Here is a 57,671-nt window from a genome sequence, read left to right on the forward strand (position 1 = left end):
GTAACCATGATTGTCACATCCTTTCGGAACACGTGTTTAATTTAATACACGAAGATAAGTTTGTTATCCAGATATATATTTTTTAGCTTATAACAGAATAAAGGCATCGAAAAATAAAATGACAGTCTATTATTACAGGTTTATGACATTATTATTTCAGTTAAATGAAGGTTGCATTACAAAAAATACAATAGTCACATTATTTAGAAGGTTTATTCAGGGGAACGACTGGAGAGGAGCTCAAATGGGTGGGGGCCCTGCCAGCTACATCCCGGCACCCACGTCGTCTGCCCTGGCTGCTTCCTTCCGGACCTGACCTGGTGAACAGAGTAGCGTTGCGGGAGAACCAACAGAGCCCCCATTGAGAGCGTTGATAACCAACGCGCTGGCGCATTATCCCTGTGGAGCACCTCAATTGCAAGCTGCTGGCAACCGGATGCTGGATTATTGCGCAAACTGCCCCGACAATCTTCTTTATCTTCGTATAACATTACCCTTCGCTGATTTCCCGCAGGAGAAACAATGGACGAACATGACACTTTCCCACAGCGAGTGTGGCAAATCGTAGCCTCGATCCCGGAAGGCTGTGTCACGACCTATGGGGAAGTTGCCCGGCTGGCGGGTTCTCCGCGCGCGGCGCGTCAGGTAGGCGGCGTGCTAAGGAGGCTACCAGAAGGAAGCACGTTACCGTGGCACCGGGTCGTCAATCGCCATGGCGCCATTTCCCTCACCGGGCCAGACTTGCAGCGCCAGCGTCAGGCTTTACTTTCAGAAGGGGTGCAGGTGTCCGGGGCAGGACAAATTGATATGCAGAAGTATCGCTGGGAGTACTGACGCCCTCTCCCGTCAACATGGAGAGGGCGAAAGAGAATTACAGCTGTGTTGGCGGTGTAGGCAGAGTCGGCTGATTGGTCTGCGTTGCAACAGGTACTTCAGTTTGCTGCACCGGTACCAGGGTCAGGTCGATTTTGGTGCCGCCTTTGTTGACCGCTTCCTGCACGGTATCGGTGATAAAGACCAGCTTATCGTTGATCGTTACCGCCGCGCTCAGGAGGATACGCGCATTGGGTTGCACGTCAGACGGGTTGTACGGCAGCACAAAGCTGAACGGCGCCTGTTTACCCTCTGTACGAACCGCGCGCTGCGCAAGCACTTTAGACGGCGCATCCGCCAGGGAAGCATCAGACAGCGTGACCGTTAAAACCGCATCCGGCGGCAGCGCAACCTTCTGTTTGATCCAGATCGTACCGGAAACATTTGGCTGCTGAATAGCTTGCTGTGAAAGGGTGTTAATCCCGTTTGCGCTTGCTGTTGGCACCGGTACATCGGCACTCTTACCAGCACAGGCGGACAACGCTACCGCAATTGCTACACCACTGAGCATAGGCACGAGTTTCATTGAAGTCTCCTTATCATCAATGCACCAGCGGGATCGATCCCATCTGATGTCGTTTTATTCACATAACGAATACAAGTGTGGCACAAATCACGGATTTATGCCTAATTTCGTCCGGATATTAAGATTATTCTACCCATCGGACCACTTTCATTTCTGGGTTATACTCAGCGTATCTTTCGCCACGGCGTTTATTGAGGACCACTATGAGTCAGGCACTGAACAATCTGCTGACATTACTGAACCTGGAAAAAATAGAAGAAGGGCTATTTCGCGGACAGAGCGAAGATTTAGGCTTACGCCAGGTTTTTGGCGGCCAGGTCGTGGGGCAAGCGCTGTATGCCGCCAAGGAGACCGTCCCGGCAGACCGTCTGGTGCACTCGTTTCACAGCTACTTTTTACGCCCCGGTGACAGCGCTAAACCGATTGTTTACGACGTGGAAGTTCTGCGTGACGGTCAAAGCTTCAGCGCCCGTCGCGTGGCGGCCATCCAGCATGGCAATCCCATCTTCTACATGACCGCCTCGTTCCAGGCGCCAGAGCCGGGCTATGAGCATCAAAAAAAGATGCCGTCTGCCCCGTCGCCGGACGATCTGAAATCGGAAACCGAAATTGCCCGCGCTCTCGCGCATCTGCTGCCGCCGCAGGTAAAAGAGAAGTTTCTGTGCGATAAACCGCTGGAGATCCGCCCGGTCGAATTTCATAACCCAATGAAGGGGCATACCGCTGAGCCCGCCCGCCAGGTGTGGATCCGCGCCAACGGCAGCGTACCCGCAGATTTACGCGTGCATCAGTACCTGCTGGGGTATGCGTCGGATTTCAACTTCCTGCCGGTTGCGCTACAGCCGCACGGTGTGGGCTTCCTCGAAAAAGGGATGCAGGTAGCCACAATTGACCATTCCATGTGGTTCCACCGTCCATTCGATATGAATGAATGGCTGCTTTACAGCGTGGAAAGTACCTCTGCGTCCAGCGCGCGCGGCTTTGTACGCGGGGAGTTTTACACTCAGGATGGCGTGCTGGTGGCTTCTACCGTGCAGGAAGGTGTGATGCGTAATCGCGGGTGATGTAAAAAGCCCGGTGGCGCTGCGCTCACCGGGCCTGCGAATTGTGCTTTTTCAGGCCGGGTAAGGCGAAGCCGCCGCCCGGCAAAAGCACTCAAACTATGCGTTGTACGCATTCTCGCCGTGGCTGTTGACGTCCAGGCCTTCGCGCTCCTGCTCTTCCGGCACGCGCAGCCCAACGGTCATATCAGCCAGCTTGTAACCGATAAAGGCCACAACACCGGACCAGACAACGGTGATCGCGATGCTTTCCAGCTGTACCAGCACCTGATGCATCATGGTCACGCCTTCTGCGTAACCTACTCCGCCCAGAGATTGGGCAGCAAAGATACCGGTCATGATACAGCCGACGATGCCGCACACACCGTGTACGCCGAATACATCACACGGATCGTCAACGCGCAGAACACGTTTCAGTGCGGTAACGCCCCACAGCCCCGCCAGTCCTGCGACGATACCGATCAGCAGCGCACCGCCCACGCCCACGTAACCGCACGCTGGCGTAATACCTACCAGACCGGCAATCGCCCCGGAACAGGCACCCAGCAGCGATGGCTTGCCGCGAACGGCCCACTCGCCAAATACCCATGAGAGGATAGCGCCGGCGGTTGCCACAACGGTATTCACGAAGGCCAGCGCGGCGATTTCGTTAGCGGCGCTGGCTGAACCTGCGTTGAAGCCGAACCAGCCAAAATAGAGGATGGCGGTGCCGGTAAAGACCATCGGCAGATTGTGCGGCTTAAATGCTTCCTTCCCGAAGCCCACGCGCTTACCAATCAGGTATGCGCCTACCAGACCTGCTACCGCGGCGTTGATGTGCACAACGGTACCGCCCGCAAAGTCCAGCGCGCCATGGGAAGCCAACAGACCACCTCCCCAGACCATATGCGCAATCGGGATATAGGAGAGCGTCAGCCAGACCACCACGAAAATCAGTACCGCAGAGAAGCGGATACGCTCAGCCAGCGCGCCCACAATCAGCCCCACGGTGATGCAGGCGAATGAGCCCTGGAACGCGACATGAATATACTGATAAAAACTGCCCATCACCGCGGTCAGTTCGATATTTTTCAGCATCGCCCAGTTAACGTTGCCGAAGAAGGCGTTGCCCTCCCCGAAGGCCAGCGAGTAACCGTAAACCACCCACAGCACACACACCAGCGCGAACGTGACGGCAACCTGCGTCAGCATGGAGAGTACGTTCTTGCCGCGGATCAGGCCGCCGTAAAACAGCGCGATCCCCGGAATCGTCATGAACAGCACCAGCGCGGTGCAAATCATCATAAAGGCGTTATCGGCTTTGTCTGCCACAGCAGGTGCAGCCATTGCCAGGCCCGGCAGCAGTGCCAGCGAACCCAGACCTGTTTTCATTGTTGCTTTCTTCATTTTCTCGATCCCTATCACTGTGTGCCAGGAGTTACTTACAACGCCGCTTCGTCAGATTCGCCGGTACGGATGCGAATGACGCGCTGTAGTTCGGCAACGAAAATTTTGCCGTCGCCAATTTTTCCGGTGTAGGCTGCTTTGCTGACGACATCAATCACCTCATCAAGCTGATCGTCGGCAATCGCCACATCAATCTTCACTTTTGGCAGGAAGTTAACGCTGTATTCCGCCCCGCGATAAAGCTCGGCATGACCTTTCTGACGCCCAAAGCCTTTCACTTCGGTGACAGTCAGTCCCTGAATACCCATGGAAGACAGCGCTTCACGCACGTCTTCGAGTTTGAATGGTTTGATTACCACCGTAACCAGCTTCATATATCCCCTCCAGTCAGAATTCGGTAATGGCCGCAGCTAACACGAAAGGGATATTGCAAAGGGTGTGCCAGAAGTGAAAGGTGAGGAGGAAAGCGCCGCGGCGCGCATGCGCCGGGTAGGGATGAAAAAAAACGCACCATGGCAGTGCAGGGTGCGTTTCAGTTTTGCACCAACGGTTAAGTCTGTTAGCGCATTGCCTTGTTATGGTGCATCAGGCGCTGAGTGACTCTTCCTCGCGCTCGCTGGCGGCCAGTTCGTCGCCTGCCAGCTGCAACTGATACATCTGCCAGTAGCGTCCTTTTGCCTCAAGCAGCGCTCTGTGCGTCCCCCGTTCAACGGCCTGGCCACGGTGCAGCACCAGAATGGTATCGGCATCGACGATGGTTGAGAGGCGGTGGGCGATCACCACCAGCGTAGTGCGATCCCGCACGGCAGCCAGCGCCTGCTGGATCGCCTGCTCGGTACCGGAGTCAATGCTTGCGGTCGCTTCATCCAGAATTAACACCTGTGGCGTCTCAATCAGCACGCGCGCCAGCGCAAGAAGTTGCTTTTGCCCGACCGAGAGATTATTGCCCTGCTCACCCAGCCGGGTATGGATCCCCTCGCTTAACCCGCGCGCCAGATCCGCAAGCTGTACCGTTTCCAGCACCTCCCATACCTGCTCAGGCGTGAAAGGTCGTCCCAGCGTCACGTTGGCATAAAAGGTATCCGCCAGTACCACCGGATCCTGCTGCACCATCGCGACGCCCTTACGTAACGCGTTGTGGCTAAGCGCGGCAAGCGGCCGTCCGTCCAGACGGATCTCCCCTTGCGTCAACGGATAGTAGCCCATCAGCAAACTGGCGAGCGTGCTTTTGCCGCTACCGGTATGCCCAACCAGGGCGACAAAACCGCGCGACGGTACCTCGAGGTTGATATCCTGCAAGACAAGCTGGTCGTCGCGGTAGGCAAACGAGACATGATCAAACGCTATGGATCCACTTTCCAGCGGGCGTTCGTCATCGCCATAGGTCTGACGCGGCCTGTCCATCAGCTCGAATACACGTTCGCCCGCGACCACTGCCTGTTGCAGCATCGATTGCTGCGTGGTGAGTTCAATCAGCGGTTCGTTAAGGCGTCCAAGGTAGCTGATAAATGCGTACAGTACCCCCACCTCGATGGTTCCGCGCGTCGTCAGGCCAAACAGCATCAACAGCCCGCACAGCACCAGCGCAGAGAAGAGGCTCAGCAGCGGGCGTAACAGGAAGCCATCCAGCCGTAACGTCTGCATCCGCGCCATATAATGCGAGCGGCTGGCTTCTCCCATTCGCTCGCCAAAACGCGCCTGCTGGCGAAACTGCTGGATAACGCTCATGCCGTTGATCACTTCGTTGAAGCCATCATTGATATCTGCGAGGTAAGCGCGCACGCGACGAACAATCGGCGTGCTGTAGCGCTGGTAAATTACCATCACAATCAGCACCGCCGGGAAAATAGCGATCGCCACCAGCGCCATACGCCAGTCCAGGCTGAACATCGCCACCAGCATCGCGCCAATTAACGCGGCACTGCGCAGAACCGTTGCGACAACGGTTACATAGAGGTCGCGGATCACCTCGGTGTCATTGGTGACGCGCGAAATAACCTGCCCGACCGGCTGAGTATCAAACTCGCTCAGCGGCTGGCGCAGCGCGGCATCCATCACATCCGTGCGAAGCTGCTGGACCACGCCCACGGCGGCCCGGTTAAACAGCAGCGACTGCGCATAGTGCAGCCCCGCCGCCGTCAGCTGTAGGCCGACATACGCCACGCCCAGCCCCGCCACCAGCCCCAGCGGCAGATAGTTTTTCGCCACCATATTGTCGATGAAATAACTGATAAGCAGCGGACCGGTCACCTCCGCAATCGCGGCGATCCACAGCAACAGCACGGCGATGGAAAGCGGTTTGCGCCACGGCGAGCCATAGGCCAGCAGCCGTTTTAACGTCGGCCACATCTGTCCAAACTTACGCATCGGCGACCTCCTCATCCAGCGCGGCTTCAAGCTGTTGATAGCGGTACATATCCCGATACCATCCGGTCTGCCCGGCGAGCTGCTCATGCTGACCACGCTGAGCAATATGCCCGTGCTGAAGCACCAGAATTTCACTGGCTTCGGTAAGGGCCGACAGACGGTGCGCGCTGATGATGACCGTGCGCCCCTCTCCCCACTGGCGAAGGTTATGCAAAATTTGATGTTCAGTACGCCCGTCAACCGCGGACAGCGCATCATCCAGTATCAGGATCTCAGCGTCCAGCAGCAGCGCGCGGGCAATAGAGATACGCTGTTTTTGTCCGCCGGAGAGCATAACGCCCCGCTCACCCACTTCCGTGTCGTAGCCCTGCGGCAGGCGCAGAATATCCTCGTGGACGCTGGCCAGACGCGCCACGTGCTCGATCTGGTCCTGTGTCGCCGTCGGACACCCGAGCGCGATATTGTTGGCAATGGTGTCTGAAAACAAAAACGGCGTCTGGCTGACGACCGCCAGGCGGCTGCGCCAGTCATCCAGCAGCAGACGTGGCAGAGGGACGTCGTGGAAACGGATATCGCCTTCGCTCACGTCAAAATGGCGCTGAATCAGTGACAGAATGGTGCTTTTACCGGAACCCGTCGGGCCACAGATGCCCAGCATCTGACCAGGACGCAGCGTGAAACTGACGTTCTCAAGCACCGGATGTTCCGTTTGCGGGTAGATAAAGGCGCGGATATCAGCCTTGAGAATACCCGGACCTTCCGATACCGGCTCGCTGCCATCGTTCACGACCGGCACTTCCGCCAGCATGGCGCGGATACGGCTGTAAGCGGCGCTCCCGCGTTCAACGATATTAAACATCCAGGCCAGCGCCAGCATCGGCCAGATCATCAGCCCAAGGTACATCGCAAAGCTGGTTAACTGCCCGAGGGTCATCGTGCCTTGCACCACCATCCAGCTGCCGCCGCCCACTGCCAGCAGGTTCGCCATGCCAATCGCAATATAAATTGTCGGATCGAAACGGGCATCAATACGCGCCACGCGCATGTTTTTCGCGCCGGTATCGGCGGCGTCGGCGGCAAACAGCGCGGACTGGCGGTCTTCCAGACCAAACGCTTTAATCATGCGGATGCTGGTCATGCTCTCCTGGGTGCGATCGTTCAGCGACGAGAACGCCGCCTGCGCCAGCTTAAAGCGTTCATGGAGCTGCTCGCCGTAGCGGTTAATTGCCAGCGCCATCAGCGGCATCGGCAGCAGCGCCAGCAGCGTGAGCTCCCAGCTAATTTGCGTAGACATCACAATCAGTACCGCACAGCCCATCACCAGGGAATCCACCAGCGTTAGCACCCCTTCACCGGCGGCAAACACCACGCGGTCTACATCGTTAGTGGCGCGGGCGATGAGATCCCCGGTACGGTGACGCAGATAAAACTCAGGGTGCTGGCGGCTCAGCTGGCGGTAAAAGTCCTCGCGCAGCTCAACGGCAAGCTGATAGGACGCGCCGAACAGCAGCACGCGCCAGACATAACGCAGCAGGTAAACCACCACGGCCGTCAGCACCAGCGTACCGCCCCACATCATCACCCGTGCGGCGGTGTAATGTTGTTCCGTAACGCCATCCACGACGTAACCCACCACTTTGGGCGGGATTAGTTGCAGAATGGCAATGATAATAAGCAGGGCCACCGCGCCGAGGTAGCGTTGCCACTCCCGACGAAAGTACCAGCTTAATTGGGCAAATAATCGCACGCGGTCTTTTCCTGAAGGTATTTTAAGAAGTTATTCAATGGGTAACGCTGTGGTGTATTTAATCTGTTCCATGGCGAAACTGGAGGTGACATCGGACAAGCCTGGTACGCTATTGACCAGCCGCTTGTAGAAATCATCGTAGCGCTTCATGTCTGCCACCTGAACGCGCATCAGATAGTCGTATTCCCCCGCCATGCGCCAGAAGCCGAGCACTTCGGGCATGTCGGAAACCTGGGTGACGAAGCGGCAGTACCATTCGCTACTGTGATGCTGCGTTTTTATCAGGACGAAGGCGGTCAGTCCAAGCCCCAGTTTTTCGGGATCCAGCAACGCCACGCGTCCCAGCAGAATGCCATCATCTTCCAGCTTCTTGAGGCGCTTCCAGCACGGTGTGGTGGTCAGATTAACGGCATCTGCCAGCGCCTGCAAAGAGAGGGTGCAGTCGCTTTGCAGCAAAGAAAGCAGCTTACGATCAATTTTATCTAACATAGCCACCTCGAAGAGAAAATTATTCTCCTTACATTCTATTTTAAAGGTCAGATAGCAACAATTTTTTCTGTGCTTTTCGCTATGCTGGGCACAAAATGACAAACGGATAACTACGATGAATAGCACCTGGGTTAAACATGCCATCAGCGAAATAAATGCCGACTATCAGCGCTCGGCAGACACCCACTTGATCCGCCTGCCTCTGCCTGGATTTCCCGGCATTCAGCTTTACCTGAAGGATGAAAGCACCCATCCTACCGGCAGCCTGAAGCATCGCCTGGCGCGTTCACTCTTTTTATACGGTTTATGTAACGGCTGGATCAAAGAAGGCACCACGATTATTGAATCGTCGTCCGGATCAACTGCCGTCTCCGAAGCCTACTTTGCCCGCCTGCTGGGCCTCCCGTTTATCGCCGTGATGCCCTCCTGCACGGCGAAACGTAAAGTCGAACAGATCGAATTTTACGGCGGACGCTGCCACTTTGTGGAAAGCGCCTGCGAAATCTATGCGGCCTCCGAAATGCTGGCCCGCGAACTGAATGGTCACTATATGGACCAGTTTACCTTCGCCGAGCGCGCCACCGACTGGCGCGGCAATAATAACATTGCGGACAGCATTTTCCGCCAGATGACCCACGAGCCGCATCCTGTTCCCTCTTACATTGTCATGAGCGCGGGCACGGGCGGAACCTCCGCCACCATCGGACGTTATATCCGCTGTCAGGGTTATGATACGCAGCTGATGGTGGTTGACCCGCAAAACTCGGTGTTCCTCGATTACTGGCAATCCCGCGATGCCAGCCTGCGCAGCCCCGTGGGGAGCAAGATCGAAGGGATTGGTCGCCCGCGCGTCGAACCCTCGTTCATTCCGGACGTTGTGGATGAGATGCTCCGCGTGCCGGACGCCGCCAGCGTCGCGACGGCGCACTGGCTGGAGACACAGCTTGGCCGTAAAGTCGGGGCTTCCACCGGCACCAATATGTGGGGCGCGCTACAGCTGGCCGCGAGGATGCGCGAAGAAGGCCGTACCGGCTCTGTCGTCACGCTGCTGTGCGACAGCGGGGAGCGCTACCTGGACACCTATTACAACGCAGAATGGGTACAGGCCAATATTGGCGATGTAGAACCGTGGAAAGCGCAGATTTCACAGCTGGTGAAATAAAAAAAAGCCAGGCTTTAGCCTGGCTTGCTGGAAGGGTCTCACTATTCGGGGGAATATGGGAGGTTATTTTTGTCCAGCCAATGCGTCAAAAAATGGGACACCGCTTCGTTACGACAGTGTCCGATAACCGGTAAATGCGGGAGCGCGGCGATAAGTTGCGGCATCGCGTTCCCCATAATCAGTCCACGACCCACGCTGCTCAGCATCTCGTGGTCGTTCATGGCGTCACCAAAGGCCATACAGTCCTGCATCGTCAGCCCCAGATGATCGCTCAGCACCGCCAGCGCAGATCCTTTGTTACAGCCCACCGGCAGCACTTCAAGGCAGTCCACCGCCGAGAAGGTCAGGTGCGCCCGGTCGCCCAGCGCCTCATTAAGCTGAATACGCAGGCGGCAGAGATCGTCGTGATCGCCGCAGAAGCAGATCTTGGTCACCTTGTGTGCCGGAATGCGGCGCAAATCGATAAGCTGATATTTAAAGCCGCTGTAAACGTGAGCGTGCAGCAATGCCGGGATCTCACGCCCGGTAAACCAGCCTTCATCATTAAAAACATGCACGCTGGCCTGCGTATCCCAGGTGCTGTGCAGGACAATGTCCGCCACTTCCGGATTCAGATCCTGACGGTGCAGCATATTGCCGTCGACGGAGTGAATGCGCGTCCCGTTGCCGGTGATCAGGAACGCATCGAGGGCAAATGTTCCCAGCAGATGGCGCATCTCGAGAACATGACGACCAGTGGCAAACGTCAGGGTGACTTCACGCTCGCGCAGGCGCTTAAGTGTGTTCAGGGTTTTCTCCCCTAAACGGTGATCCGGCATTAACAGCGTGCCGTCCATATCAAATGCAGCGAGCCGAGCCATAATTACTCCCGAAATGTGATGCGGTTAACTTGTGCATCAGTATTACGTGAGATATACGGAAGTAATAGTGAATAGATGATAATTATTGTTCCGGGTTTTTCATGCGCCAGCTTAATCGTCTTAACCAGTATCAGCGTCTGTGGCACCCCTCCGCCGGCGCACCGCAGCAGGTTACCATCAGTGAACTTGCCAGCCGCTGCTTTTGCAGCGAGCGACATGTTCGCACCCTGCTGCGCCAGGCGCAGGAGGCGGGCTGGCTAAGCTGGCACGCCCGCTCCGGACGAGGTAAGCGTGGGGAATTACGCTTTCACGTCACCCCGGACTCGTTGCGTAATACGATGATGGAAGAGGCCCTGAAAAGTGGACAGCAGCACAACGCGCTGGAGCTGGCCCAGCTCGCGCCTGAAGATTTGCGATCGCTGCTGCATCCGTTTATGGGCGGGCAGTGGCAGAACGATACGCCGACGCTGCGTATTCCCTACTATCGCTCGCTGGAGCCGCTCCAGCCAGGGTTTCTCCCTGGCCGGGCGGAGCAGCATCTGGCGGGACAGGTATTCTCTGGTTTGACGCGTTTTAATGGTAACAGCAGTGAACCCACGGGCGATCTGGCGCATCACTGGGAAATCTCCGCTGACGGCCTGCGCTGGCATTTCTACATTCGCTCCACCCTGCACTGGCATAACGGCGATAAAATAGAGACGGCACAGCTCCGGAAAAGCCTGACGGCGCTGTTATCGCAGCCCGGCATGGGCACGCTTTTCCGCAGCGTCTTACGTATCGAAACCACGCATCCGCAGTGCCTGACGTTTATTCTCCATCAACCTGACTACTGGCTGGCGCACAGGCTGGCAACCTACTGTAGCCGTCTGGCGCATCCCGATTACCCCGTGGTGGGCAGCGGTCCCTTTCGACTGAGCGTTTTTGAGCCTGAACTGGTGCGTCTGGAAAGCCACGAGCAGTATCACCTTGGCCATCCGTTGCTTAAGGCTATCGAGTACTGGATCACGCCCCAGCTTTTTGACTACAGTCTGGGCACCAGCTGTCGCCACCCGGTGCAAATCGCCATTGGCGAGGCCGACGAGCTGGCCAGCCTGCGGCTGGTGAGTAACAGCACCAGTCTGGGTTTCTGCTACCTCACGCTGAAACAGAGCCCACGTCTGAGCGAACTTCAGGCAAAGCGGCTGATTAATATCATTCATCTCTCAACGCTGCTGCACACGCTTCCCCTGAACGAAGGGCTCATCACCCCTACCGAGGAACTGCTTCCCGGCTGGGCGATCCCCCAATGGCCTGATTTAACCGACGTTGCGCTGCCAGAGGCATTGACGCTCGTCTACCACCTGCCGGTTGAGCTTCACACCATGGCCAGCCAGTTAAAAGCATACCTTGCGCGGCAGGGTTGTGAACTGACCGTCATCTTTCACGACGCCAAAACGTGGGACGGGTGCCAGCAGCTTGCCGATGCAGACATCATGATGGGAGACAGACTGATTGGCGAAGCGCCAGCGTACACGCTTGAGCAGTGGCTCCGCTGCGATGCGCTCTGGCCGCATCTGCTGAGCGCACCGGCATACGCCCATTTGCAGGCCACGCTGGATGCGGTGCAGACGCAGGCCGACGAACGTGACCGACACGCAGGACTTCAGGCTATATTCAGCCGGTTAATGGAGACAGCCGTCCTGACGCCGCTCTTTAACTACCAGTATCAAATCAGCGCGCCTCCGGGCGTCAACGGCATACGCCTTAACACTCGCGGCTGGTTTGACTTCACCGAAGCCTGGCTTCCTCCCCCAAACGCGTGAAGAAGCTGGTCGCCGCTTTAGCCAGGCGTTAACATGACGCTTTTACTGTAACTGTCGAGATGATCTATGAAACGTGCCGTCGTCGTGTTCAGCGGAGGACAAGATTCCACCACCTGCCTAATTCAGGCGCTTCACCAGTATGATGAAGTGCACTGCGTCACTTTTGATTATGGTCAGCGTCATCGCGCTGAAATCGATGTCGCTCGTGAACTGGCCCTCAAACTGGGCGCCCGCGCTCATAAAGTGCTGGACGTGACGCTGTTAAATGAACTGGCCGTCAGCAGCCTCACCCGCGACAGCATTCCGGTGCCTGATTACGAACCGGATGCCAGCGGCATTCCGAACACCTTCGTACCGGGCCGCAACATTCTCTTCCTGACCCTGACGGCGATCTATGCCTACCAGGTGAAAGCCGAAGCGGTGATCACGGGCGTATGTGAGACCGACTTCTCTGGCTACCCGGACTGCCGGGATGAATTCGTGAAAGCACTCAATCACGCTGTCGATCTGGGAATGGCAAAAGAGACCCGCTTCGAAACGCCGCTGATGTGGCTGGATAAGGCTGAAACCTGGGCCCTGGCCGACTACTGGGGCAAGCTGGATGTTGTTCGCAACGAGACCCTGACCTGCTACAACGGCATTAAAGGGGACGGCTGCGGGCAGTGTGCCGCCTGTAACCTGCGCGCGAACGGTCTGAATCATTATTTTGCGGATAAAGCGGGCGTGATGGCCGCGATGCAGAAAAAGACCGGGCTGAAATAAGGGCTACCTGACCGTGCTGTCGAACGGTAAGTGTCGACAGCACAGTTATCCCTGAACATTTCTTACGCGATCATCAGCTCCAGCTTTTCGCGCAACTCCCCTTCCAGCGGCAACGCTTTCTGGGTTTTGAGATCGATACAGACAAAGGTGATCAGCGCATCGGCCACCACCTGCCCTTCTGGCTCCAGCATAACGACCTGGCTCAATACACCACTTTTGCCATTCAGTTGTTGGACCTCACTGGTCACGGTGAGCACATCCCCCAGCACAGCCGGGCGGCGGTAGTTAATGTTGATATTGACGACCACAAACGCGATGTTGTGTGCGGTCAGCCACTGGAAGCTTTCGCTGTTCTCCAGGCCGTCCCAGCGCGCCTCTTCAAGAAATTCAAGGTAGCGGGCGTTATTGACGTGCTGGTAAACATCGAGGTGATAACCACGGACTTTGATTTGTGTCTGCATAGCGCAATAGCCTTACGTTGTTATAGGTTCAGAGGTCATAACTGGTATGACCTCTTTATCCTGGCAAATTTTTGCCGCAGTGCAAGTGATTACGCGATTACAGCGTCAGGTGTGCGAGATTGCGCTCAACCAGCGCGCTGCCCATACCCGGCACCTGCTTGAGATCGTCAAGGGTTTTGAAAGGGCCATACTCTTCACGATAGCTGACGATGGCCTGCGCTTTTTTTAGACCCACGCCATTCATAACGCGGGCAAGATCGTCCGCAGAGGCAGTATTGATACTGACCCGCGTACCCTCGTCCTCAATGGCTTTCGTGCTGACCGTCGCGTTGGCTTTAACATGACCTTGTAACGTTGCATCGGCCTGGTTTTGTGCGGCCTGCGCTTTAACCGAGGGGGACGCCGCCAGCGCGCCCGCACTCATCCCGGAAGTGGCAATAGCCAGTGTAATTAACAGTGCTTTGATTCCACATTTCATGCTGTTTTCTCCTTGTTTGTTGACAGCCACGCCACGATAACCGCACGGGAAAACAGGGACAAACAACAGATTGCAGAAATGGAAAAGGCCGCGAAAGCGGCCTTTAGTTTTTGCAGAGCGTTACGAAAATCTGCGAGCAGATACGTAATTATTGCTCCTGAGTGACCACATCACCCAGTTTGATTTTGGCTTCTTTACGCAGGTTGCTCATCATCGCTTCGAAAGCAATCTGGGCATTGTTCTGGGTAATTCCCTGAACCATGGCCTTCTTCTGCGCGTCTGGCAGCGTACCGGCTTTTACTTCATCCAGCGCCAGAAGCACCACATTACCCTGCATATCGGTCGTGGTACCATAGACAGGTTTGTCTTTCGCCGGCAGGCTCAGGCCAAACGCCGCCTGGCTGACAGGATCCTGACCGGTACGGCTCAGCGTTTTTGCTTCGCCAAAGCTCAGGCCAGCCGCTTTCAGCGCATCGTTCTTACCGGCTTTCAGATCGGCCAGAATTTTCTCTGCATCCAGTTTTGCCTGCTGTGCCGCTTTGTTGTGTTTGACCAGCGCCACCACCTGATCTTTCACTTCCGCCAGGGGCTTCACTGCCTCGGCTTTGTGCTCGCTGACGCGCAGTACGAACGCTCGGTCACCGTCAACGGTAATGATGTCTGAGTTGCTGCCCGGCGTACCGTTCTCACCGACCAGACCACCATTGAAAATGGCATCTGAAACTGGTTTGAAGTTCAGTTCTTCCGGCAGGTTTTCGTGGCTGAACCAGCCCGTCTCAACCGCTTTAACGCCAGCAGCCTGCTCAGCACCCGCCAGTGATTCATTGTCGTTGCTTGCGGCATCGCTCACTTTCTGTTGCAGAGCATAGAAGGCGTCCAGCGCTTTCTCCTGCTTCACTTTCGCAGCGATATCATCACGAACGTCAGCCAGCGGCTTGGTTTTCGCCGCCACAATATCGTCCAGACGCGCCACCAGGAAACCAACGGAGGATTTGATTACACCAGACAGTTGGCCTTTCTCTTTCAGGCCTGCATTTTTCAGCTCGTCCGGGGTAGTGGACTCTTCCAGCCAGCCCATATCACCGCCGTTTTTGGCAGAAATAATGTCGGTGGATTTTGCTTTCGCTAAGGTGGCGAAATCAGCGCCTTTGTTCAGCTCGTCCAGCACGGCTTTCGCTTCTGCTTCCGTTTTGGTCTGGATCACGCTGTAACGGTTACGCTGCGGCTGAGTGAACTGATCCTGATGCTGGTCGTAATAAGACTGGATCTCGGCGTCAGTCGCGTTTTCCTGCATCGCAGCTGCATCCAGCTTGATATAGCTTACGCGGAACTGTTCCGGAGAGATGAAGTTGTTCTTGTTTTGCTCGTAGTAAGCATTAACTTCAGCGTCGCTAACCTGCTGTTTCGCTGCCAGTGCGTTGACATCAATCGTCGCTTCACGCACCACGCGTTGCTGCGCCACCAGTGCCGCCAGCTCTTCAGTTTCGCCTTTCAGCATGAAATCGGTGCCCACCACCGCGTTGATCAGCTGTTGCGTGGTCAACTGGTTACGCAGCGCCTGAGCGTACTGGTCAGCCGTCATACCCATCTGGTTAACAATGCTGTTGTAACGCGCGTTGTCGAACTTCCCATTAGACTGGAAAGCCTGCGTCGAGAAGATGGCTTTTTTAACCTGCTCATCGCTGATGCCCAGACCCAGGCTTTTCGCGTACTGATCCAGCAGCGCTTCGTCGATAAGGCGGTTCAGCGTCTGCTGACGCAGGTTTTTCATATAGCCTTCGTTGGCTGCAAGTTCAGAGTATTGGTCGCCCAGTTGCTGCTGCATGCGGTTACGTTCACCAGCAAAAGCGTTCTCGAACTGCCCACGGCTAATTTCCTGGCCATTCACTTTTGCGGCGTAGTTCGCGCCACCGCCGATGAGGTAACTACTCACACCGGTCAATATGAACGACACGATAATGATACCGAAAATAATCTTGAGCACGAGACTGTTAGCAGCCGTGCGTAAGCTGTCCATCATGGTGTAACAACACTCCGCTGTAGGTGACTGGTTACCTGACGCTGACGGAAAATCCTGACCGTCGCGCGTAAAGGCGTATTGTGACAAGAAAACAGGGCAATTGTCAGCCCACAACTCGCATAAACTCGCACAAATCAGGTCTGGACAAACAAAAAAGGCACATCAAACGATGCGCCCTTGTACTTTTCAGCTTCCCTGGAGCGGGAAAGCAATCAGTTTACTGCGTCTTTCAGCGCTTTACCTGCACGGAAACCCGGCACTTTAGCGGCAGCAATGGTGATCTCTTTACCGGTTTGAGGGTTGCGGCCAGTACGGGCTGCACGCTCTTTAACCGCAAAAGTACCGAAGCCTACCAGTGCAACGTCGTCCCCAGCTTGCAGAGATTCAGTAACAGAAGCAATTAAAGCATCTAAAGCACGTCCCGCTGCAGCTTTAGAAATATCAGCACCCGCAGCAATTTTGTCAATCAGTTGAGATTTATTCACTGTTCTCTTCCTCTCTTTATAATTTATATCGCACCTGAATCCTTCACAGCGCGACCGCGCAGCAGTTATATCAGTCCTGCTATGACCTTACAACACCCGTTGTTGATGGCTAACCCAATCAGCAATCTAAATTAGCTATACAAAAAAAGGCTGGCAAGTACGAAATGACTTACCAGCCTTGTTTTTATTGGCGCTCTTTGCGCGAGGTCACTATTTTGCGGTTACAACCTGCATTCCGGACGGTTCATTTTGCAGTGCGAGAGTCAGAACTTCCTCAATGCGTTTCACCGGATGGATCTGCAAATCGGCAATAACGTTGTCCGGAATCTCTTCCAGATCGCGTTTATTTTCGTAAGGGATCAATACGGTTTTGATCCCACCGCGGTGTGCCGCCAGCAGTTTTTCTTTTAACCCGCCGATAGGCAGTACCTGACCACGCAGCGTAATTTCACCGGTCATGGCCACATCAGCACGAACCGGGTTCCCTGTCAGGCAGGAAACCAGCGCCGTACACATGGCAATACCCGCGCTTGGGCCATCTTTCGGCGTCGCCCCTTCCGGAACGTGAACGTGAATGTCGCGTTTTTCGTAGAAATCCGGGTTGATACCCAGTTTTTCCGCACGCGCGCGCACCACGGTCAGCGCCGCCTGGATGGACTCCTGCATCACTTCACCCAGTGAACCGGTGTAGGTCAGCTTGCCTTTGCCCGGGACACAGGCGGTTTCGATGGTCAGCAGATCGCCGCCCACTTCCGTCCATGCCAGACCGGTCACCTGACCAACGCGGTTTTCGTTGTCCGCACGACCGTAGTCGAAGCGCTGAACGCCAAGGTAAGCATGCAGATTGTCGCCGTTAATCACAATGTGCTTCAGGCTCTTATCCAGCAGCAGCTGTTTCACCGCCTTACGGCACAGCTTAGAGATCTCACGCTCGAGGCTACGAACGCCCGCTTCACGGGTGTAATAGCGAATGATGCCAATAATCGCGCTGTCCTCGACGGTCAGCTCGTTGGCTTTCAGCGCGTTACGCTCAATCTGTTTCGGCAGCAGGTGCTGCTTAGCAATGTTCAGCTTCTCATCTTCGGTATAACCGGAGAGACGGATCACTTCCATACGGTCCAGCAGCGGGGCCGGAATGTTCATGGAGTTGGAGGTCGCCACGAACATCACATCGCTCAGGTCGTAGTCCACTTCCAGGTAGTGATCGCTGAACGCCACGTTCTGTTCTGGATCAAGCACTTCCAGCAGCGCCGACGCCGGATCGCCACGCATGTCCGAAGACATTTTGTCGATCTCATCGAGCAGGAACAGCGGGTTTTTAACCCCCACTTTCGCCATCTTCTGGATCAGCTTGCCCGGCATAGAACCGATGTAGGTACGGCGGTGACCGCGGATTTCCGCTTCATCGCGTACGCCGCCCAGCGCCATACGGATATACTTACGTCCGGTCGCTTTGGCGATGGACTGGCCCAGAGAGGTTTTACCCACGCCTGGAGGCCCTACCAGGCACAGAATTGGACCTTTGATTTTGTTCACACGGCTCTGTACCGCGAGGTACTCAAGAATGCGGTCTTTCACGCGTTCCAGGCCGTAGTGGTCGGTATCGAGGATTTCCTGCGCCTGACGCAGGTCTTTTTTGACCTTGCTGCGGGCATTCCACGGAACCTGCACCATCCACTCAATATAGCCGCGCACGACGGTCGCCTCTGCCGACATCGGAGACATCATTTTCAGCTTCTGCAACTCAGCTTCGGCTTTCTCTTTCGCCTCTTTCGGCATCTTCGCCGCGTCGATCTTACGCTTCAGCGCTTCGTTTTCATCCGGCGCATCGTCCATCTCGCCGAGCTCTTTCTGAATGGCTTTCATTTGCTCGTTCAGATAGTACTCACGCTGCGATTTTTCCATCTGCTTTTTGACGCGGTTGCGAATGCGCTTCTCAACCTGGAGCAGATCGATCTCAGACTCCATCATCGCCATCAGGTATTCCAGACGTTCGTTAACGTCGGACATTTCCAGCACGGACTGTTTGTCGGCAAGCTTCAGCGGCATGTGCGCAGCGATGGTATCCGCCAGACGTGCAGGATCGTCGATGCTGTTCAGCGACGTCAGCACTTCAGGTGGGATTTTCTTATTCAGCTTGATGTAGCCTTCGAACTGGCTGATCGCGGTGCGTACCAGCACTTCCTGTTCGCGCTCATCAAGTTCCGGTGAATCAAGGTACTCTGCCTTCGCAGAGAAGTGCTCGCCATCGTCTGACAGAGTGGTAATACGCGCACGCTGTAAGCCTTCCACCAGCACCTTCACGGTGCCGTCTGGCAGCTTCAGCATCTGCAAAATAGAGGCCACGGTCCCGACGGTGAAAAGATCGTTTACACCCGGCTCATCCGTTGATGCTTCCTTCTGCGCGACCAACATGATTTTTTTATCATGATCCATGGCGGCTTCGAGGCAACGGATAGATTTTTCCCGCCCTACAAATAAGGGTATGACCATGTGCGGATAAACCACCACATCGCGCAACGGCAATACGGGGATTTCAATGCGTTCAGAACGCTCAGGATTCATAGAGCTCTCTCTTAGTTTAGTGTCCGCCAGGTAAACTGGTCATGTAACTGTGCTTCACACAACCATTAACATGTAATCCAGTATATGGGGATGTTTCCCATACATTCAACGCCATGAATACGGAAAAAGTAAAGGGGAGATAAAATCCCCCCTTTTTGATTAACTGATTGTATGAAATGGTGAATTATTCGCCAGATGCCTGCTGCGCTTCCGGTTTACCGTAAATCAGTAACGGCTTGGACTGGCCACCAATGACGGACTCGTCGATCACGACTTTTTCAACGTCTTCCATAGAAGGAAGATCGTACATCGTGTCGAGCAATGCTGCTTCTACGATAGAACGCAGGCCACGGGCACCGGTTTTACGCGCCATCGCTTTCTTGGCAATCGCGTCCAGTGCTTCGTCACGGAATTCCAGCTCAACGCCTTCCAGATTAAACAGCGCCTGATACTGCTTGGTCAGCGCGTTTTTCGGCTCTTTCAGGATCTGAATCAGCGCGTCTTCGCTCAGTTCGTTCAGGGTCGCCACAACCGGCAGACGGCCGATAAATTCCGGAATCAAACCGAATTTGATCAGATCTTCCGGTTCAACCTGCGCCAGCAGCTGGCCTTCGTTTGGTTTTTCAGACGTGGCTTTCACCGTTGCGCCAAAACCAATGCCGGAGCCGGTTTCCACACGGTGAGAGATCACTTTATCCAGGCCTGCAAACGCACCACCACAGATAAACAGGATCTTGGAGGTATCAACCTGCAAGAATTCCTGCTGCGGATGTTTACGTCCACCCTGCGGTGGAACAGCCGCAACCGTACCTTCGATCAGCTTCAGCAGCGCCTGCTGCACGCCCTCGCCCGAGACGTCACGGGTGATCGACGGGTTGTCTGATTTACGGGAGATTTTGTCGATCTCATCGATATAGACGATCCCGCGCTGGGCTTTCTGTACGTCGTAATCGCACTTCTGGAGCAGCTTCTGGATAATATTTTCAACGTCTTCACCCACATAACCGGCTTCGGTCAGGGTGGTGGCATCCGCCATGGTGAACGGAACATCCAGCAGGCGCGCCAGCGTTTCCGCCAGCAGGGTTTTACCAGAACCCGTAGGCCCGATCAGCAGAATGTTACTTTTGCCCAGCTCTACGCCATTGCTGGTATCGCCGTTACGCAGACGTTTGTAGTGGTTGTATACCGCCACCGCCAGCACTTTTTTCGCCTGCTCCTGACCAATGACATAGTCGTCCAGGTGGTGGCGAATCTCGTGTGGCGTTGGTAACGCGCTGCGCTCACGGTGCGGCGCGACTTCTTTAATCTCTTCGCGAATGATGTCGTTACATAAATCGACGCATTCGTCGCAGATATACACGGACGGCCCGGCAATCAGTTTACGCACTTCATGCTGGCTTTTGCCGCAAAAAGAGCAGTACAGCAGTTTGCCCGAACCATCTTTGCGTTTATCTGTCATGAGTCCAAACCTCTTTTTAAGTTCTATGTGCCGCACATGACGACGCAAATGCCATTCTCAGACGCAAGCTGCTTACAGGCAACGTTCCGCCCTACCTTAGTATAGCGGCACACTCGCGTCGCGGGCATCAATTACGATGGGTCAAAATGGAGTCGACTAAGCCGTACTCAACTGCCTCTGGTGCAGAGAGGAAGCGATCGCGCTCGGTATCGCGCTCGATCTGCTCGAGAGGTTGACCCGTATGCTGCGCCATAAGTTCATTCATGCGCGCTTTTACTTTCAGAATTTCTCGGGCGTGGATTTCAATATCCGTCGCCTGGCCCTGGTAACCACCCAGCGGCTGGTGAATCATCACGCGGGAGTTAGGCAGGCAGAAACGCTTACCTTTCGCCCCTGCGGTTAACAGGAAAGCACCCATGGACGCCGCCTGCCCCATACAGATGGTGCTGACATCCGGCTTGATGAATTGCATGGTGTCATAAATTGACATGCCCGCCGTAATCACACCGCCTGGCGAGTTGATGTACAGGTAAATGTCTTTTTCCGGGTTTTCCGCTTCCAGGAACAGCATCTGCGCCACGATCAGGTTAGCCATATGGTCTTCCACCTGGCCGGTCAGAAAGATAACGCGTTCCTTGAGCAGACGGGAATAGATATCGAAAGAACGCTCACCGCGTGAGGTCTGTTCAATAACCATTGGCACCAGCGCCATATGGGGTGCAAAGTTATCTCGTTCGCCACTGTATGACATTTCCGTCTCCTGGTTCAAAATTGAAAACACCTGCTGTACTGATTGTAACCTTATGGACGGATTATCAGCCAGTCTCAATCATCGTGATTACATACTAATGGGGGTCGTCATGCCCTATTTCAAGCATAACAACGTTTTGTTGTAACGCTAACACTGAAAGGGCGTTTTAGCACCCTTCCAGGACTAAAGCTGTGATAAAAAAAACCCGTCGCCGGAGGGCAACGGGTTTTTTGTTCAAACTTTAAACCGTCGGGGCGAAATTACGCCTGCTGGTTCATCAGTTCGGTGAAAGAGGTCTCTTTTTCGGTCACTTTCGCTTTCGCCAGTACCGCTTCAACAGCCTGCTCTTCCAGTGCGACGTTGCGCATGTTGTCCATCAGCTCTTTGTTCTTACCGTAGAACTCGATCACTTCTGATGGGTCTTCGTATGCAGAAGCCATCTCTTCGATCAGGCCTTTCACACGCTCTTCGTCAGCTTTCAGCTCGTGGGTACGAATCACTTCGCCCAGCAGCAGGCCGACAACAACGCGACGTTTCGCTTGCTCTTCGAACAGCTCGCGTGGCAGTTCCATCGCTTGCTGCTGGTTGCCACCGAAGCGCTGTGCAGCCTGACGGCGCAGAACGTCGATTTCGCTGTCGATCAGGGCAGCAGGAACGTCGATGTCGTTCGCTTTCACCAGACCTTCAATCGCCTGAGACTTCACGCGGTTACGTACAGCGCCGTTCAGCTCGCGCTCCATGTTTTTACGCACTTCGGTACGCAGGCCCGCAACAGAACCATCTTCCACGCCGAAACGCTTGATGAATTCTTCAGTCAGTTCTGGCAGTTCGCGCTCTTCCACTTTCTTCAGGTTGATAACGAACTTCGCTGCTTTACCTTTCAGGTTTTCAGCGTGGTATTCTTCAGGGAAGGTCACGTCAATGGTGAACTCTTCGCCCGCTTTGTGGCCTTTGATACCGTCTTCGAAGCCTGGGATCATACGACCCTGGCCCATCGCCAGTACGAAGTCAGACGCTTTACCGCCTTCGAACTCTTCGCCGTCTACAGAACCGGTGAAGTCGATGGTTACGCGGTCTTCCGCGTCAACAGCGCCTTCTTTCTCTTTCCAGTTCGCCTGCTGCTTGCGCAGGGTATCCAGCATGCCGTCAACGTCTTCGTCAGTCACGGAAACGATCGGTTTTTCAACTTCGATAGATTCCAGACCTTTCAGCTCAACTTCCGGGTACACTTCGAACTCTACGGAGTAGGTGAAGTCTTCGCCCTGCTTGTATTCACCTGGAACGTAGTTCGGCGCGCCGGCTGGATTGATTTTTTCTTTGATGATCGCGTCGATAAAGTTGCGGCTCATCAGTTCACCCAGCACATCTTGACGCACGGAAGCGCCATAACGCTGAGCAACAACATTCATTGGTACTTTGCCCTTGCGGAAGCCGTCAATACGTACTTTTTTTGCTACGTTGACCAGCTCGCTTTTCACAGCAGTTTCGATGCTGTCAGCAGCGATAGTAATCGTTACACGGCGGCCAAGGCCTTGAGTGGTTTCAACTGAAACTTGCATCTTGTTACCTCAAAAAAATCACAGTGCTCGGTCAACTCTGAATCTGTCTGTTATACCGGGATGCTCTCTTATGTGCAGATTCACATTCCCTGTCGCCAGAATCATCCCGAAGACATTCAATAAGACGCGGCATTATAGCGGCATCACTTAGGTGAGTCGAGAACGGTTGGAGCATGTTGCTGCGGCTTTTTTCACACTTTAAGGCTATTTTTAGCCTTAAAAACGCGCCATCCGCTCAAAACTCAGACAAAACAAAACGGCCTGAAGGCCGTTTTGACGAAATCTGTAAGCAACATACTGGAAAAACTCCGGCGGTTGCAAATCCGATTTATCAGGCGATGGTGCCTGCACCCCGACAAGGCGGTGATGCGAATACCGTATCCTGTAGCCCTTCCCATTCCTTAATGGTGTAGGTATGCAGCGCCAGCGCATGTACGGTTGTGGAGAGTTCTTCCGTCAAGGTGCTGTAGATCAAGCGGTGTCGGTTCAGGAAACGTTCTCCCGTGAAGCGATCGCTGACCAGAACCACTTTAAAGTGGCTTTCAGAACCTGCCGGCACGTTATGACGATAGCTTTCGTCGACAACTTCGAGAAACACAGGGTTGAACGCTGCCCTTAATTTTTCTTCTATCTGTTCACGTATCATCATGAAATCACTCCTCCGACAACGCTAAGGTGTCACCCATCCCTTTAAATATTAGCCGCTTTTACCGGTTCCATTACACCTTGACAACAAATATTTAGCTTTCGTCTGATTTTCTCATCCAAACGAATGAAGTTCACTATGAGGTTCATACGTTTTGTCACTTACAGGCAGAGAAAAGCGGAAAGGTGGTCAGTTTTCGGACAAGGCGATGAATTTACATGCGTTGACCACTTCCCCTGGCCGTTAGCGATGTTATGATGGCGGCAATTTTTCTCTCTTTGCTTACGATTCGTTGAGAACCCGAAAATGTTAAAAAAACTCTTCTTTCCGTTGGTAGCACTCTTTATGCTCGCCGGCTGCGCGACTCCGCCGACGACCATTGACGTTTCACCAAAAATTACCCTGCCTCAGCAGGATCCAAGCCTGATGGGCGTCACAGTCAGCATTAATGGCGCCGATCAGCGTCAGGACCAGGCGCTGGCGAAAGTGACTCGCGACAACCAGCAGGTCACGCTGACCGCCTCCCGCGACCTGCGCTTCCTGTTGCAGGAAGTGCTGGAAAAACAGATGACCTCCCGTGGCTACATGATTGGCCCAAGCGGCGCGGTTGATCTGCAAATCATCGTGAACAACCTGTACGCTGACGTCTCCCAGGGTAACGTTCGCTACAACATTGCGACCAAAGCCGATATCGCCATCATTGCTACCGCGAAGAACGGCAATAAAATGAACAAAAACTACCGTGCAAGCTATTCCGTTGAAGGCGCATTCCAGGCCTCCAACAAAAATATCGCTGACGCGGTTAACAGTGTGCTGACTGACACCATTGCCGACATGGCACAGGACACCAGCATTCACGACTTCATCAAGCAGAACGCCCGTTAATCCTGCTGACTGACCCGGTGCTTCACCGGGTCAGTTCATAAGAACATGTCCAGTCACTACTTACGTATTTTCCAGCAACCGAAATCAGCTATTCTGCTGATCCTTGGTTTCGCCTCCGGTTTACCCCTTGCGCTCACCTCCGGCACGTTACAGGCGTGGATGACGGTTGAGAACATCGATCTTAAAACCATTGGTTTCTTCTCGCTCGTCGGCCAGGCTTACGTCTTTAAGTTCCTGTGGTCGCCGGTGATGGATCGCTATACCCCACCGTTCCTCGGGCGCCGTCGCGGCTGGTTAGTGATGACGCAGGTGCTGCTGTTGCTGGCCATTGCCGCAATGGGTTTCCTTGAGCCGTCAACACAGCTGCGCTGGATGGCCGCGCTTGCGGTGGTGATCGCCTTCTGCTCCGCTTCGCAGGACATTGTTTTTGACGCCTGGAAGACGGACGTCCTGCCAGCAGAAGAGCGTGGCGCCGGTGCGGCAATCAGCGTGCTTGGCTACCGCCTGGGTATGCTGGTTTCCGGCGGGCTGGCCCTCTGGCTTGCCGACCGCTATCTCGGCTGGCAGGGAATGTACTGGCTGATGGCCGCTCTGCTGATCCCCTGCATTATTGCCACGCTATTCGCGCCTGAACCGAGCGATGTGATTCCGGTCCCCCGCTCGCTGGAGCAGGCCGTCGCCGCACCGCTCCGCGATTTCTTTGGTCGCAATAATGCCTGGCTGATCCTGCTGCTGATTGTCCTTTATAAGCTTGGCGACGCTTTCGCCATGAGTCTGACCACCACCTTCCTGATCCGCGGCGTCGGGTTTGATGCGGGCGAAGTCGGCGTGGTGAACAAAACCCTGGGGCTGTTTGCCACGATCGTCGGCGCGCTGTACGGCGGTGTATTGATGCAGCGCCTGACGCTGTTCCGCGCTCTGCTGATCTTCGGCATCCTTCAGGGCGCATCGAATGCCGGTTACTGGCTGCTGTCGATCACCGACAAGCATATGATCAGCATGGCGACGGCGGTATTCTTTGAAAACCTGTGTGGCGGTATGGGCACTGCGGCATTTGTCGCCCTGCTGATGACGCTGTGCAATAAGTCATTTTCCGCCACCCAATTTGCGCTACTGTCTGCCCTTTCTGCCGTCGGGCGCGTATACGTTGGCCCCGTCGCGGGCTGGTTTGTTGAAGCTCACGGCTGGCCGACGTTTTATCTCTTCTCGGTGGCGGCGGCGGTGCCGGGGATTTTATTGCTGCTGGTCTGTCGCCAGACGCTGGAATATACCCAGCGGACGGAACACTTCATGCCGCGCACGGAATATCAGGCTGCCTATCGGTTTGCCCTGCGTCTGCTGATGGCTGGTTGTCTTGCGCTGGTAGTGTGGCTCGCGGTACTCATCTTGAATGCGACGACCACCTTGTCGCTTCCGTTTGAAACCCAGCTGCTTGATGCAGGGGTGTTACTCGCCATCGTGGGTATCCTGACCGGTGGGATGCTGGATTTCATGTCATTGCGGAAAACGCAGATGACATGAAGTAAAAAGCGAAAGGTTATTTCCCGTTGTAATAACGACACGAAATTATAACGGCGAAATAACCGCCATCGGCAAAAAAAATATTTGTTGTTTTGTGCGGGATAGCATTCGGAAATTATTGGAGCTTATTTCGCTACGCTATTTTCCGTTAAACGATTCAGCATTCGAAAGATTGAATTTTCGTTTTTTAGTTGTCTTTTTATTGATAATTAATTGTTAATTATTTGTATATTTTTCACAATGGTTATACCAATTGTCCCTTTTGCGGTATGCTGGGGCACCCTTTCGTTATAACGCCCGCTCCGTGCGGCTTCCCCCGGAAAACGCGACATAATTTGCAACACTTGTGACATGTGCGGCAGAACCCGGTAACACCTTCCTGACACAGGGCTAATGATGTTTACAGTAATGTAACCTTCCCGTAAAATGCCCCCACACTTTAAACGCCACCAGACTCCCGTGGAATTGAGGTCGTTAAATGAGACTCAGGAAATACAATAAAAGTTTGGGATGGTTGTCATTATTCGCAGGCACTGTATTACTCAGTGGCTGCGATTCTGCACTACTAGACCCCAAAGGACAGATTGGACTGGAACAACGTTCATTGATACTGACGGCTTTTGGCCTGATGTTGATTGTGGTTATTCCTGCCATCTTGATGGCTGTTGGTTTCGCCTGGAAGTATCGTGCGAGCAATAAAGATGCGAAGTATAGCCCTAACTGGTCACACTCCAATAAAGTGGAAGCTGTGGTCTGGACGGTACCTATTCTGATCATCCTGTTCCTTGCTGTACTGACCTGGAAAACCACTCACGCACTTGAGCCGAGCAAACCGCTGGTTCACGATGAAAAACCTATTACCATTGAAGTGGTCTCCATGGACTGGAAATGGTTCTTCATCTATCCAGAACAGGGCATTGCTACCGTGAATGAAATCGCCTTCCCGGCGAACACTCCGGTTCAGTTCAAAGTGACCTCCAACTCCGTAATGAACTCCTTCTTCATCCCACGTCTGGGCAGCCAGATTTACGCGATGGCCGGTATGCAGACTAACCTGCACCTGATCGCGAATGAAGCAGGCACCTACGACGGTATCTCCGCCAGCTATAGTGGCCCGGGCTTCTCGGGTATGAAGTTCAAAGCTATCGCTACGCCAGACCGCGCGACTTTCGACCAGTGGGTTGCAAAAGCGAAGCAGTCTCCAAACACCATGTCTGACATGGCGGCGTTCGAAAAAGTGGCTGCACCTAGCGAATACAACAAGGTGGAGTACTTCTCTAACGTGAAACCGAATCTGTTCAAAGACGTTATTGGCAAATTTATGGATCACGGCATGAGCATGGACATGACCCAGCCTGAAGGCGAGCACAACACGCACCAGGGTATGGAAGGCATGGACATGAGCCACGCGGAAACCGCTCACTAAGGGGCCGAGGAAGAAAATGTTCGGAAAATTGACACTGGATGCAGTGCCCTACCATGAACCGATTATTATGGTTACGGTGGCTGCAATTATCATTGGTGGCGCGGCCTTAGTTGGCCTGATCACTTACTTCGGTAAGTGGAGCTACCTGTGGAATGAGTGGCTGACTTCGGTTGACCACAAAAAACTCGGTATCATGTACTGCATCGTCGGTATCGTCATGTTAATTCGTGGCTTTGCGGATGCAATCATGATGCGTAGCCAGCAGGCGCTTGCGTCTGCGGGCGAAGCCGGCTTCCTGCCACCGCACCACTACGATCAGATCTTTACCGCCCACGGCGTTATCATGATCTTCTTCGTGGCGATGCCGCTGGTAATCGGTCTGATGAACGTGGTCGTTCCGCTGCAAATCGGCGCGCGCGACGTTGCGTTCCCGTTCCTGAACAACCTGAGCTTCTGGTTCACGGTTGTCGGCGTTATCCTGGTTAACCTGTCACTGGGTGTGGGCGAATTTGCTCAGACTGGCTGGCTGGCCTACCCGCCGCTGTCGGGAATTGAGTACAGTCCGGGCGTGGGCGTTGACTACTGGATTTGGGCGCTTCAGCTCTCCGGTGTCGGTACCACCCTGACCGGTATTAACTTCTTCGTGACCATCCTGAAGATGCGTGCACCAGGTATGACGATGTTCAAGATGCCAGTATTTACCTGGGCATCTCTGTGCGCCAACGTCCTGATTATCGCGTCGTTCCCAATTCTGACCGTCACCATCGCGCTGCTGACCCTGGATCGCTATCTGGGTACCCATTTCTTCACGAATGATATGGGTGGCAACATGATGATGTACATCAACCTGATTTGGGCCTGGGGTCACCCGGAAGTGTACATCCTGGTTCTGCCGGTGTTCGGTGTGTTCTCCGAAATCGCGGCAACCTTCTCGCGCAAACGCCTGTTTGGTTACACCTCTCTGGTGTGGGCAACCGTATGTATTACCGTCCTGTCGTTCATCGTCTGGCTGCACCACTTCTTCACCATGGGTGCGGGTGCCAACGTAAACGCCTTCTTCGGTATTACCACCATGATTATCGCGATCCCGACCGGGGTTAAGATCTTCAACTGGCTGTTCACCATGTACCAGGGTCGTATCGTGTTCCACTCAGCTATGCTGTGGACCATCGGCTTCATCGTGACCTTCTCCGTAGGTGGGATGACCGGCGTACTGCTGGCGGTACCAGGTGCTGACTTCGTTCTGCACAACAGTCTGTTCCTGATTGCGCACTTCCATAACGTTATCATCGGTGGCGTGGTCTTCGGCTGCTTCGCTGGTGTGACCTACTGGTGGCCAAAAGCGTTCGGTTTCACCCTGAACGAAAAATGGGGTAAACGCGCGTTCTGGTTCTGGATCATCGGCTTCTTCGTGGCGTTTATGCCGCTGTACGTGCTGGGCTTCATGGGGATGACCCGTCGTCTGAGCCAGCAGATCGATCCGCAGTTCCACCCAATGCTGATGGTTGCAGCGGGCGGCGCAGCGCTGATTGCCTGCGGTATTCTGTGCCAGCTGATTCAGTACTACGTGTCTATCCGTGACCGTAACCTGAACCGCGACCTGACCGGTGACCCGTGGGGTGGCCGTACGCTGGAGTGGGCGACCTCTTCTCCGCCTCCGTTCTATAACTTTGCCGTAGTGCCGCACATTCACGAGCGTGATGCATTCTGGGAAATGAAAGAAAAAGGTGAAGCGTACAAGCAACCTGAGCATTACGAAGAGATCCATATGCCGAAAAACAGCGCCGCGGGCATGGTCATTGCCGCTTTCGCAACGGTATTTGGTTTCGCAATGATCTGGCACATCTGGTGGATGGCGATTGTTGGCTTCGCTGGCATCGTAATCAGCTGGATTGTGAAGAGCTTTGACGAGGACGTGGACTACTACGTACCAGTCCGTGAAGTTGAAAAGCTGGAAAACCAGCATTTTGACGAGATTTCTAAAGCGGGGCTGAAAAATGGCAACTGATACTCTGGCGCACTCAACTGCCCACGCGCATGAACATGCGCACCATGATACAGGACCGACGAAAGTCTTCGGTTTCTGGATCTACCTGATGAGCGACTGCATCCTGTTCTGCTGTCTGTTCGCAACCTATGCCGTTCTGGTGAACGGCACAGCGGGCGGCCCGACCGGTAAGGACATCTTTGAACTGCCGTTCGTTCTGGTTGAAACCGCACTGCTGTTATTCAGCTCCATCACCTACGGCATGGCGGCTATCGCCATGTACAAAAACAACAAGAGCCAGGTTGTCTCCTGGCTGGCGTTGACCTGGCTGTTTGGTGCTGGCTTTATCGGGATGGAAATCTATGAATTCCATCACCTGATCATGGAAGGTTTCGGCCCGGATCGTAGCGGCTTCCTGTCAGCGTTCTTCGCGCTGGTAGGCACCCACGGTCTGCACGTGACCTCGGGTCTGATCTGGATGGCGGTGCTGATGTTCCAGATCTCCCGTCGCGGCCTGACCAGTACTAACCGTACCCGTATTATGTGCCTGAGCCTGTTCTGGCACTTCCTGGACGTGGTATGGATCTGTGTGTTCTCTGTTGTCTATCTGATGGGGGCGATGTAATGAGTCATTCTAACGATCATGGCGCTTCCCACGGCAGCGTAAAAACCTACATGACAGGCTTCATCCTGTCGATCATTCTGACGGTGATCCCGTTCTGGATGGTGATGAACGGTTCTGCATCTAAGCCGGTTATCCTGGGCGCAATCCTGGTGACCGCGGTGATTCAGATTCTGGTGCATCTGGTTTGCTTCCTGCACATGAACACCAAGTCCGATGAAGGCTGGAACATGACGGCCTTTATCTTTACCGTGATTATCATCGCTATCCTGGTAGTCGGTTCCATCTGGATTATGTGGAACCTTAACTACAACATGATGGTTCACTAAGAGCGGCGAGTATGTTTAAGCAATACCTGCAAGTCACGAAACCAGGCATCATCTTTGGCAACCTGATCTCCGTAATCGGAGGGTTCCTGCTGGCCTCTAAAGGCAGCATTGATTACACCCTCTTTATTTACACGCTGGTCGGTGTGTCACTGGTGGTTGCGTCCGGTTGTGTATTTAACAACTACATCGACATGGATATCGACAAGAAGATGGAAAGGACCAAAAATCGGGTGCTGGTTAAAGGCCTGATTGCTCCTTCCGTCTCGCTGGTGTACGCCACCTTGCTGGGTATTGCTGGCTTTATGCTGCTGTGGTTTGGTGCTAACCCGCTGGCCTGCTGGCTGGGGGTGATGGGGTTCGTGGTGTATGTGGGCGTCTACAGCCTGTATATGAAACGTCACTCCGTCTACGGCACGCTGATTGGTTCTCTCTCCGGCGCGGCGCCGCCGGTGATTGGCTACTGCGCCGTCACGAACGAGTTCGACAGCGGTGCGCTCATCCTGCTGGCTATCTTTAGCCTGTGGCAGATGCCGCACTCCTACGCCATCGCGATTTTCCGCTTTAAGGATTATCAGGCGGCGAACATTCCGGTTCTGCCGGTCGTGAAAGGCATTTCGGTTGCCAAGAACCACATCACGCTCTACATCATCGCTTTTGCCGTGGCAACGCTGATGCTCTCTCTGGGCGGTTACGCCGGATATAAATATCTGGTGGTAGCAGCTGCGGTGAGCGTATGGTGGCTCGGCATGGCCCTGCGCGGTTATAAAGTGGAAGATGACAAGGTCTGGGCACGCAAGCTGTTTGTGTTCTCGATTGTCGCCATCACCTCACTGTCCGTGATGATGTCCGTAGACTTCATGGTGCCAGATTCACAACACCTGCTGACTTACGTCTGGTAAGAAGACTGATGTAAAAACGCCGGGTTTAGCCCGGCTTTTTTTATTGGTACGGCGTAACCCCTTTCTTTAACAGTATATTGCCGTATTTCGCGGTCTCGCCCGTCACCACGATGGCGTACGCTTTCTGTGCCCGCGCATAAAACGCATAACGGTCAATACGCGTAACCCCCTCCCCTTCCGCCTCACCAAAGAGTGCGTTGCGATAGCGCGCTTCGACCTGGATATCGAGCGTATCCCCGTCGACAGGGGCCATCATCACCAGCGGTGGCGCATAGCTGTCCAGTTCAAACAGCGGTATCACCGCGGCCAGCAAATCGCTGATGAGCAGGCCATCTGCGCGGATCGTCTTTGGCCCCAGGCTGTGCGCGGGAAAGTGAGCATCTGCAAAAATAATCTCGTCACCATGACCCATTTCTGCCAGCGTTTTCAGCAGCTCGGGTGAAATCAGAGGGGATATCGTTTTAAGCACAAGGTTGCTCCTCAGGATAGAAATAACGGTAACGATAGTGGACCCGATCGCGAGCAGCCTCAGCGCTGGCCGTTTCTCCGACGCCCCACCATCCGTACAAAGACGCCCCCAGTACGGTCGTATCAGCCTCTTCAAGAACCTTCACCGGGATCCCAAGCGCATTGGACTTGAGCTGATTCCACAGCATATTGCGGCTACCTCCCCCCACCAGCAGGAGTTCACGCGCCTTAAATTGCGCGATCGCCTCCAGCGCCAGGCATTTTTCTTGCAGATGCACCGTGAGTCCTTCCAGGGCTGCGCGGTAAAAATGGGCTGGCGTTGTGGTGAGCGTAACGCCCTGCCAGCCGGCGAGTGGAGAATCGAGCAGTTGGGTATTCATCGTGACGCCATCCGCGCCGTTCGGAATTGCCGCCGCCTGAGCCAGAATAGTGTCCCAGTCGGTACCAGGCGACCAGAACAGCGCGCGGATCCACTCCAGTACGCCAGACGCCAGATATTGCATTCCCGGATTATAGAGCCCCGTCCGGCTATCCAGTTCGCAGGTTGCGCCCGGGTATTGCCCCAGCAAAGCGGTATCAACCTGCGTGGTGCGCGCCATTAAAATCTCCCAGGTACCCGAAGAGAGAACTGGCTCATTAATTCCCGCCCCGGCGCCAAAAAGGGCAAACTGCGTGTCGTGCCCGGCGGAGATCACCGGCACACCGCAAGGCAATCCGAGCCTGGATGCAGCGTCGGGCCGCAATTCACCAATCCTTTCTCCGGGGGAAACCAGCGGCGGGAAAAGGGAATGAGGCACGCCGATCTTGCTTAAGATCGTTTCACTGAAGCGCTGCTGATGCAGATCGAACATCTGACTGGTACCGGCCATCGTGAGATCGGTCGTCATCTTTCCGGTCAGGCGATGGTTGATTAGCGAGGAGATAAAAAGCCAGGCGTGAGCACGCTGTAACAGATCGGGATGGTTGTCCTGAAGCCAGCCTAGCTTATACAACGTGTTAAAACTAAACTGCCCAACGCCGGTGATCTGCTGTAGTTCTGCCGGGGAGCATGAACGGGCAACCGCTTCCATCACCGGCACGGTCCGCGGGCACTTCCAGCTGATGATCGGGTAAAGCAGTTCTCCCCGCTCATCTACCAGTGCGCCATCCACGCCAAAGGTCGTCACACTCATTCCGCACAGGTGATGCTCGCTCAGCGCTGCGCTGATTTTCTGACAACAGACGGCAAACCGTTGCATGATGGCGTCGAGCGACCACTGGTGCCAGGCCGGATTTTCAGCGGCGCTTTCGCTTTCGTTCGCCACCGCGGCGCGCGCCACAATATTCCCTTCGGGATCCAGCGCAATGGCGCGCACGTTCGTCGCGCCACAATCGAGAACCAGAAAACATTTTTTCATCGCGGTCCCCACAGGCTGCCAGCCCGCCGGAGCAGGCTGGCAGGCCGGATTAATGTTTGTATAACGGTCCGTAATTTTCACAGGCGCGGTAATCCTGCCCTTCCGGATCCATACCGTGAGCGCCCCAGGCCGTCGGCCGATAAATCAGCGCCTCCGGTACGTTATGCATGCATACAGGGATGCGCAGCATGGACGCCAGGGTGATGAAATCAGCGCCGACGTGCCCGACGGTTAATACCCCGTGGTTAGCGCCCCAGTTCGCCATCACTGAATAGACGTCGCTGAACGGGCCTTTACCGGTCAGGCGTGGGGCAAACCAGGTGGTGGGCCAGGTTGAATCGGTGCGCTTATTCAGAATGTCATGTACGTGTTCCGGCAGCTCAACACTCCAGCCTTCCGCTATCTGTAATACCGGCCCCACACCCTTGATGAGGTTTACGCGGGTCATGGTAAATGGCACGCCACCCCGGGTGAGGAAGTTTGATGAGAAACCGCCCCCGCGGAAGTATTCATGCACCGCCGGACACCAGTGGGTTGCGGCCAGGCACGCGTTGGCTTCCTGCTCAGTAATGTCCCAGTGTGGTTTCAGGGTCGGTTTCCCCTCGGCGTCTTTCTGCTCCGCTGTACCGTCCAGCGCCGCCGAGCCGGAGTTGATCAGATGAATAATGCCGTGCTCAGCCCGTCCAGTGAGCTTCTGGCCGGTAACACGCTCAACCGACTCCGGCGACCAGTAGGTGCGTACATCAGCAAAAATCTGCGCGGTGCCGGTCATCAGATGCCCAAACAGCATCGCTACCCCGTTAAGGCTGTCATTTTCCGTCGCCACTACCAACGGCTGGCGAATACCGTTCCAGTCGAAAGAGCTGTTCAGCAGCGCCTCTGCGGTATCGCCATTTGGATACTGATCCGTCCAGTGGCGCTGCCCCTGGAAACCGGACGCAATGGCGTTATAGCCCAGCGATTCCTCCACGCGGCCCATCGCAGCGAGTTTAGGGTTGCCCTGCATCATGTCGCGGATGCACATCGCCATTAGCAGGCTCTCCCGCAGGATCGCGGCATTTTCCTGTTCATTGCGACGATACTGCTCTGCGTTTTTATCCTCGCCGAAACGGAAATGTGCCTTCGCCCAGCTCAGGGCCAGCTCAAGTTCTTGCTCGTCGTAAATCTTATGATCGATGCGGCGACGCAGTTCGGTCATATCCACCGCCTGCACCTTCATCCCCAGCCAGGATTCAAAGAAGTTGTGATCGACAATCGAGCCCGCGATCCCCATTGAGACACCGCCCACCGACAGATAACTTTTCCCCTTCATGCTGGCGACCGCCAGGCCCGCCCGGGCGAAGCGCAACAATTTTTCCTCAACGTCTGCCGGGATGGTCTCGTCGCCCGCATCCTGTACATCGTGGCCGTAAATGGAAAACGCCGGGATCCCTTTCTGGTTATGCGCTGCCAGCGCCGCTGCGAGGTATACCGCCCCCGGACGCTCGGTGCCATTAAAGCCCCAGATCGCTTTCGGGCGCAGCGGATCCATATCAATGGTTTCACTCCCGTAACACCAGCAGGGGGTGATGGTGATCGTCAGACCAACGTGGCACGTGCTGAACTTCTCTTCGCAAGCGGCGGATTCCGCCATTCCGGCAATGCAGCTGTCGGCAATTACGCACTCTACGGGCGTACCGCAGGGGTGGCGTAATTTTTCACTGAGTAGCGCCGCCGTGGCTTTCGCCATGTTCATGGTCTGCTCTTCCAGAGACTCGCGTACGCCCATTCGGCGGCCATCAATAACAGGTCGAATGCCAATCCGGGGTAACGCTTTTATCGTTTTCATAGCCCTTCCTCACGTTGGTTAACCTATCCGTCTCAGGGGCATAGCCGTGAAAAAGCGCCCGGGCAGCACCGTGAACGGAAAGCGGTGAAATTTGCTAACTCGAATTAGCTTAGGGTTCTCACTAAAAATGAGACAAGATAAATGTGCAGGATCTGTGAGCAGTTTCACGATGAGAGGTCAAAATTCGATCAGTGTCAGGTATTACGATTCAGCAAAATCTAAACATATCGTTTGAATTCAATTAAATAACAAAATACCTTTGCACGACGTCACAATTTGAATACAAATGATTTGGCTAAATTATGACCCTAAAATAGCTTTTAAGGACGAAAGCTAAGTCGAGTTAGCTTAATAACTAAATCACTGTGGCTTGTGATTCATTGCCTTTCCAACACAGGAATTTTGCAATGTCAGAGACTCTTATTCAGATGACGCGCATCACCAAACGCTTTCCCGGCGTGCTGGCGCTGAATCAGGTTGATTTCGATTTACGCCGCGGCGAAGTTCATGCCCTGTTAGGTGAAAACGGTGCCGGCAAATCGACGCTGATGAAAATATTATCCGGTGTTTACCAACCCGATTCCGGTGAAATTCGCTTTGAAGGGCAATCCGTATCATTCAGCGATCCGCTAAGTGCTCAGCACGCAGGTATTACGATTATCCATCAGGAATTTAATCTCTTTCCCGATTTAACCGTGGAAGAGAATATCTTTATTGGCCGTGAATTCTGCAAAAATAGTCGCTGGCAGTTAGATAAACGCGCCCAGCGACAGGCGGTTGAGAAAATACTGCACACGCTGAATTTAAAAATCGCCCCGGACGCCCGCGTCAGTGAATTAACCGTAGCCCAGCAGCAGATGGTGGAAATTGCCAAAGCGATTTCGGTCAATGCCAAAGTGCTAATCATGGATGAACCCACCGCCGCGCTGACCGAAAGTGAAATCGAGAGTTTATTTGACGTCACGCGGATGCTCAAGGCTCAGGGCACGGGGATAGTCTACATCTCGCACCGTCTGGAAGAATTGGCGCTGATCGCCGATCGCGCGACCGTCATGCGCGACGGACAATACATCGCCACCGTAGATTATGAAACGGTTCAGATCGGCGAGCTTATCGCCATGATGGTTGGCCGCAATCTCGATAACATCTACCCAAAACGCCCGCCGCATCAGCGCAGAGAAAAAGTGCTGGAGGTGAATGGCCTGACGCGAAATGGTGTACTGCACGACATCAACTTTACCCTCTGGCGCGGTGAGATCCTCGGCCTCGCTGGCTTAATGGGCGCAGGCCGAACGGAACTGGGCCGGGCCCTGTTTGGCGCCGATGCGATCGACGCCGGTACCCTGACGCTGAACGGCACCCCCACACGGATTAAAGACGTGGCTGACGCCATTGAGAAAGGCATCAGCTATTTAACAGAAGACCGCAAAAAAGAGGGACTCGCCCTCGGCCTTTCCGTTGAGATGAACATTATGCTCGGCAATTACCCGGACTACGCCGGCGCCGCGGGTAATGTCGATGAAAAACGCTGCCGGGAGTCCAGCAAGAAACTGGTGGATGCGCTGCGAATAAAAACGCCGCATCTGGAACAGGCGGCACTGAATTTAAGCGGCGGTAATCAACAGAAGATCATTATTGCCCGCTGGGTCTGTAAAGATACCGATATTTTAATTTTTGATGAGCCAACCCGGGGAATTGATGTTGGCGCCAAGCTGGAAATTTATGAACTAATGAACCGCCTTGTCGCTAAAGGTAAATCGATCATCATGATTTCATCCGAACTGCCGGAAGTATTAGGAATGTGCGACCGCATACTTGTGATGCGCAGCGGCCACATTGCCGGCGAAATAGAGGCTGAGCACGCCACCCAGGAAAAAATCATGCAATACGCCACGCTGGAGGATTAATCATGTCCGTTACCGTTCCATCGCCGCAAAGCGGAAGTCATACGATGAAAATAAATAAAGCGCTCCTGATGCGTCTGGCGCCTCTTTTTAGCCTGGTATTGCTGGTTCTGTTTTTCAGCTTCAGCTCACCGTTCTTCTTTAATACTGAAAATATCATGACTATCGCCTTGCAAACGGCGGTGATTGGCATCATGGCCATTGGCGTAACCTTTGTGATTATTACCGCCGGGATCGACCTGTCGCTCGGATCGGTGGTGGCGTTCTCAGGGGTTGCGGTGGGCATCGCCGCCGGGTTTGGTATGCCGCTGCCGGTCTGTATTCTGGCAGGCGTGCTCGCCGGCGGGCTTTGCGGCTATGTGAACGCGTTTCTGGTCACCAAAATGACCATACCACCGTTTATTGCCACCCTCGGCTTAATGATGTCGGTACGCGGCATCAATATGGTGATGACCGATGGCCGCGCGATTTATTTTTCTGACTACCCGCAGTTCAAGCTGCTAGCGCAGGGTCGCCTGTTCGACGTCCTGCCTTATCCGGTGTTCTACCTGGTCATCGTGGCACTGATCGCCATGTGGATCCTGAAGAAAACGGTGATGGGCCGCTATATCTACGCTGTCGGCAGCAATGAAACGGCGGCACATCTTTCCGGGATCAAAGTCCAGCGAGTGAAAATTTTCGTTTACGCCTTATGCGGCCTGTTAACCGGCGTGGCCGGGGTGATCCTCGCCTCTCGTCTCAACTCAGGCCAGCCAACCGTAGGCGTGGGTTATGAGCTGGAAGCCATTGCGGCGGTAGTGATCGGCGGTACCAGTCTGATGGGCGGCGTGGGCACGATTGGCGGCACCATCATAGGCGCGTTCATTATGAGCGTGCTGAAAAACGGTCTCAATCTCATGGGCGTGTCCCAGTTCTGGCAGATGGTGGCGATGGGCGTGGTCGTCGTTGCCGCCGTCTATCTGGACACGTTACGTAAAAGAATGCGTTAGGTTCTCGATACAACAAGCCCTGCCAACCCTACAACGGAGCAAAATAATGAAAACCAGCCATATCCTGAGCGCCCTGTCGCTCGTTGCCATCCTGTCCAGCAGCGCGCTGGCAAAAGATTTGAACCTGCCGGTAGTCAGTAAAGGTTACCAGCACGAATTCTGGCAGACGGTCAAAATGGGGACGGAAGCTGCCGCAAAAGAGTTGGGTGACAAAACCAGCTACGTTGGCCCTGCCGATGAAACGCAAATCGCCGAGCAGATCCAGTTAGTCGAAAACACCATGGCACAAAAGCCAAACGGCATGTTGCTGGCCGCGCTTGATGCAAACGCCCTTGCCCCGCTGGTCGAAACCGCCAACAGCCGGGGGATCAAAGTGGTGACCTTCGACTCGGGCGTGAACTCCGATATCCCGGCCAGCTTTGTCGCCACCAATAACCGTAAGGCGGGCGCACAGGCTGCGGATGCGCTGGCGGAGCAGGTAGGCCAGAAGGGGAAAGTGGGTATTATCGCCCACGTAGCCGGAACGACGTCCGCCATTGAGCGCTCTGAAGGATTCAGCGAGCGAATGAAAGAGAAGTACCCGAATATTCAGGTACTGCCGGTGCAATATAGCGATGGCGACCCGCAAAAAGCGATGGATAAAACCATTGATATGGTTCAGGCCAACCCGGATATCGCCGGTATTTATGCCACCAACGAAGGCTCAACCCTGGGCGTTGCGAACGCTATCGACAGCCAGAATCTGAAGGGCAAAGTGAAAGTCATCGGTTTTGACAGCACCGAAGCCATCATTAACTTCCTCAAAAACGGCGTGATTCAGGGCTTCGTGGTGCAGGACGCGTACCAGATTGGTTATCAGGGCATAAAGGCGCTGAACGCGGTGATTTCCGGACAGACGGTGGCTAAAGAAATTGATATTCCAGTGAAATATGTCAATGCGCAGAATATCAACACCCCTGAAATTGATAAACTGTTACATCCGTTTGGTAAAAAATAAGGAAGTTTATGATGAGTGACGGCTATTTCCTCGGGGTCGATGTGGGTTCAGCCAGCGTTCGTGCTGGGCTTTACTCTGCGCAAGGCGAGCGTTTGAGCTTCGCGACCCGTCCGATTTCGCAGTTTCACGCCAGCAACGCGCGCGTGGAACAGTCCTCCGCGGAGATCTGGCAGCAGGTTTGCGCGGTGGTGCGGGAAGCCGTCGACTCCTCTGGGATCTCACCCGACGCCATTTGTTCGATTGGCTTCGACGCCACGTGCTCGCTGGTCGCGCTGGATGCTGAGGGTAACGGCCTGAGCGTGTCCCCCGACAGTCCGGCATCGCAGGACATCATTATGTGGATGGATCATCGTGCTCACGAAGAAACTGTTCGCATCAATGCCACACGCGATCCGGCCCTGTGCTACGTGGGCGGCGAGGTGAGTATTGAAATGGAACTGCCAAAACTGCTGTGGTTGCAGCGACATCATCCTGAAACCTGGAATCAGGCCTGGCGCTTTTTCGACCTTGCCGATTTTCTGGTCTGGAAAGCGACGGGCCAGGACGCCGCCAGCCTGTGCACCCTCACCTGCAAATGGAACTACCTTGCGCATGAGGCGCAGTTCAGCGAATCGCTGCTCAGGGAGGTGGGGCTGGAGACCTTACTGACAAAAATTCCCGATACTATTCTGGACGTCGCTGAATGCGTCGGGAAACTCAGCCCACAGGCAGCGCAAGCTCTGGGGTTGCCCGAAGAGGTGGTTGTGGCAAGCGGCATGATCGATGCCCACGCGGGTGGCGTGGCGCTGACGGGCTCACACCCGGAGGGCACGCTGGCGCTCATCAGCGGAACCTCGAACTGCCATATGCTTGCCAGTCAGACGGAGATCCATACGCCCGGCGTCTGGGGGCCTTACTGGAGCGCCATGCTGCCGGGCTACTGGCTGACGGAAGGCGGGCAAAGTGCTGCCGGGGCGCTGGTCGACTGGACGTTGCGCGAGCACGGAGCCAGCGCAGACCTGTTTGCAAAAGCAGAAGCGGCGCAACGCCATCCGGTGGCGCTGCTCAACGACTGGGTAGCCGCGCTTGAACAGGAAGAAAAATATCCCACCCGCAACCTGCACATTCTGGCCGATCACCACGGCAACCGCTCGCCGCGTTCGCGTCCGGATGCGCGGGGCAGCGTGGTCGGTCTGACATTAGAAACCGGTGAACGTGCGCTGGCGAGGCTCTACCTGGCCACGCTACAGGCCATAGCCTATGGCACACGACATATTATGGATACCCTGAAACATCACGGGCACACCTTGTCGCGTATTGTCATTTGTGGAGGAGCCACCCATAACCGGCTCTGGCTGCGGGAGTATGCCGATGCCACGGGCTGCGATATTCATCTCTTAGCCGAAGAAGATGCCGTCACTCTCGGCGCGGCCATTTGCGGCGCTGTGGCGAGCGGTGCATGGGCAACGCTCACCGATGCCACCCGGGAAATGGTCAAAGCCGGCGACATCATCACCCGTCGGCCGGAAACCGCGGCTTTCCACAGGCAAAAATATGAGGCGTACCTGATGCTGTGGACCCAGCAGCAGGCGCTTAATCTCCTGATGCAGCAGGAAATGTAATGGCAGGATGCGTATGCTTTATCAGCAGTTTTTTACGTACGTTAAGGATTGAGGCGTAGCGATGGCCAAAACAGTTGAACAGATAGCGAAGGATCTGAATTTATCCGTCACCACCGTGCGGCTGGTACTGAGCGGGAAAGCCGAACAGTATCGGATCAGCGTGAAAACACAGTCCCGAATTAATGAACACGTCGAGCGCTTCGGCTATACCCTCAACCATTCGGCGCGCAGTCTTAAGCTAAACAAAACCGAGACGCTGGGACTCATCGTGCCCAACATCTCGAACGTGTTCTTTGCAACGCTCGCCGAGAAACTCGAACTGCGCTGCCGCCGTTCGGGCTACCAGCTGATGATCAGCTGTACTTACAACGATGTGGATTACGAAAATAAGCTGGTCAAAGCCCTGATGGCGCGCAACGTGGACGGCTTGTTTATCGTTCCCTCGACGCTGGAAAACCAGCAGCATCATTTGCGGCAGATCCAAAAACCACTGGTGCTCCTCGACCGGGATTTTGGCTTTACTGACAACGCGCTGGTTGAGAGTCATAACGAGGCCGGGGGGGATGAACTGGCCCGCAACATGCTGGCAGAGAGAAAAACGCCGCTCTGGTTCCTTGTGGGCGATACCGCACTGCCCAGTATTACGGACCGTCTGAACGGCTACTTACAGGCCCTGAAAACAGCCGGTATTCACCATCGCGAGTGGGTCATCGAAGGGCCGGACAATACGCCGGAGGGCGGATATGCCCTGATGGATTCGCTTATCGACAGCCAGGGTGTTCCGCAGGCGTTTATCGCCTCATCGTTACCCGTTCTGGAAGGGGCAATTGAAGCCCTGCGGACGCGTACCGGCACCGTGCCCCAACACATCAATATCGGCACCTTCGATGAGCACCCCATGCTGGGGTTCCTGCCTAACAGCGTCTGGTCCATGCAGCAGGATGAAGATACCTGGGCGGAAAAAGCGTTTGAACTGATGCAGCGAGCCATCGACGGCGAAGCGGTCAACGAGACGGCGAAAGTCGATATGAAGCTGGTCAAACGTTCCCGCCAGTAAAAATAAAACTGTACCCGGAGAATAAAAAATGGAACGAGCCCGATTAGCCAGAGACATTATCGACACCTGCCTTGAGATGACCCGCATGGGGTTAAATCAGGGCACCGCCGGCAATATCAGCGTTCGCTATCGCGACGGCATGCTGATTACGCCGACCGGAATTCCCTACGAGCATCTGACCGAAGAGAGTATCGTCTATGTAGATGCACAGGGGCGGCACGAAGAAGATAAACTGCCCTCCAGCGAATGGCGTTTTCATCAGGTTGTGTATCAGACCCGCCCGGATGCTAACGCCGTCGTCCATAACCATGCGGTTAACTGTACCGCCGTCTCGATACTCAACCGCCCCATTCCTGCTATTCACTATATGATTGCCGCCGCCGGGGGAAACTCCATTCCCTGCGCCCCTTACGCGACCTTCGGGACGCGCGCGCTGTCAGAGCATGTCGCGGTCGCATTACGCGATCGCAAAGCGACGCTCTTACAGCACCACGGCCTGATAACCTGCGAAGAAAATCTTGAAAAGGCACTGTGGCTGGCGCAGGAGGTAGAGGTGCTGGCAAAACTCTACCTGGCCACGCTGGCGATAGTAGATCCCGTTCCTGTACTCAGTGACGATGAAATTGCCATTGTTCTTGAGAAATTCAAAAGCTACGGATTGCGCGTCGAGGCGTAATTTTTTATCCGGGGGTGCTTTTATCACACCCTCGTAATATCTCTTAAACAAACACCTATTTACCGCACTTATCACCCCGCCTAAACTATGGCCTGCTTTTTGGTAGAGGTGGTAATGAACGATTATAAAATGACGCCAGGCGAACTGCGTGCGACCTGGGGTTTAGGGACTGTTTTCTCGCTGCGGATGCTTGGCATGTTTATGGTCCTGCCCGTTCTGACCACATATGGCATGGCGTTACAGGGTGCCAGCGAAGCGCTGATTGGTCTGGCGATTGGTATCTACGGCCTGGCGCAGGCGATATTCCAGATCCCCTTTGGCCTGCTCTCCGACCGCGTGGGTCGCAAACCGCTGATTGTCGGCGGGCTGCTGGTGTTTGTACTTGGCAGCATCATCGCCGCCCTCTCCCACTCCATCTGGGGAATTATTCTTGGGCGCGCCCTGCAAGGTTCCGGGGCGATTGCCGCCGCCGTGATGGCGCTGCTGTCAGACTTAACCCGCGAGCAAAACCGCACCAAAGCCATGGCGTTTATCGGCGTCAGCTTCGGCGTCACGTTTGCCATTGCCATGGTGCTGGGGCCTGTTATCACTCATGCGCTCGGCCTGCACGCCCTGTTCTGGATGATTGCGGTGCTGGCGACCATTGGGATCGCACTCACGCTGTGGGTTGTGCCTGACAGTAAAAACCACGTCCTCAACCGTGAATCCGGGATGGTGAAAGGCTGCTTCAGCAAAGTCATCGCCGAGCCGCGCCTGCTTAAGCTGAACTTCGGCATTATGTGCCTGCACATTCTGCTGATGTCCACCTTCGTCGCCCTGCCCGGTCAACTTGCCGCAGCCGGTTTCCCGGCGGCAGAGCACTGGAAAATTTATCTGGTCACAATGCTGATCTCGTTTGTCTCCGTTGTGCCCTTCATTATTTACGCCGAAGTGAAGCGCAAAATGAAACGCGTCTTCGTGGGCTGCGTGGCGTTATTGCTGATTGCCGAGATTGTGCTGTGGGGCGCTGGCCCGCATTTCTGGGAACTGATCGCCGGCGTACAGCTGTTCTTCCTGGCCTTTAATCTGATGGAAGCCCTGCTGCCGTCGCTTATCAGCAAAGAGTCTCCGGCAGGATACAAAGGCACCGCGATGGGCATTTACTCCACCAGCCAGTTTCTCGGCGTGGCTATCGGCGGGTCGCTCGGCGGCTGGGTGGACGGTCTGTTTGACTCCCAGACCGTTTTCCTCGCCGGTGCGCTGCTGGCGATGCTCTGGCTGTTTGTTGCCAGCACCATGAAAGAGCCGCGCTATGTAAGTAGCCTGCGGGTAGAAATTCCCGATGACGTGGCAATCGGTGACGCGTTAAAACAGCGTCTGGAAGCGACAGAGGGCGTGAGCGAAGTGCTGATTGTTCCGGAAGAGCGCAGTGCGTATGTCAAAATTGACAGCAAAGTGACTAATCGCTTTGAGGTGGAGCAGGCGCTGAAGGCCTGAAAAAATGCCCGGTTTAGCCGGGCATGATTGTCTTAATCGCGGAAGTTTTTAAACTGGAATGGCTGACCGAGATCGCCGCCACGCACCAGCGCCATCACGGATTGCAGGTCATCACGGGATTTTCCGGTCACGCGGATCTCTTCACCCTGGATCTGCGCCTGCACTTTGAGCTTACTGTCTTTGATAAGCTTAACGATTTTTTTCTGTACCGCGCTCTCAATCCCCTGCTTCAGCTTCGCTTCCACAAACCAGGTTTTGCCGCTGTGAACAAATTCTTCCGGTACATCGAGTGAGGTTCCTTCTATGCCGCGCTTGAGCAGCTTGGCGCGCAGGATATCCAGCAACTGGTTGACCTGGAAATCAGACTCGCTCAGGACTTTGATCGTCTTGTTCGCGTCGTTCAGTTCAATGGTCGCCTCAACGCCACGAAAATCGAAACGTGACTCAACCTCACGGACAGCATTTTCTACGCCGTTACGCGCTTCCTGCAAATCAACTTCAGAAACAATATCGAAAGATGGCATCTTTTCTTCTCCCTTCATTTTTGTTGCGTTGCATAATACCCGCAACGAGGCATAACGAGAAGCTTAGCTGATGGCGCTATACTTAGCGTCATAGCACCTGGCGCCGTTGCAGGTGAGGAGGAACGATGAAAGTAACAGTGCTTGGATGCGGAGCCCTTGGCCAACTCTGGCTTACAGCGCTATGCAAACAGGGACACGACGTTCAGGGCTGGCTGCGAATTCCCCAGCCCTATTGCAGTGTGAACGTAATTGGTACAGACGGTTCAATTTTCAACGAGTCTTTGACGGCAAACGATCCGGAATTTCTTGCCACCAGTGATTTGCTGCTGGTCACGCTGAAGGCCTGGCAGGTCTCCGATGCGGTGAAAAGCCTGGCCGCCCAGTTACCTGAACGCACGCCAATCCTGCTGATTCACAACGGTATGGGTACCATTGAAGAGCTTAAATCTGTCCGGCAACCGCTGCTGATGGGGACAACCACCCACGCGGCACGTCGCGACGGTAACGTCATTATCCATGTTGCCAGTGGTATCACCCATATCGGTCCTGCGCGTGAACAGCCCGGCGATTACAGCTATCTTGCGGATACCCTGCAAAGCACGCTGCCTGACGTCGCCTGGCACAATAACATTCGCGCGGAACTGTGGCGCAAACTGGCGGTCAACTGCGCGATCAATCCGCTGACCGCCCTGCTGGATTGCCCTAACGGTGAGCTGCGCAAGCATCCCGATCGGGTAGCGCTGATTTGCCGGGAAGTTGCCGCCGTCATTGAACGCGAAGGCTACCACACCTCAGAGTCCGATTTACGTTATTATGTCGACCAGGTCATTGAGAGTACGGCAGAAAATATCTCCTCAATGTTGCAGGATATCCGGGCTATGCGGCATACCGAAATTGATTACATTACCGGTTATCTGTTAAAACGCGCCCGGGCACACGGTATTACCGTTGCGGAAAACAGCCGTCTGTTTGAGTTAGTAAAACGAAAGGAGAGTGAGTATGAGCGCATCGGCACTGGTATGCCTCGCCCCTGGTAGCGAAGAGACAGAAGCGGTCACCACCATTGATTTGATGGTGCGTGGTGGTATTAAGGTTACTACCGCCAGCGTCGCCAGCGACGGAAGTCTGGCGATTACCTGCTCGCGTGGGGTGAAGATCCTGGCGGATGCACCGCTTGTACAGGTGGCGGACGGTGATTACGACATGATCGTTTTGCCGGGTGGGCTGAAGGGTGCAGAGTGTTTCCGCGACAGCCCGCTGCTGGTTGAAACCGTTCGTCAGTTTCATCTTTCCGGGCGTATCGTCGCGGCAATCTGTGCGGCCGCAGGTACGGTGCTGGTTCCGCACGACATTTTCCCCATCGGGAATATGACCGGCTTTCCTGGCCTGAAGGACACAATTCCGGAAGACCAGTGGGTGGATAAACGCGTGGTCTGGGATCCGCGCGTTAACCTGCTCACCAGCCAGGGGCCGGGCACCGCCATTGATTTTGGCCTGAAGATTATTGACCTGCTGGTCGGGCGCGAAAAAGCGTACGAAGTGGCGTCATCGCTGGTGATGGCGGCGGGGATTTATAATTTCTACGAAGCCTGATGTCCTCCCGGGCTGGCAACGCGCTGGCCCGTCTGCCCTACAGAAATAGTGCAGTCAGCGTCACAGTTCTGCGATTCATTTTCCTGCCCTGAAGCGTCTCCCCACCGTCTCACCCTTCAAAAAACCCTTTATTTTCAGACAAATAATCAAATCTGCACCGTATTGCATGCCTGTTTGACAGGCTAAAAGAACCGTGAAAAACTGCATTCAACTGGTATATACCAGTTTAAAAATCCGCCAGCAAAGCCTGATAACATCAACAGCGGCGGGAGAGCAGAAATCTCTTCTGGAGTAAGCAATGTGATTACATTTCTTGAGCACAGAGTCATTCCTGTACTGATTCGCGTAGGCGAAAATAAAATACTGGTCGCCGTGCGCAACGGTATTGCGCTGACCTTACCCTTCACCATCACCGGTAGCCTGTTTCTCATTCTCGCCAATCTACCGATACCCGGCTGGAGTGAATGGCTTGGCCCGTTTGCCGAAAAGCTCAGCGCCCCGGTGGGCGTTACCTTTGGTGCGATAGGGCTGATTTCTGCGGTGGGTATCAGCTACAACCTCGCGAAGGAGTACAACCTCAACGCTATCACCTGCTGCATAGTCACGCTGGTGGTTTTCTTACTGGCGCAACTCAACGACAGCTATCAGCTCAACGTTGACAATCTTGGTGCGGCGGGGCTGTTTTCTGCCATAATCCTGGCGATTTTGACGGTGCACATCGTGCGATTTTTTATCCGGCACAACGTCGTGATCACCCTGCCGGAGGGCGTGCCTCCTGCCGTGGCGCAATCTTTTGCGAGCCTGATCCCCGCCGCGGTAGCAATCACTCTGATCTGGCTGATTCGGGTCATCCTGAATTTTGATATCAACCACTTCTTCACCCTGCTGCTCAGCCCGCTCGTCTCCGGCCTCGGTTCGCTGCCGGGCATGCTGGTGCTTATTTTTCTGATTTCGCTGCTGTGGTGCTGCGGCATACATGGCGACAACGTGCTTTCCGGCATCACCAGTCCCATTTTCCTGAAATACATCGCTGAAAATACTCAGGCCTATCTGCATCATCAGCCCATTCCCCATATTACCGCCGACGGGTTTTATATCGTCTTTATGTGCCTGGGCGGAACGGGCGCGACCATGGGGCTGGTCATTGCCATGCTGCGTTCCCGCAGTCGGCTGTACAAATCAGTGGGCAAGCTCTCCCTGCCCTCCGCGATATTTTGTATTAACGAACCTGTCATTTTCGGTTGCCCGATAGTCTTCAACCCACTGCTGATGATCCCGTTTACCCTGACGCCGATGATCCTGTGCATCTCAACCTGGTCGCTGATGTACTTCGACATCATTGGTCGCCCCGTCTTACAGATCCCCTGGACCATGCCGCCGATTTTCGCCGCATGGTTCGTGACCGGCGGCAATATCCCTGCCGTGATCTGGTCCGTCTGCACGCTGGTTATTTCCGCCCTGGTCTGGCTGCCGTTTTTCAAACTGGCCGAGCGCAAACAACTTGAAACCGAAGCGGCCGAAGAGAATGCCCGCCGCAACGCGGACACGCTTTCCGACCCCATCTTGTAAAAAGGAACCACGATGAAAAAGCTCAAGGTTGTCACTATTGGCGGCGGCTCCAGCTACACGCCAGAATTGATCGACGGTTTTATCAAACGCTACGCAGAGCTGCCGGTCACCGATTATTATTTGCTGGATATTGAAGAGGGAAAAGAGAAGCTGGAGATTGTCGGAAAGCTGGCCCAGCGCATGGTAGCTGAAGCCGGGCTCCCAATGAATATCCACCTGACGCTCGATCGGGAAGAGGCGCTGAAAGATGCCGATTTTGTCACCACGCAGCTGCGTGTCGGCTTTCTTGATGCCCGCATCAACGATGAAAAAATCCCGCTAAAATACGGCGTTCTGGGGCAAGAGACGACAGGTCCCGGCGGGTTTATGAAAGCTCAACGCACGATCCCGGTCCTGCTGGATATCTGTAAGGACATGGAAAGATGGTGCCCGAACGGCTGGCTGATTAACTTCACCAACCCGGCCGGGATTGTCACCGAGGCAATCACTCGCCACTCGGCCATTCGGACCATAGGCATTTGCAGTGGCGCAAACAGCATGATGATGGACATCGCCACAGCCTACGGCGTGCAGAAGTCGGACGTTTACGCACGCATTATTGGTCTGAACCATCTTATTTTTGCCGACCAAATTTTCCTCAAGGGAGAGGATTATACCGACGACTTTATTGAAAAACTGGCCGAGGGCAGCGCAAATAACTCCCTGAAAAATATACCGGACATTGGGTTTAGTGCCCGCTTTGCCAGGGCACTCCACATGTACCCTATCTCCTACCTCAAATACTATTTTTTGACCCGCGAGATGACCGACGCCGCGCTGCGCGATGCAAATACTAAGGGAACCCGCGGCGAGCAGACGCGCGAAATTGAGCAACGGCTTTTTACGCTTTACCAGGACCCCCATCTCGCGCACAAGCCGAAAGAGCTGGAGCAGCGCGGAGGCGCCTGGTACTCCGATACTGCATGCTCGATCATCAGCGCTATTTATAACGATAAAAAAGAGATCCACGTCGTAAATGTTCCTAACAGGGGCACAACACCCGATCTGCCGGATCACGTTACGCTGGAAACCAACGCCATGATCGACCGAAACGGCGCGCATCCCCTCGCCTATGGCAGGCTGCCCGTGAAGATCCGCGGCCTGATCCAGAGCGTGAAGGCCTATGAAGAGCTCACCGTTGAGGCCGCTGTCACTGGAAATTACGACACGGCGCTGCTGGCGCTGAGCGTAAATCCCCTTGTGCCTTCTGCCGCCGCGGCAGAACAGATCCTTAATGAATATCTTGAGGTCAACCACCGTTATTTACCCCAGTATGCTAAACGTAAGGACGCACAATGAACGTAGAACAGACAGACGATTATGCGGCGCTGAGTGACGCCGTGGCGAAAGCGGTCATTGAAACCGTTACGCAAAAACCCGATGCGCTGATTTGCATCGCGGGTGGAGATACGCCGCTGGGCGTTTTTGCCGCGCTTGTGCACGCCAGCAAACAGGGTAAGGTCGATTTTTCCCGTGCGGCATTTGTTGGCCTGGATGAGTGGCTGGGGCTCGGTCAGGCCGATAAAGGCAGCTGCCGGGAGATGGTATGGGGCCATTTCTTCAGCCACCTGGCCCTGCGCGACGATCAGATCTGTTTCTTTGATGGCCTGACGCAATCCCCCGAGGAAGAGTGTCAGCGTGTGGATAACTTTATTACGGCCCACGGAGGGCCTGACATCATTGTGTTGGGGATCGGTATGAACGGCCATATCGGCTTCAATGAACCGGGCGCCGCCCTCGATACCGGTTGCCACATCGTGGACCTGGATGCGGTGACGCAGGCCGTTTCGGTTAAATACTTCGGCCAGCAGCGTCATATCCGTCAGGGCATTTCGCTGGGGATGAAGACTATCCTGGCCTCACGGGCCATTATTTTGATGGCAAGCGGCGAGAAAAAAGCCGACATCATCGCAACAACCGTCAATTCCGCACCGGACCCGGCGGTTCCCGCGACGCTGCTAAAGCCGCACCCACGGTTAAGGATCATTGTCGATAAAGCGGCAGCCGCTAAGCTGTAAAAGAGAAACAGGCGCTGATGCGCCTGTTATCGTTTGATGTGCATATTCTTGACGCGGAAAATATCTGCCCGGTTGTAGCTGATGGAGAAGTTAAATGCTCTACCGTCATCGAGGCGCGTGACTTCGGTAATTTTCAACATCGGCTGGCCTGGCAGAATATTGAGATGGGCCGCCAGCTCCTCATCAAAAAGATCCGCTTCAATCAGTGAATCGGCGTCGCTGATTTTCTTACCGGTAAAGTCTTCAATATAGCCATACAGCGATCCCACTTCGAGAATAGCCTGCGGAACAGTGGCAACCACCTTGTGAGGAATATTGCTGTCTTCAATTAACACCGGCTGTCCGTCCAGTAAACGGATACGGCGAATAAACCAGACATCATCACCCTGCGCAATTTCGAGGTGCTGTGCCAGCGCCGCGTCGGCGTGAAGGGTCGTCAACGTCAGCAAGCGGCTGGTTACGTTGACCCGCCCCTGAAATTCACGGGAAAACCCGAGAATACTGTCACTCTTTTCATTATTCAGAATGTAAATATTGCTGGCAGTATTCTTTAAAACAAACATGCCCTTGCCGTGGATACGCTCGATATACCCTTCCTGTACCAGCATCGCCATGGCTTTCTGAACCGTTACGCGCGTAACGTCATAAATACTGGCAAGATCGCGCTCCGACGGAATGCTTTCGCCCTTTTTGTAGACTTCATTGAGAATATCTTTTTTGATTCTCTCTTTGATTTCCCAGTACTTATGTTTTTTTTCCATTGTCGATTACCCGGCCAAAAAGAGCATAGAATCGCAGGCCCGGTAGCGCTCGCGCCACCGGGCGAGAAACTACGGGCGATACACCTTCACGTTCGCGAAGCCCTGCTCACGCAGATACAGCGCCTGCAAACGGCTCATGACCCCACGTTCGCACCACAGCAGATACGTTTTGCTCTGGTCGAGATCGCCAAACTGGGTGCTCAGCTTGTAGAACGGCAGCGAAACCACCTCGACGCCTTCCACCTGCAACGGCTTGTCATCCTGCTCATCAACAGAACGGATATCCAGAATCGTATCGTTAGCACCGAAGCCGCTGACCGTCTCCACCTCAACCACTTCCTGCTCGGTCTGCTGAGCGATCTCACGGATATCGATGTTGGACGCTTCCGCCACCACTTTTTCCAGGATGCTGAAATCGAAGTTCTCTTCTTCCGCTTCGATCTTCGCCTTCACCGCTTTGATGGTTGGACTTTTTGAGATCACACCGCAATATTCCGGCATGGTGCGGGCAAAATCTTCAGTACCGATTTTACGCGCCAGATCGATGATGTGCTCTTTATCGTGAGAGATCAGCGGACGCAGGATCAGCGTATCAGACACGTTATCGATAAGACGCAGGTTAGTCAGCGTCTGGCTGGAGACCTGCCCCAGCGCTTCACCGGTGACCAGCGCCTGCACGCCGTAGCGCTCAGCCACTTTGGACGCCGCACGCACCATCATACGTTTCAGAACCACGCCCATCTGGCCGTCGTCCACTTTTTCGAGGATTTCGCCGACCACCGGCTCAAAGTTGATCGCCACAAAACGCACGCGGTGAGAGCTGCCGAAGCGGTTCCACAGGTAATGCGCCACCTGACGTACGCCGATTTCATGCGCCGCGCCGCCCAGGTTAAAGAAGCAGTAGTGCACGCGGCAGCCACGACGCATCAGCATATAGCTGGACACGCCGGAGTCGAACCCGCCGGAGATCAGCGACAGCACATCTTCCTGAGTGCCGATAGGGAAACCGCCAATACCTTCATAACGACCCTTGACCAGCAGCAGGCGATCGTTTTCGATCTCAAGGTTAACGGTGACGTCCGGGTTAGTCAGGCGCACGCGCGCCGTTTCAACGTGCTGGTTCAGACCACCACCGACGTAGCGCTCAACCTCAATAGAGCTAAACTCATGCTTACCCCGGCGCTTCACGCGCACGCAGAACGTTTTCCCTTCGATCTGGTCGCGGTACTGCACCAGCGCCTTTTCGAAGATATCGTGCATATCGGTGAAGGGAACGTCTTCCACTTCCAGAATATGGTGAATACCCGGGATACGGGTCAGCGCGTCGCGAATATCAAGACGTTTGTTTTCGTCTTTCGCGCGGACTTCTACGTGGTCCCAGTGACGCACCACGGCGAGCGTTTCGTCGTAGTGTTTTAATACGTTACGAATGTTCCCGGTGAGAATTTTAATAAAGCGCAAACGCACGGATTGGCTTTTGATGGTGATTTCAGGGAACAATTTAATGATAAACTTCATGGCGGCAATGTTTCTTAGGCAAGCTTATAAAGGCTTGTAGTGGAAAATGATACAGCAGCCCACACCCGTGGCTGCATCCAGGCGCGCAAGTATACCACCATCGCGCCACTCGCGTTATTTGATAATTGCCCCGAGTCCGTTACCATGTCAGGGCGAAAAATTTAAGAGTCAATTCACTATGCCGAAGAAAAACGACGCACCGGCCAGTTTCGAAACTGCGCTGAGTGAACTGGAGCAGATCGTTATCCGTCTTGAGAGCGGCGATCTCCCGCTGGAAGACGCGCTCAACGAATTTGAACGCGGCGTGCAGCTCGCGCGCCAGGGGCAGGTAAAACTCCAGCAGGCCGAGCAGCGTGTGCAGATCCTGCTTTCCGACAGCGAAGACGCTAAAACCACGCCATTCACACCGGACGCCGAGTAAATGGATTTTTCCAACGCGCTTCAGGCGCGCGTCATCCGCGCCAACGATGCGCTGCGCCGATTCATTGAGCCGCAGCCTTTTCAGAACACTCCACTGGTTGAAGCCATGCACTATGGCGCACTCTTGGGGGGTAAACGCCTGCGTCCGTTCCTGGTGTATGCCACGGGCAATATGTTCGGTATCAGCGATAACACGCTGGACGCCCCGGCAGCCGCCGTGGAGTGTATCCACGCCTATTCGCTGATCCATGATGATTTGCCGGCCATGGACGATGACGATTTGCGTCGCGGTCAGCCAACCTGCCATATCAAATTTGGCGAAGCGAATGCCATTCTGGCGGGGGATGCGCTGCAAACCCTGGCCTTCTCCATTCTGAGCGATGCGCCGATGGTTGAGGTGAGCGATCGCGATCGTCTGGCAATGGTGTCCGAACTGGCAATGGCCAGCGGCGTCGCCGGGATGTGCGGCGGCCAGGCGCTGGATTTAGAGGCTGAAGGGCGTCAGGTTACTCTGGAACAGCTGGAGCGCATCCACCGTCACAAAACGGGCGCACTGATTCGTGCAGCCGTTCGCCTGGGCGCGCTGAGCGCGGGTGAACGCGGGCGTAAAGCCCTGCCGATTCTGGACAGATACGCAGAAAGTATCGGTCTGGCATTCCAGGTTCAGGATGACATTCTGGATGTGGTGGGCGATACTGCAACATTGGGAAAACGTCAGGGTGCGGATCAGCAGCTTGGCAAAAGTACCTACCCCGCCCTGTTGGGCCTTGAGCATGCCCAACGTAAAGCCCGGGATCTGATAGACGATGCCCGCCGGTCGCTGAATGAGCTGGCCGCGCAATCGCTGGATACCTCGGCACTGGAAGCGCTAGCGGACTACATAATCCAGCGTGATAAATAAACTATAAATCTCGATGAGCCTTTGATGAGTTTTGATATTGCCAAATACCCGACACTGGCGTTAGTTGACTCCACTCAGGAGTTACGTCTGTTGCCGAAAGAGAGTCTGCCGAAGCTGTGTGACGAGCTGCGTCGCTACCTGCTCGACAGCGTTAGCCGCTCCAGCGGCCACTTCGCCTCCGGACTTGGCACGGTTGAGCTGACCGTGGCGTTGCATTACGTCTATAACACGCCGTTCGATCAGCTGATCTGGGATGTAGGCCACCAGGCCTATCCGCACAAAATTCTGACCGGACGTCGCGATAAAATTGGCACCATTCGCCAGAAAGGGGGCCTGCACCCGTTCCCGTGGCGCGGCGAGAGTGAATATGATGTGTTAAGCGTCGGCCACTCTTCCACCTCCATTTCTGCGGGCATTGGTATTGCCGTTGCCGCCGAAAAAGAGAATAAACAACGCCGCACCGTCTGCGTGATTGGCGACGGGGCGATCACCGCCGGGATGGCCTTTGAGGCCATGAACCACGCGGGCGATATCAAACCGGACATGCTGGTGATCCTCAACGATAACGAAATGTCGATCTCCGAGAACGTCGGCGCGCTGAATAACCATCTGGCGCAGCTGCTGTCCGGCAAGCTTTACTCCTCACTGCGTGAAGGTGGTAAAAAAGTCTTCTCCGGCGTACCGCCGATTAAAGAGCTGCTTAAGCGTACCGAAGAACACATCAAAGGCATGGTCGTGCCGGGTACGCTGTTCGAAGAGCTGGGCTTTAACTATATTGGCCCGGTGGACGGCCACGATGTGCTGGGCCTGGTGACGACGCTTAAAAACATGCGCGACCTGAAAGGCCCGCAGTTCCTGCATATCATGACCAAAAAAGGGCGTGGTTACGAACCGGCGGAAAAAGATCCGATCACCTTCCACGCGGTGCCTAAGTTCGACCATACCAGCGGCTGCCTGCCGAAAAGCAGCGGCGGGATGCCGAGCTACTCAAAAATCTTTGGCGACTGGCTGTGCGAAACGGCGGCGAAAGACAACATGCTGATGGCGGTGACGCCTGCCATGCGTGAAGGCTCCGGCATGGTGGAGTTTTCCAAAAAATACCCGGACCAGTATTTCGACGTGGCTATCGCCGAGCAGCACGCGGTAACCTTTGCTGCGGGCCTGGCGATTGGCGGCTACAAGCCGGTGGTAGCGATCTACTCTACCTTCCTGCAACGCGCCTACGATCAGGTTATCCATGACGTTGCCATTCAGAAGCTGCCGGTGCTGTTTGCTATCGATCGCGCGGGCATTGTGGGGGCTGATGGCCAGACGCACCAGGGCGCGTTTGATCTCTCCTTCCTGCGCTGCATCCCTGATATGGTGATCATGACGCCAAGCGACGAAAACGAGTGTCGTCAGATGCTGTATACCGGTTACCACTATCAGGACGGCCCCTGCGCGGTACGTTATCCGCGCGGTAATGCCCTTGGCGTTGAATTACAGCCGCTGGAAAAACTGGATATCGGTAAAGGTCTGGTGAAACGCCGTGGTGAAAAAGTGGCGATCCTGAATTTTGGTACGCTGATGCCGGAAGCGGCAAAAGTCGCTGAAAACCTGAATGCGACGCTGGTCGATATGCGCTTCGTGAAACCGCTCGATGAATCTCTGATTCTGAGCATGGCGGAAAGCCATGACGTTCTGGTCACGCTGGAAGAGAACGCCATCATGGGTGGCGCGGGTAGCGGCGTGAACGAAGTGCTTATGGCGAACCGTAAAGCCGTTCCGGTGCTTAATCTCGGCCTCCCTGACCACTTCATCCCGCAAGGCACCCAGGATGAGGCGCGCGCCGACATTGGTCTGGACGCCGCCGGTATCGAAGCTAAAATCCGCACCTGGCTGGCCTGATCCCTCCCCTTTTCTGCTCCTGCTATGCTTAAACGTATTGTTTAAACAGCAGGAGCGGAACCATGCAATACACGACATTAGGAAAAACGGACCTTAAGGTGTCCCGGCTTTGCCTGGGATGCATGACGTTTGGCGAGCCTGACCGGGGAAATCATGCCTGGACACTGCCGGAAGAGAGCAGCCGCCCTATCATCAAGCGCGCCATTGACGGCGGCATCAACTTCTTCGATACCGCCAACAGCTACTCAGACGGCAGCAGCGAAGAGATTGTCGGCCGCGCCCTGCGAGATTTTGCCCGTCGTGATGACATTGTGGTCGCCACTAAGGTGTACTACCCGTCAGGCGATCTGGCGGAAGGCCTTTCTCGCGCGCAGATCCTGCGTTCCATTGATGACAGCCTCAGACGCCTGAACATGGATTACGTCGACCTGCTGCAAATCCACCGCTGGGATTACAACACCCCGATCGAAGAGACGCTTGAAGCGTTAAACGACGTTGTGAAAGCCGGTAAAGCGCGCTACATCGGCGCATCGTCCATGCATGCCTCACAGTTTGCCCAGGCGCTCGATCTCCAGGCGCAGCACGGCTGGGCGCGCTTTGTCACCATGCAGGATCACTACAACCTGATTTACCGGGAAGAAGAGCGCGAGATGCTGCCGCTCTGCTACCAGGAAGGCGTGGCGGTGATCCCGTGGAGCCCGCTGGCGCGCGGAAGGTTAACCCGTCCGTGGGGGGAAACTACCGCCCGGCTGGTATCGGATGAAGTGGGTAAAAACCTGTATGACGATACAGAAGCCAGCGATGCGTTAATTGCCGAACGCTTAGCCGGGATCGCCGACGATATCGGTGCAACGCGCGCGCAGGTGGCGCTGGCGTGGCTGCTGAGCAAGCGCGGTGTCGCCGCGCCGATTGTGGGCACGTCGCGGGAAGAACAGCTGGATGAGTTGTTGAGTGCGGTGGACTTATCGTTGACGCCGGAGCAGATTGCCGAGCTGGAGACGCCGTATCAGCAGCATCCGGTGGTAGGGTTTAAGTAAACACTTGCCGGGTGGCGCTACGCTTACCCGGCCTACAAATAAAGTGCGATCGTAGGCCGGGTAAGGCGAAGCCGCCACCCGGCAAAACACTCACCCAAAGTGATCGTACCCTTTCCAGTCAAGCGTAACCGAGGCGCCGTCGCGGACAAACAGCAACCCTTCACTTTCCGGCATCACCTGCCCGATGCAGGTAAATTTCGCGCCGAGATGCGCTAGCGCCACATCCAGCGTCCCGCGATTCAGCTCAGGCACGGTGAAGCACAGCTCATAATCTTCTCCACCGGATAACGCCCAGCGCAGCGCCTGTTCAGGTTCGACATGGCGAAGCAGTTGCTCCGACAGCGGGAACAGATCCAGGTCAACGCGTGCGCCCACGCCGCTGGCCTTCAGGATATGGCCGAGATCGGAGATCAGCCCGTCAGACAAATCGATAGCCGAACTGGCCCGCTCGCGCAGCGCCTGACCGTGCAGAATACGCGGCGTTGGCCGCAGATGGCGCTTCACCAGATACGCCGCATCGTCAGCCTCTTCAACCGTTAAACGGTTCTGAAGGATGGCCAGCCCTGCCGCGCTGTCGCCCGGCGTACCGGTCACGTAGATCCAGTCGCCTGGTTTTGCACCCGAGCGCTTCAGCGCGCGCCCGGCAGGCACATAGCCGTGGATTGCCAGGGTCATGGACAGCGGACCGGCGGTGGTATCACCGCCAATCAGCTGCATATCGTAATAATTCAGCTGTTCAAACAGGGCATCGCTGAAGGCTTCAAGCCAGGCTTCATCCACCTCCGGCAGGGTCAGAGCCAGCGTCAGCCAGGCCGGGCCGGCGCCCATTGCCGCCAGATCGCTGACGTTCACCGCCAGCGCTTTATACGCCAGATCGGCAGGATCGATATCCGGCAGGAAATGACGCCCACACACTAAGGTGTCGGTGCTGATTGCCAGCGTCTGTTTTTCGGGAATATTGAGAAGTGCGCAGTCATCGCCAATGCCGGTTTCAACATCAAGACGAGAGGTTCTGACACGGTCGAAATAACGGGCAATCAGGGAGAATTCGCCGCATGCCATACGTTATGCCTCAGCAAATTAAATAAAAAAACCGGAGCCGCACTGCCAAAAAGGCAATGCAAGACTCCGGTTTGCGGATCACTTTTTGTGGGGACGGATCGCAGGTGCGGCTTTATCCAGCACGCCGTTAACAAACTTGTGGCTGTCTTCAGCGCCGAAGGTTTTCGCCAGTTCGATCGCTTCGTTGATGGCCACTTTGTACGGCACATCATCACGTTTAGACAGCTCAAACAGCGCGATACGCAACACTGCTTTTTCGACCTGGCCCAGCTCTTCGAGCAGACGGGACAGGTATGGCTTCATCAGACCATCGAGATACGCGCTATTAGTCGCCACTCCCGACAGCAGTTCACGGAAGTACAGAACGTCAACGTCTTTCACGTCCTGTTCTGACAGGAACTGGTATTCAACATCAGCGATGTCGTTCTGGGACAACTGCCAGGAGTAAAGTGCCTGGACGGCACATTCACGGGCGCGGCGACGAGCAGCAGGTTTCACGGAATTCCCCTTACAAAAAAATCAGGCCTTGATGGCTTTCAATACATTGATCATTTCAAGCGCGGTCAGTGCAGCTTCTGCACCTTTGTTACCGGCTTTAGTGCCAGCACGTTCGATGGCTTGTTCAATACTTTCGGTGGTCAGCACGCCGAACGCGACAGGGATTTCAGCATCCTGTGCAACGTGTGCCAGACCGTTGCTTGCACCGCCCGCAACGTATTCGAAGTGCGCAGTGCCGCCACGAATAACGGTACCCAGCGCAATCACCGCGTCGTATTTACCGGTTTTCGCCAGCGCGCCCGCTGCCAGTGGCAGTTCGTAAG

54 protein-coding genes and 1 other RNA gene (2 of these 55 running past the window's edge) are annotated in these 57,671 nt (G+C 54.9%); 28 read left to right on the forward strand and 27 right to left on the reverse strand.

What is annotated here, in order from left to right; genetic code table 11:
* On the reverse strand, positions 1-8 hold the beginning of the coding sequence (locus SK58_RS18680; protein ID WP_006809862.1) for a hypothetical protein. The gene continues 244 nt to the left of window position 1, outside the view; the window shows 8 of its 252 coding nt (coding positions 1-8); its start codon is at positions 6-8; its stop codon lies off the left edge, out of view.
* A 247-nt stretch (positions 9-255) separates the two neighbouring features.
* Positions 256-352: signal recognition particle sRNA small type (ffs, locus tag SK58_RS22555), an RNA gene on the reverse strand.
* Positions 353-522: 170 nt separating this feature from the next.
* Here ffs and SK58_RS18685 point away from each other — a divergent pair.
* Positions 523-834 carry an MGMT family protein gene (locus tag SK58_RS18685; RefSeq protein WP_003859016.1) on the forward strand — a complete coding sequence of 104 codons (312 nt, stop codon included), beginning with the start codon at positions 523-525 and terminating at the stop codon, positions 832-834.
* Positions 835-871: 37 nt separating this feature from the next.
* Here SK58_RS18685 and SK58_RS18690 read toward each other — a convergent pair whose 3' ends face one another.
* On the reverse strand, positions 872-1,399 hold the full coding sequence (locus tag SK58_RS18690; RefSeq protein WP_023296032.1) for a YbaY family lipoprotein: 528 nt from the start codon (positions 1,397-1,399) through the stop codon (positions 872-874).
* A 203-nt stretch (positions 1,400-1,602) separates the two neighbouring features.
* Between SK58_RS18690 and tesB the strand changes: the two genes are divergently transcribed.
* Complete coding sequence (tesB, locus tag SK58_RS18695; protein ID WP_047735190.1) at positions 1,603-2,463, forward strand: acyl-CoA thioesterase II; 861 nt, start codon at positions 1,603-1,605, stop codon at positions 2,461-2,463.
* A 96-nt stretch (positions 2,464-2,559) separates the two neighbouring features.
* Here the strand turns inward: tesB and amtB are convergent, their stop codons facing one another.
* The 5 genes from amtB to SK58_RS18720 all read right to left on the reverse strand — a co-directional run bounded on the left by amtB (position 2,560) and on the right by SK58_RS18720 (position 8,449).
* A complete protein-coding gene (amtB, locus tag SK58_RS18700) occupies positions 2,560-3,846 on the reverse strand; it encodes an ammonium transporter AmtB (RefSeq protein ID WP_015571265.1) in 1,287 nt (428 codons plus the stop codon).
* 35 nt (positions 3,847-3,881) lie between these two features.
* Positions 3,882-4,220, reverse strand: coding sequence for a P-II family nitrogen regulator (gene glnK, locus SK58_RS18705; RefSeq protein WP_006809867.1), 339 nt, complete (start codon positions 4,218-4,220; stop codon positions 3,882-3,884).
* 211 nt (positions 4,221-4,431) lie between these two features.
* On the reverse strand, positions 4,432-6,213 hold the full coding sequence (locus SK58_RS18710) for a SmdB family multidrug efflux ABC transporter permease/ATP-binding protein (protein ID WP_023296031.1): 1,782 nt from the start codon (positions 6,211-6,213) through the stop codon (positions 4,432-4,434).
* Positions 6,206-7,960: a SmdA family multidrug ABC transporter permease/ATP-binding protein gene (locus SK58_RS18715; protein WP_023303195.1), complete on the reverse strand. Its 1,755-nt coding sequence runs from the start codon at positions 7,958-7,960 to the stop codon at positions 6,206-6,208. The genes SK58_RS18710 and SK58_RS18715 overlap by 8 nt, the downstream gene beginning before the upstream one ends.
* A gap of 30 nt (positions 7,961-7,990) precedes the next feature.
* A complete protein-coding gene (locus SK58_RS18720) occupies positions 7,991-8,449 on the reverse strand; it encodes an Lrp/AsnC family transcriptional regulator (RefSeq protein ID WP_015571267.1) in 459 nt (152 codons plus the stop codon).
* 115 nt (positions 8,450-8,564) lie between these two features.
* Between SK58_RS18720 and SK58_RS18725 the strand changes: the two genes are divergently transcribed.
* Positions 8,565-9,611: a PLP-dependent cysteine synthase family protein gene (locus SK58_RS18725; protein WP_017694408.1), complete on the forward strand. Its 1,047-nt coding sequence runs from the start codon at positions 8,565-8,567 to the stop codon at positions 9,609-9,611.
* 41 nt (positions 9,612-9,652) lie between these two features.
* On the opposite strand, the gene cof is transcribed toward SK58_RS18725, so the two are convergent.
* Positions 9,653-10,471 (reverse strand): HMP-PP phosphatase, encoded by an 819-nt coding sequence (cof, locus tag SK58_RS18730; protein WP_017383195.1) that lies wholly within the window; start codon positions 10,469-10,471, stop codon positions 9,653-9,655.
* A 101-nt stretch (positions 10,472-10,572) separates the two neighbouring features.
* Between cof and SK58_RS18735 the strand changes: the two genes are divergently transcribed.
* Together SK58_RS18735 and queC are read left to right on the forward strand one after the other, a co-directional pair.
* Positions 10,573-12,273, forward strand: coding sequence for an SgrR family transcriptional regulator (locus SK58_RS18735; RefSeq protein ID WP_015571270.1), 1,701 nt, complete (start codon positions 10,573-10,575; stop codon positions 12,271-12,273).
* A 66-nt stretch (positions 12,274-12,339) separates the two neighbouring features.
* Positions 12,340-13,035, forward strand: a complete 696-nt coding sequence (queC, locus tag SK58_RS18740; protein ID WP_015571271.1) for a 7-cyano-7-deazaguanine synthase QueC — start codon at positions 12,340-12,342, stop codon at positions 13,033-13,035.
* A gap of 62 nt (positions 13,036-13,097) precedes the next feature.
* Here the strand turns inward: queC and SK58_RS18745 are convergent, their stop codons facing one another.
* From SK58_RS18745 to bolA, 9 genes are all read right to left on the reverse strand, one after another.
* Positions 13,098-13,496 carry a YbgC/FadM family acyl-CoA thioesterase gene (locus SK58_RS18745; protein ID WP_015571272.1) on the reverse strand — a complete coding sequence of 133 codons (399 nt, stop codon included), beginning with the start codon at positions 13,494-13,496 and terminating at the stop codon, positions 13,098-13,100.
* Positions 13,497-13,593: 97 nt separating this feature from the next.
* Positions 13,594-13,974: a helix-hairpin-helix domain-containing protein gene (locus tag SK58_RS18750; protein WP_015571273.1), complete on the reverse strand. Its 381-nt coding sequence runs from the start codon at positions 13,972-13,974 to the stop codon at positions 13,594-13,596.
* A 148-nt stretch (positions 13,975-14,122) separates the two neighbouring features.
* A complete protein-coding gene (gene ppiD / locus SK58_RS18755) occupies positions 14,123-15,994 on the reverse strand; it encodes a peptidylprolyl isomerase (protein ID WP_015571274.1) in 1,872 nt (623 codons plus the stop codon).
* Positions 15,995-16,206: 212 nt separating this feature from the next.
* The gene (hupB, locus tag SK58_RS18760) at positions 16,207-16,479 is read right to left on the reverse strand and encodes a nucleoid-associated protein HU-beta (protein WP_002444653.1); all 273 of its coding nucleotides are present in this window, start codon (positions 16,477-16,479) and stop codon (positions 16,207-16,209) included.
* 210 nt (positions 16,480-16,689) lie between these two features.
* Positions 16,690-19,044, reverse strand: a complete 2,355-nt coding sequence (lon, locus tag SK58_RS18765; protein ID WP_014882775.1) for an endopeptidase La — start codon at positions 19,042-19,044, stop codon at positions 16,690-16,692.
* 184 nt (positions 19,045-19,228) lie between these two features.
* Positions 19,229-20,503 (reverse strand): ATP-dependent protease ATP-binding subunit ClpX, encoded by a 1,275-nt coding sequence (clpX, locus tag SK58_RS18770; RefSeq protein ID WP_015571275.1) that lies wholly within the window; start codon positions 20,501-20,503, stop codon positions 19,229-19,231.
* A 127-nt stretch (positions 20,504-20,630) separates the two neighbouring features.
* Complete coding sequence (gene clpP, locus SK58_RS18775) at positions 20,631-21,254, reverse strand: ATP-dependent Clp endopeptidase proteolytic subunit ClpP (RefSeq protein WP_006809880.1); 624 nt, start codon at positions 21,252-21,254, stop codon at positions 20,631-20,633.
* A gap of 260 nt (positions 21,255-21,514) precedes the next feature.
* A complete protein-coding gene (gene tig / locus SK58_RS18780; protein ID WP_015571277.1) occupies positions 21,515-22,813 on the reverse strand; it encodes a trigger factor in 1,299 nt (432 codons plus the stop codon).
* A 331-nt stretch (positions 22,814-23,144) separates the two neighbouring features.
* Positions 23,145-23,462: a transcriptional regulator BolA gene (bolA, locus tag SK58_RS18785; protein WP_003859051.1), complete on the reverse strand. Its 318-nt coding sequence runs from the start codon at positions 23,460-23,462 to the stop codon at positions 23,145-23,147.
* 303 nt (positions 23,463-23,765) lie between these two features.
* Between bolA and SK58_RS18790 the strand changes: the two genes are divergently transcribed.
* The 7 genes from SK58_RS18790 to cyoE all read left to right on the forward strand — a co-directional run bounded on the left by SK58_RS18790 (position 23,766) and on the right by cyoE (position 31,128).
* Positions 23,766-24,344, forward strand: coding sequence for a lipoprotein (locus tag SK58_RS18790; RefSeq protein WP_003859052.1), 579 nt, complete (start codon positions 23,766-23,768; stop codon positions 24,342-24,344).
* 45 nt (positions 24,345-24,389) lie between these two features.
* On the forward strand, positions 24,390-25,865 hold the full coding sequence (ampG, locus tag SK58_RS18795) for a muropeptide MFS transporter AmpG (RefSeq protein WP_048220310.1): 1,476 nt from the start codon (positions 24,390-24,392) through the stop codon (positions 25,863-25,865).
* Positions 25,866-26,343: 478 nt separating this feature from the next.
* Positions 26,344-27,291, forward strand: a complete 948-nt coding sequence (gene cyoA, locus SK58_RS18805; RefSeq protein WP_006809886.1) for a cytochrome o ubiquinol oxidase subunit II — start codon at positions 26,344-26,346, stop codon at positions 27,289-27,291.
* Positions 27,292-27,307: 16 nt separating this feature from the next.
* Positions 27,308-29,299, forward strand: a complete 1,992-nt coding sequence (gene cyoB, locus SK58_RS18810; protein ID WP_017383189.1) for a cytochrome o ubiquinol oxidase subunit I — start codon at positions 27,308-27,310, stop codon at positions 29,297-29,299.
* The gene (locus SK58_RS18815) at positions 29,289-29,903 is read left to right on the forward strand and encodes a cytochrome o ubiquinol oxidase subunit III (protein WP_003859057.1); all 615 of its coding nucleotides are present in this window, start codon (positions 29,289-29,291) and stop codon (positions 29,901-29,903) included. Before cyoB ends, SK58_RS18815 begins: the two co-directional genes overlap by 11 nt.
* Entirely contained in the window at positions 29,903-30,229 is a 327-nt protein-coding gene (locus SK58_RS18820) for a cytochrome o ubiquinol oxidase subunit IV (RefSeq protein WP_006809888.1), read from the forward strand. Before SK58_RS18815 ends, SK58_RS18820 begins: the two co-directional genes overlap by 1 nt.
* Before the next feature lie 11 nt (positions 30,230-30,240).
* Entirely contained in the window at positions 30,241-31,128 is an 888-nt protein-coding gene (gene cyoE, locus SK58_RS18825; protein ID WP_017383188.1) for a heme o synthase, read from the forward strand.
* A gap of 40 nt (positions 31,129-31,168) precedes the next feature.
* Here the strand turns inward: cyoE and fucU are convergent, their stop codons facing one another.
* From fucU to fucI, 3 genes are read right to left on the reverse strand one after another with little or no spacing between them, the layout of a single operon-like run.
* The gene (gene fucU, locus SK58_RS18830; RefSeq protein WP_017694412.1) at positions 31,169-31,597 is read right to left on the reverse strand and encodes an L-fucose mutarotase; all 429 of its coding nucleotides are present in this window, start codon (positions 31,595-31,597) and stop codon (positions 31,169-31,171) included.
* The gene (gene fucK / locus SK58_RS18835; RefSeq protein WP_048220440.1) at positions 31,590-32,993 is read right to left on the reverse strand and encodes an L-fuculokinase; all 1,404 of its coding nucleotides are present in this window, start codon (positions 32,991-32,993) and stop codon (positions 31,590-31,592) included. Before fucK ends, fucU begins: the two co-directional genes overlap by 8 nt.
* A 49-nt stretch (positions 32,994-33,042) precedes the next feature.
* A complete protein-coding gene (gene fucI / locus SK58_RS18840) occupies positions 33,043-34,821 on the reverse strand; it encodes an L-fucose isomerase (protein ID WP_017383185.1) in 1,779 nt (592 codons plus the stop codon).
* Positions 34,822-35,228: 407 nt separating this feature from the next.
* On the opposite strand from fucI, the gene SK58_RS18845 reads away from it, so the two are divergent.
* The 7 genes from SK58_RS18845 (at position 35,229) to SK58_RS18875 (ending at position 43,521) form a co-directional block, all read left to right on the forward strand.
* Positions 35,229-36,728: a sugar ABC transporter ATP-binding protein gene (locus tag SK58_RS18845; protein ID WP_017694414.1), complete on the forward strand. Its 1,500-nt coding sequence runs from the start codon at positions 35,229-35,231 to the stop codon at positions 36,726-36,728.
* Positions 36,729-36,730: 2 nt separating this feature from the next.
* Positions 36,731-37,714, forward strand: coding sequence for an ABC transporter permease (locus SK58_RS18850; protein WP_017383183.1), 984 nt, complete (start codon positions 36,731-36,733; stop codon positions 37,712-37,714).
* A gap of 46 nt (positions 37,715-37,760) precedes the next feature.
* Positions 37,761-38,711 (forward strand): ABC transporter substrate-binding protein, encoded by a 951-nt coding sequence (locus SK58_RS18855; protein ID WP_048220311.1) that lies wholly within the window; start codon positions 37,761-37,763, stop codon positions 38,709-38,711.
* 11 nt (positions 38,712-38,722) lie between these two features.
* Positions 38,723-40,312 carry an FGGY-family carbohydrate kinase gene (locus tag SK58_RS18860; protein WP_017383182.1) on the forward strand — a complete coding sequence of 530 codons (1,590 nt, stop codon included), beginning with the start codon at positions 38,723-38,725 and terminating at the stop codon, positions 40,310-40,312.
* Between the two features lie 61 nt (positions 40,313-40,373).
* Complete coding sequence (locus tag SK58_RS18865; protein ID WP_015571284.1) at positions 40,374-41,369, forward strand: LacI family DNA-binding transcriptional regulator; 996 nt, start codon at positions 40,374-40,376, stop codon at positions 41,367-41,369.
* Between the two features lie 28 nt (positions 41,370-41,397).
* Positions 41,398-42,045, forward strand: a complete 648-nt coding sequence (fucA, locus tag SK58_RS18870; protein ID WP_017383181.1) for an L-fuculose-phosphate aldolase — start codon at positions 41,398-41,400, stop codon at positions 42,043-42,045.
* Positions 42,046-42,159: 114 nt separating this feature from the next.
* On the forward strand, positions 42,160-43,521 hold the full coding sequence (locus tag SK58_RS18875) for an MFS transporter (protein ID WP_017694418.1): 1,362 nt from the start codon (positions 42,160-42,162) through the stop codon (positions 43,519-43,521).
* Between the two features lie 32 nt (positions 43,522-43,553).
* Here the strand turns inward: SK58_RS18875 and SK58_RS18880 are convergent, their stop codons facing one another.
* Positions 43,554-44,045: a YajQ family cyclic di-GMP-binding protein gene (locus tag SK58_RS18880; RefSeq protein WP_047051145.1), complete on the reverse strand. Its 492-nt coding sequence runs from the start codon at positions 44,043-44,045 to the stop codon at positions 43,554-43,556.
* Positions 44,046-44,170: 125 nt separating this feature from the next.
* Between SK58_RS18880 and panE the strand changes: the two genes are divergently transcribed.
* The 5 genes from panE (at position 44,171) to SK58_RS18905 (ending at position 49,264) form a co-directional block, all read left to right on the forward strand.
* Positions 44,171-45,082 (forward strand): 2-dehydropantoate 2-reductase, encoded by a 912-nt coding sequence (gene panE, locus SK58_RS18885; protein ID WP_017383178.1) that lies wholly within the window; start codon positions 44,171-44,173, stop codon positions 45,080-45,082.
* A complete protein-coding gene (gene yajL / locus SK58_RS18890; RefSeq protein ID WP_015571288.1) occupies positions 45,045-45,638 on the forward strand; it encodes a protein deglycase YajL in 594 nt (197 codons plus the stop codon). Before panE ends, yajL begins: the two co-directional genes overlap by 38 nt.
* Before the next feature lie 300 nt (positions 45,639-45,938).
* Positions 45,939-47,207 (forward strand): PTS sugar transporter subunit IIC, encoded by a 1,269-nt coding sequence (locus tag SK58_RS18895; RefSeq protein ID WP_017694419.1) that lies wholly within the window; start codon positions 45,939-45,941, stop codon positions 47,205-47,207.
* Positions 47,208-47,219: 12 nt separating this feature from the next.
* Positions 47,220-48,545 (forward strand): 6-phospho-beta-glucosidase, encoded by a 1,326-nt coding sequence (locus SK58_RS18900; RefSeq protein WP_017383176.1) that lies wholly within the window; start codon positions 47,220-47,222, stop codon positions 48,543-48,545.
* The gene (locus SK58_RS18905) at positions 48,542-49,264 is read left to right on the forward strand and encodes a glucosamine-6-phosphate deaminase (protein ID WP_023303188.1); all 723 of its coding nucleotides are present in this window, start codon (positions 48,542-48,544) and stop codon (positions 49,262-49,264) included. Before SK58_RS18900 ends, SK58_RS18905 begins: the two co-directional genes overlap by 4 nt.
* 26 nt (positions 49,265-49,290) lie before the next feature.
* Here SK58_RS18905 and SK58_RS18910 read toward each other — a convergent pair whose 3' ends face one another.
* Both SK58_RS18910 and thiI read right to left on the reverse strand, forming a co-directional pair.
* Entirely contained in the window at positions 49,291-50,025 is a 735-nt protein-coding gene (locus SK58_RS18910; RefSeq protein WP_015571291.1) for a GntR family transcriptional regulator, read from the reverse strand.
* A gap of 69 nt (positions 50,026-50,094) precedes the next feature.
* On the reverse strand, positions 50,095-51,543 hold the full coding sequence (gene thiI / locus SK58_RS18915) for a tRNA uracil 4-sulfurtransferase ThiI (protein ID WP_006809903.1): 1,449 nt from the start codon (positions 51,541-51,543) through the stop codon (positions 50,095-50,097).
* A 178-nt stretch (positions 51,544-51,721) separates the two neighbouring features.
* On the opposite strand from thiI, the gene xseB reads away from it, so the two are divergent.
* The 4 genes from xseB (at position 51,722) to SK58_RS18935 (ending at position 55,788) form a co-directional block, all read left to right on the forward strand.
* Complete coding sequence (xseB, locus tag SK58_RS18920) at positions 51,722-51,964, forward strand: exodeoxyribonuclease VII small subunit (RefSeq protein WP_015571292.1); 243 nt, start codon at positions 51,722-51,724, stop codon at positions 51,962-51,964.
* Entirely contained in the window at positions 51,965-52,864 is a 900-nt protein-coding gene (ispA, locus tag SK58_RS18925; protein ID WP_015571293.1) for a (2E,6E)-farnesyl diphosphate synthase, read from the forward strand. It begins immediately after the preceding gene.
* 24 nt (positions 52,865-52,888) lie between these two features.
* Complete coding sequence (dxs, locus tag SK58_RS18930; protein ID WP_015571294.1) at positions 52,889-54,751, forward strand: 1-deoxy-D-xylulose-5-phosphate synthase; 1,863 nt, start codon at positions 52,889-52,891, stop codon at positions 54,749-54,751.
* 62 nt (positions 54,752-54,813) lie between these two features.
* Positions 54,814-55,788 (forward strand): aldo/keto reductase, encoded by a 975-nt coding sequence (locus tag SK58_RS18935; protein ID WP_023296014.1) that lies wholly within the window; start codon positions 54,814-54,816, stop codon positions 55,786-55,788.
* A 90-nt stretch (positions 55,789-55,878) separates the two neighbouring features.
* Here the strand turns inward: SK58_RS18935 and thiL are convergent, their stop codons facing one another.
* The 3 genes from thiL to ribE form a co-directional block, all read right to left on the reverse strand.
* Entirely contained in the window at positions 55,879-56,850 is a 972-nt protein-coding gene (thiL, locus tag SK58_RS18940; protein WP_048220312.1) for a thiamine-phosphate kinase, read from the reverse strand.
* 78 nt (positions 56,851-56,928) lie between these two features.
* Positions 56,929-57,348 (reverse strand): transcription antitermination factor NusB, encoded by a 420-nt coding sequence (nusB, locus tag SK58_RS18945; protein WP_006809908.1) that lies wholly within the window; start codon positions 57,346-57,348, stop codon positions 56,929-56,931.
* Positions 57,349-57,369: 21 nt separating this feature from the next.
* On the reverse strand, positions 57,370-57,671 hold the 3' portion of the coding sequence (gene ribE, locus SK58_RS18950) for a 6,7-dimethyl-8-ribityllumazine synthase (RefSeq protein WP_003859098.1). It continues 169 nt past the right edge of the window; 302 of the gene's 471 nt are visible here — the last part of the coding sequence; the start codon falls outside the window, past its right edge; its stop codon occupies positions 57,370-57,372.

The organism is Enterobacter sp. BIDMC93 (genome assembly GCF_001037805.1).
Classification (GTDB): Bacteria; Pseudomonadota; Gammaproteobacteria; order Enterobacterales; family Enterobacteriaceae; genus Enterobacter; species Enterobacter hormaechei_C.

Excerpts from the sequence above, each read along its gene's own strand:
- SK58_RS18685 (WP_003859016.1), top strand. The coding sequence starts at position 523 with ATGGACGAACATGACACTTTCCCACAGCGAGTGTGGCAAATCGTAGCC.
- SK58_RS18690 (WP_023296032.1), bottom strand. The coding sequence starts at position 1,399 with ATGAAACTCGTGCCTATGCTCAGTGGTGTAGCAATTGCGGTAGCGTTG.
- tesB (WP_047735190.1), top strand. The coding sequence starts at position 1,603 with ATGAGTCAGGCACTGAACAATCTGCTGACATTACTGAACCTGGAAAAA.
- amtB (WP_015571265.1), bottom strand. The coding sequence starts at position 3,846 with ATGAAGAAAGCAACAATGAAAACAGGTCTGGGTTCGCTGGCACTGCTG.
- glnK (WP_006809867.1), bottom strand. The coding sequence starts at position 4,220 with ATGAAGCTGGTTACGGTGGTAATCAAACCATTCAAACTCGAAGACGTG.
- SK58_RS18710 (WP_023296031.1), bottom strand. The coding sequence starts at position 6,213 with ATGCGTAAGTTTGGACAGATGTGGCCGACGTTAAAACGGCTGCTGGCC.
- SK58_RS18720 (WP_015571267.1), bottom strand. The coding sequence starts at position 8,449 with ATGTTAGATAAAATTGATCGTAAGCTGCTTTCTTTGCTGCAAAGCGAC.
- SK58_RS18725 (WP_017694408.1), top strand. The coding sequence starts at position 8,565 with ATGAATAGCACCTGGGTTAAACATGCCATCAGCGAAATAAATGCCGAC.
- cof (WP_017383195.1), bottom strand. The coding sequence starts at position 10,471 with ATGGCTCGGCTCGCTGCATTTGATATGGACGGCACGCTGTTAATGCCG.
- SK58_RS18735 (WP_015571270.1), top strand. The coding sequence starts at position 10,573 with ATGCGCCAGCTTAATCGTCTTAACCAGTATCAGCGTCTGTGGCACCCC.
- queC (WP_015571271.1), top strand. The coding sequence starts at position 12,340 with ATGAAACGTGCCGTCGTCGTGTTCAGCGGAGGACAAGATTCCACCACC.
- SK58_RS18745 (WP_015571272.1), bottom strand. The coding sequence starts at position 13,496 with ATGCAGACACAAATCAAAGTCCGTGGTTATCACCTCGATGTTTACCAG.
- SK58_RS18750 (WP_015571273.1), bottom strand. The coding sequence starts at position 13,974 with ATGAAATGTGGAATCAAAGCACTGTTAATTACACTGGCTATTGCCACT.
- ppiD (WP_015571274.1), bottom strand. The coding sequence starts at position 15,994 with ATGATGGACAGCTTACGCACGGCTGCTAACAGTCTCGTGCTCAAGATT.
- lon (WP_014882775.1), bottom strand. The coding sequence starts at position 19,044 with ATGAATCCTGAGCGTTCTGAACGCATTGAAATCCCCGTATTGCCGTTG.
- clpX (WP_015571275.1), bottom strand. The coding sequence starts at position 20,503 with ATGACAGATAAACGCAAAGATGGTTCGGGCAAACTGCTGTACTGCTCT.
- clpP (WP_006809880.1), bottom strand. The coding sequence starts at position 21,254 with ATGTCATACAGTGGCGAACGAGATAACTTTGCACCCCATATGGCGCTG.
- tig (WP_015571277.1), bottom strand. The coding sequence starts at position 22,813 with ATGCAAGTTTCAGTTGAAACCACTCAAGGCCTTGGCCGCCGTGTAACG.
- bolA (WP_003859051.1), bottom strand. The coding sequence starts at position 23,462 with ATGATGATACGTGAACAGATAGAAGAAAAATTAAGGGCAGCGTTCAAC.
- SK58_RS18790 (WP_003859052.1), top strand. The coding sequence starts at position 23,766 with ATGTTAAAAAAACTCTTCTTTCCGTTGGTAGCACTCTTTATGCTCGCC.
- ampG (WP_048220310.1), top strand. The coding sequence starts at position 24,390 with ATGTCCAGTCACTACTTACGTATTTTCCAGCAACCGAAATCAGCTATT.
- cyoA (WP_006809886.1), top strand. The coding sequence starts at position 26,344 with ATGAGACTCAGGAAATACAATAAAAGTTTGGGATGGTTGTCATTATTC.
- cyoB (WP_017383189.1), top strand. The coding sequence starts at position 27,308 with ATGTTCGGAAAATTGACACTGGATGCAGTGCCCTACCATGAACCGATT.
- SK58_RS18815 (WP_003859057.1), top strand. The coding sequence starts at position 29,289 with ATGGCAACTGATACTCTGGCGCACTCAACTGCCCACGCGCATGAACAT.
- SK58_RS18820 (WP_006809888.1), top strand. The coding sequence starts at position 29,903 with ATGAGTCATTCTAACGATCATGGCGCTTCCCACGGCAGCGTAAAAACC.
- cyoE (WP_017383188.1), top strand. The coding sequence starts at position 30,241 with ATGTTTAAGCAATACCTGCAAGTCACGAAACCAGGCATCATCTTTGGC.
- fucK (WP_048220440.1), bottom strand. The coding sequence starts at position 32,993 with ATGAAAAAATGTTTTCTGGTTCTCGATTGTGGCGCGACGAACGTGCGC.
- fucI (WP_017383185.1), bottom strand. The coding sequence starts at position 34,821 with ATGAAAACGATAAAAGCGTTACCCCGGATTGGCATTCGACCTGTTATT.
- SK58_RS18845 (WP_017694414.1), top strand. The coding sequence starts at position 35,229 with ATGTCAGAGACTCTTATTCAGATGACGCGCATCACCAAACGCTTTCCC.
- SK58_RS18850 (WP_017383183.1), top strand. The coding sequence starts at position 36,731 with ATGTCCGTTACCGTTCCATCGCCGCAAAGCGGAAGTCATACGATGAAA.
- SK58_RS18855 (WP_048220311.1), top strand. The coding sequence starts at position 37,761 with ATGAAAACCAGCCATATCCTGAGCGCCCTGTCGCTCGTTGCCATCCTG.
- SK58_RS18860 (WP_017383182.1), top strand. The coding sequence starts at position 38,723 with ATGAGTGACGGCTATTTCCTCGGGGTCGATGTGGGTTCAGCCAGCGTT.
- SK58_RS18865 (WP_015571284.1), top strand. The coding sequence starts at position 40,374 with ATGGCCAAAACAGTTGAACAGATAGCGAAGGATCTGAATTTATCCGTC.
- fucA (WP_017383181.1), top strand. The coding sequence starts at position 41,398 with ATGGAACGAGCCCGATTAGCCAGAGACATTATCGACACCTGCCTTGAG.
- SK58_RS18875 (WP_017694418.1), top strand. The coding sequence starts at position 42,160 with ATGAACGATTATAAAATGACGCCAGGCGAACTGCGTGCGACCTGGGGT.
- SK58_RS18880 (WP_047051145.1), bottom strand. The coding sequence starts at position 44,045 with ATGCCATCTTTCGATATTGTTTCTGAAGTTGATTTGCAGGAAGCGCGT.
- panE (WP_017383178.1), top strand. The coding sequence starts at position 44,171 with ATGAAAGTAACAGTGCTTGGATGCGGAGCCCTTGGCCAACTCTGGCTT.
- yajL (WP_015571288.1), top strand. The coding sequence starts at position 45,045 with ATGAGCGCATCGGCACTGGTATGCCTCGCCCCTGGTAGCGAAGAGACA.
- SK58_RS18900 (WP_017383176.1), top strand. The coding sequence starts at position 47,220 with ATGAAAAAGCTCAAGGTTGTCACTATTGGCGGCGGCTCCAGCTACACG.
- SK58_RS18905 (WP_023303188.1), top strand. The coding sequence starts at position 48,542 with ATGAACGTAGAACAGACAGACGATTATGCGGCGCTGAGTGACGCCGTG.
- SK58_RS18910 (WP_015571291.1), bottom strand. The coding sequence starts at position 50,025 with ATGGAAAAAAAACATAAGTACTGGGAAATCAAAGAGAGAATCAAAAAA.
- thiI (WP_006809903.1), bottom strand. The coding sequence starts at position 51,543 with ATGAAGTTTATCATTAAATTGTTCCCTGAAATCACCATCAAAAGCCAA.
- xseB (WP_015571292.1), top strand. The coding sequence starts at position 51,722 with ATGCCGAAGAAAAACGACGCACCGGCCAGTTTCGAAACTGCGCTGAGT.
- ispA (WP_015571293.1), top strand. The coding sequence starts at position 51,965 with ATGGATTTTTCCAACGCGCTTCAGGCGCGCGTCATCCGCGCCAACGAT.
- dxs (WP_015571294.1), top strand. The coding sequence starts at position 52,889 with ATGAGTTTTGATATTGCCAAATACCCGACACTGGCGTTAGTTGACTCC.
- SK58_RS18935 (WP_023296014.1), top strand. The coding sequence starts at position 54,814 with ATGCAATACACGACATTAGGAAAAACGGACCTTAAGGTGTCCCGGCTT.
- thiL (WP_048220312.1), bottom strand. The coding sequence starts at position 56,850 with ATGGCATGCGGCGAATTCTCCCTGATTGCCCGTTATTTCGACCGTGTC.